General features: G+C 52.3%; 50 protein-coding genes (2 of these 50 running past the window's edge). 31 read left to right on the top strand and 19 right to left on the bottom strand.

Annotated elements, in window-relative coordinates; genetic code table 11:
• Positions 1–185, bottom strand: the 5' portion of a protein-coding gene (locus tag METMA_RS0106725) for a hypothetical protein (RefSeq protein ID WP_020158309.1). Its footprint begins 37 nt before the window's first position; 185 of the gene's 222 nt are visible here — the first part of the coding sequence; its start codon is at positions 183–185; its stop codon lies beyond the left edge, outside the window.
• A gap of 308 nt (positions 186–493) precedes the next feature.
• Between METMA_RS0106725 and METMA_RS0106720 the strand changes: the two genes are divergently transcribed.
• The gene (locus tag METMA_RS0106720) at positions 494–946 is read left to right on the top strand and encodes a hypothetical protein (protein ID WP_020158308.1); all 453 of its coding nucleotides are present in this window, start codon (positions 494–496) and stop codon (positions 944–946) included.
• Positions 947–1,039: 93 nt separating this feature from the next.
• On the opposite strand, the gene METMA_RS0106715 is transcribed toward METMA_RS0106720, so the two are convergent.
• From METMA_RS0106715 to metG, 7 genes are all read right to left on the bottom strand, one after another.
• A complete protein-coding gene (locus METMA_RS0106715) occupies positions 1,040–1,819 on the bottom strand; it encodes an HvfC family RiPP maturation protein (protein ID WP_020158307.1) in 780 nt (259 codons plus the stop codon).
• Positions 1,800–2,651 (bottom strand): HvfB family MNIO-type RiPP peptide maturase, encoded by an 852-nt coding sequence (locus METMA_RS0106710; protein WP_020158306.1) that lies wholly within the window; start codon positions 2,649–2,651, stop codon positions 1,800–1,802. The genes METMA_RS0106715 and METMA_RS0106710 overlap by 20 nt, the downstream gene beginning before the upstream one ends.
• 287 nt (positions 2,652–2,938) lie before the next feature.
• Positions 2,939–3,412 (bottom strand): hypothetical protein, encoded by a 474-nt coding sequence (locus tag METMA_RS0106700; RefSeq protein ID WP_020158304.1) that lies wholly within the window; start codon positions 3,410–3,412, stop codon positions 2,939–2,941.
• Positions 3,413–3,569: 157 nt separating this feature from the next.
• Entirely contained in the window at positions 3,570–4,205 is a 636-nt protein-coding gene (nth, locus tag METMA_RS0106695; protein WP_020158303.1) for an endonuclease III, read from the bottom strand.
• Positions 4,202–4,753, bottom strand: a complete 552-nt coding sequence (gene rsxB, locus METMA_RS0106690; protein WP_020158302.1) for an electron transport complex subunit RsxB — start codon at positions 4,751–4,753, stop codon at positions 4,202–4,204. The genes nth and rsxB overlap by 4 nt, the downstream gene beginning before the upstream one ends.
• A gap of 7 nt (positions 4,754–4,760) precedes the next feature.
• Positions 4,761–6,434 (bottom strand): hydroxylamine reductase, encoded by a 1,674-nt coding sequence (gene hcp / locus METMA_RS0106685; RefSeq protein ID WP_020158301.1) that lies wholly within the window; start codon positions 6,432–6,434, stop codon positions 4,761–4,763.
• 21 nt (positions 6,435–6,455) lie between these two features.
• The gene (gene metG / locus METMA_RS0106680; protein ID WP_020158300.1) at positions 6,456–8,483 is read right to left on the bottom strand and encodes a methionine--tRNA ligase; all 2,028 of its coding nucleotides are present in this window, start codon (positions 8,481–8,483) and stop codon (positions 6,456–6,458) included.
• Between the two features lie 185 nt (positions 8,484–8,668).
• Between metG and apbC the strand changes: the two genes are divergently transcribed.
• Positions 8,669–9,760 (top strand): iron-sulfur cluster carrier protein ApbC, encoded by a 1,092-nt coding sequence (gene apbC, locus METMA_RS0106675; RefSeq protein WP_020158299.1) that lies wholly within the window; start codon positions 8,669–8,671, stop codon positions 9,758–9,760.
• 833 nt (positions 9,761–10,593) lie between these two features.
• Here apbC and METMA_RS0106670 read toward each other — a convergent pair.
• Positions 10,594–11,103: an RNA polymerase sigma factor gene (locus METMA_RS0106670; protein ID WP_020158298.1), complete on the bottom strand. Its 510-nt coding sequence runs from the start codon at positions 11,101–11,103 to the stop codon at positions 10,594–10,596.
• 365 nt (positions 11,104–11,468) lie between these two features.
• Here METMA_RS0106670 and METMA_RS0106665 point away from each other — a divergent pair, with 365 nt between their 5' ends.
• On the top strand, positions 11,469–12,782 hold the full coding sequence (locus METMA_RS0106665; protein ID WP_020158288.1) for an IS1380 family transposase: 1,314 nt from the start codon (positions 11,469–11,471) through the stop codon (positions 12,780–12,782).
• Between the two features lie 436 nt (positions 12,783–13,218).
• On the opposite strand, the gene METMA_RS0106660 is transcribed toward METMA_RS0106665, so the two are convergent.
• Positions 13,219–13,422 (bottom strand): P-loop NTPase family protein, encoded by a 204-nt coding sequence (locus METMA_RS0106660; protein ID WP_040590420.1) that lies wholly within the window; start codon positions 13,420–13,422, stop codon positions 13,219–13,221.
• A 167-nt stretch (positions 13,423–13,589) separates the two neighbouring features.
• Between METMA_RS0106660 and METMA_RS0106655 the strand changes: the two genes are divergently transcribed.
• The 6 genes from METMA_RS0106655 to METMA_RS24110 all read left to right on the top strand — a co-directional run bounded on the left by METMA_RS0106655 (position 13,590) and on the right by METMA_RS24110 (position 22,396).
• Positions 13,590–15,905, top strand: coding sequence for a TonB-dependent receptor domain-containing protein (locus METMA_RS0106655; RefSeq protein WP_020158296.1), 2,316 nt, complete (start codon positions 13,590–13,592; stop codon positions 15,903–15,905).
• A gap of 347 nt (positions 15,906–16,252) precedes the next feature.
• Positions 16,253–17,659: a radical SAM/SPASM domain-containing protein gene (locus METMA_RS0106640; protein ID WP_020158293.1), complete on the top strand. Its 1,407-nt coding sequence runs from the start codon at positions 16,253–16,255 to the stop codon at positions 17,657–17,659.
• A gap of 118 nt (positions 17,660–17,777) precedes the next feature.
• A complete protein-coding gene (locus METMA_RS0106635) occupies positions 17,778–19,193 on the top strand; it encodes a virginiamycin B lyase family protein (protein WP_027147098.1) in 1,416 nt (471 codons plus the stop codon).
• 4 nt (positions 19,194–19,197) lie between these two features.
• Positions 19,198–21,177, top strand: a complete 1,980-nt coding sequence (locus tag METMA_RS0106630; protein ID WP_156830462.1) for a TonB-dependent receptor — start codon at positions 19,198–19,200, stop codon at positions 21,175–21,177.
• A gap of 17 nt (positions 21,178–21,194) precedes the next feature.
• A complete protein-coding gene (locus tag METMA_RS24115; RefSeq protein WP_156830461.1) occupies positions 21,195–21,947 on the top strand; it encodes an ABC transporter ATP-binding protein in 753 nt (250 codons plus the stop codon).
• A complete protein-coding gene (locus METMA_RS24110) occupies positions 21,944–22,396 on the top strand; it encodes a hypothetical protein (protein ID WP_020158289.1) in 453 nt (150 codons plus the stop codon). Before METMA_RS24115 ends, METMA_RS24110 begins: the two co-directional genes overlap by 4 nt.
• 115 nt (positions 22,397–22,511) lie before the next feature.
• Here METMA_RS24110 and METMA_RS0106615 read toward each other — a convergent pair whose 3' ends face one another.
• The gene (locus METMA_RS0106615; protein WP_020158288.1) at positions 22,512–23,825 is read right to left on the bottom strand and encodes an IS1380 family transposase; all 1,314 of its coding nucleotides are present in this window, start codon (positions 23,823–23,825) and stop codon (positions 22,512–22,514) included.
• 37 nt (positions 23,826–23,862) lie between these two features.
• Between METMA_RS0106615 and METMA_RS24105 the strand changes: the two genes are divergently transcribed.
• Positions 23,863–24,282 (top strand): ABC transporter permease, encoded by a 420-nt coding sequence (locus METMA_RS24105; protein WP_332248887.1) that lies wholly within the window; start codon positions 23,863–23,865, stop codon positions 24,280–24,282.
• Positions 24,283–24,431: 149 nt separating this feature from the next.
• Here METMA_RS24105 and METMA_RS0106605 read toward each other — a convergent pair whose 3' ends face one another.
• Positions 24,432–25,403, bottom strand: coding sequence for a FecR family protein (locus METMA_RS0106605; protein WP_020158286.1), 972 nt, complete (start codon positions 25,401–25,403; stop codon positions 24,432–24,434).
• 277 nt (positions 25,404–25,680) lie between these two features.
• On the opposite strand from METMA_RS0106605, the gene dcd reads away from it, so the two are divergent.
• Positions 25,681–26,247 carry a dCTP deaminase gene (gene dcd / locus METMA_RS0106600; protein ID WP_020158285.1) on the top strand — a complete coding sequence of 189 codons (567 nt, stop codon included), beginning with the start codon at positions 25,681–25,683 and terminating at the stop codon, positions 26,245–26,247.
• A gap of 223 nt (positions 26,248–26,470) precedes the next feature.
• On the opposite strand, the gene METMA_RS0106595 is transcribed toward dcd, so the two are convergent.
• Positions 26,471–26,728 carry a YcgL domain-containing protein gene (locus METMA_RS0106595; RefSeq protein WP_020158284.1) on the bottom strand — a complete coding sequence of 86 codons (258 nt, stop codon included), beginning with the start codon at positions 26,726–26,728 and terminating at the stop codon, positions 26,471–26,473.
• 82 nt (positions 26,729–26,810) lie between these two features.
• Here METMA_RS0106595 and METMA_RS0106590 point away from each other — a divergent pair, with 82 nt between their 5' ends.
• Positions 26,811–27,398, top strand: a complete 588-nt coding sequence (locus METMA_RS0106590; protein ID WP_020158283.1) for a CPBP family intramembrane glutamic endopeptidase — start codon at positions 26,811–26,813, stop codon at positions 27,396–27,398.
• Here METMA_RS0106590 and METMA_RS0106585 read toward each other — a convergent pair.
• Genes METMA_RS0106585 through METMA_RS24100 form a run of 3 tightly spaced genes read right to left on the bottom strand, consistent with a single transcriptional unit; the run spans position 27,370 to position 35,097 of the window.
• Positions 27,370–29,565, bottom strand: coding sequence for a GGDEF domain-containing response regulator (locus METMA_RS0106585; protein WP_020158282.1), 2,196 nt, complete (start codon positions 29,563–29,565; stop codon positions 27,370–27,372). The two genes, METMA_RS0106590 and METMA_RS0106585, sit on opposite strands and share 29 nt — an antisense overlap.
• Before the next feature lie 5 nt (positions 29,566–29,570).
• A complete protein-coding gene (locus METMA_RS0106580) occupies positions 29,571–29,975 on the bottom strand; it encodes a response regulator (protein ID WP_020158281.1) in 405 nt (134 codons plus the stop codon).
• Entirely contained in the window at positions 29,968–35,097 is a 5,130-nt protein-coding gene (locus tag METMA_RS24100) for an AAA family ATPase (RefSeq protein WP_020158280.1), read from the bottom strand. The genes METMA_RS0106580 and METMA_RS24100 overlap by 8 nt, the downstream gene beginning before the upstream one ends.
• Positions 35,098–35,238: 141 nt before the next feature.
• Here METMA_RS24100 and METMA_RS0106570 point away from each other — a divergent pair, with 141 nt between their 5' ends.
• A complete protein-coding gene (locus METMA_RS0106570) occupies positions 35,239–35,715 on the top strand; it encodes a hypothetical protein (RefSeq protein ID WP_020158279.1) in 477 nt (158 codons plus the stop codon).
• Between the two features lie 296 nt (positions 35,716–36,011).
• Here METMA_RS0106570 and speD read toward each other — a convergent pair whose 3' ends face one another.
• Both speD and METMA_RS0106550 read right to left on the bottom strand, forming a co-directional pair.
• On the bottom strand, positions 36,012–36,818 hold the full coding sequence (gene speD, locus METMA_RS0106555; protein WP_020158276.1) for an adenosylmethionine decarboxylase: 807 nt from the start codon (positions 36,816–36,818) through the stop codon (positions 36,012–36,014).
• A 5-nt stretch (positions 36,819–36,823) separates the two neighbouring features.
• On the bottom strand, positions 36,824–37,243 hold the full coding sequence (locus tag METMA_RS0106550) for an OsmC family protein (protein WP_020158275.1): 420 nt from the start codon (positions 37,241–37,243) through the stop codon (positions 36,824–36,826).
• Positions 37,244–37,382: 139 nt separating this feature from the next.
• Here METMA_RS0106550 and crp point away from each other — a divergent pair, with 139 nt between their 5' ends.
• The gene (gene crp, locus METMA_RS0106545) at positions 37,383–38,036 is read left to right on the top strand and encodes a cAMP-activated global transcriptional regulator CRP (RefSeq protein ID WP_027147096.1); all 654 of its coding nucleotides are present in this window, start codon (positions 37,383–37,385) and stop codon (positions 38,034–38,036) included.
• Between the two features lie 366 nt (positions 38,037–38,402).
• Here crp and METMA_RS0106540 read toward each other — a convergent pair whose 3' ends face one another.
• Positions 38,403–39,344: a peptidoglycan DD-metalloendopeptidase family protein gene (locus METMA_RS0106540; RefSeq protein ID WP_020158273.1), complete on the bottom strand. Its 942-nt coding sequence runs from the start codon at positions 39,342–39,344 to the stop codon at positions 38,403–38,405.
• 782 nt (positions 39,345–40,126) lie between these two features.
• On the opposite strand from METMA_RS0106540, the gene METMA_RS24095 reads away from it, so the two are divergent.
• From METMA_RS24095 to METMA_RS0106445, 17 genes are all read left to right on the top strand, one after another.
• A complete protein-coding gene (locus METMA_RS24095; RefSeq protein ID WP_020158271.1) occupies positions 40,127–41,026 on the top strand; it encodes a winged helix-turn-helix domain-containing protein in 900 nt (299 codons plus the stop codon).
• Between the two features lie 775 nt (positions 41,027–41,801).
• Entirely contained in the window at positions 41,802–42,446 is a 645-nt protein-coding gene (locus METMA_RS26910; RefSeq protein ID WP_156830460.1) for a hypothetical protein, read from the top strand.
• A gap of 122 nt (positions 42,447–42,568) precedes the next feature.
• The gene (locus METMA_RS0106515) at positions 42,569–42,931 is read left to right on the top strand and encodes a hypothetical protein (protein WP_027147095.1); all 363 of its coding nucleotides are present in this window, start codon (positions 42,569–42,571) and stop codon (positions 42,929–42,931) included.
• Positions 42,932–42,955: 24 nt separating this feature from the next.
• A complete protein-coding gene (locus METMA_RS0106510) occupies positions 42,956–43,645 on the top strand; it encodes a C39 family peptidase (protein ID WP_020158267.1) in 690 nt (229 codons plus the stop codon).
• A gap of 22 nt (positions 43,646–43,667) precedes the next feature.
• A complete protein-coding gene (locus METMA_RS24085) occupies positions 43,668–44,144 on the top strand; it encodes a hypothetical protein (protein WP_051114330.1) in 477 nt (158 codons plus the stop codon).
• A 436-nt stretch (positions 44,145–44,580) separates the two neighbouring features.
• Entirely contained in the window at positions 44,581–45,918 is a 1,338-nt protein-coding gene (locus METMA_RS0106500) for a transporter family protein (protein WP_027147094.1), read from the top strand.
• Between the two features lie 154 nt (positions 45,919–46,072).
• Positions 46,073–48,943 carry a bifunctional [glutamate--ammonia ligase]-adenylyl-L-tyrosine phosphorylase/[glutamate--ammonia-ligase] adenylyltransferase gene (gene glnE, locus METMA_RS0106495; protein WP_020158264.1) on the top strand — a complete coding sequence of 957 codons (2,871 nt, stop codon included), beginning with the start codon at positions 46,073–46,075 and terminating at the stop codon, positions 48,941–48,943.
• Between the two features lie 44 nt (positions 48,944–48,987).
• Positions 48,988–49,911, top strand: a complete 924-nt coding sequence (locus tag METMA_RS0106490; protein ID WP_020158263.1) for a branched-chain amino acid transaminase — start codon at positions 48,988–48,990, stop codon at positions 49,909–49,911.
• Complete coding sequence (gene waaF / locus METMA_RS0106485; protein ID WP_020158262.1) at positions 49,904–50,923, top strand: lipopolysaccharide heptosyltransferase II; 1,020 nt, start codon at positions 49,904–49,906, stop codon at positions 50,921–50,923. Before METMA_RS0106490 ends, waaF begins: the two co-directional genes overlap by 8 nt.
• An 11-nt stretch (positions 50,924–50,934) precedes the next feature.
• Complete coding sequence (gene waaC, locus METMA_RS0106480; protein WP_020158261.1) at positions 50,935–51,933, top strand: lipopolysaccharide heptosyltransferase I; 999 nt, start codon at positions 50,935–50,937, stop codon at positions 51,931–51,933.
• A gap of 144 nt (positions 51,934–52,077) precedes the next feature.
• Complete coding sequence (gene gspE, locus METMA_RS0106475) at positions 52,078–53,778, top strand: type II secretion system ATPase GspE (RefSeq protein ID WP_020158260.1); 1,701 nt, start codon at positions 52,078–52,080, stop codon at positions 53,776–53,778.
• Between the two features lies 1 nt (position 53,779).
• Positions 53,780–54,997 carry a type II secretion system F family protein gene (locus METMA_RS0106470; protein ID WP_020158259.1) on the top strand — a complete coding sequence of 406 codons (1,218 nt, stop codon included), beginning with the start codon at positions 53,780–53,782 and terminating at the stop codon, positions 54,995–54,997.
• An 18-nt stretch (positions 54,998–55,015) separates the two neighbouring features.
• Positions 55,016–55,444 (top strand): type II secretion system major pseudopilin GspG, encoded by a 429-nt coding sequence (gspG, locus tag METMA_RS0106465; protein WP_020158258.1) that lies wholly within the window; start codon positions 55,016–55,018, stop codon positions 55,442–55,444.
• On the top strand, positions 55,441–55,974 hold the full coding sequence (locus METMA_RS0106460; RefSeq protein WP_020158257.1) for a GspH/FimT family protein: 534 nt from the start codon (positions 55,441–55,443) through the stop codon (positions 55,972–55,974). The genes gspG and METMA_RS0106460 overlap by 4 nt, the downstream gene beginning before the upstream one ends.
• A complete protein-coding gene (locus METMA_RS0106455; RefSeq protein ID WP_020158256.1) occupies positions 55,967–56,365 on the top strand; it encodes a type IV pilus modification PilV family protein in 399 nt (132 codons plus the stop codon). Before METMA_RS0106460 ends, METMA_RS0106455 begins: the two co-directional genes overlap by 8 nt.
• A gap of 8 nt (positions 56,366–56,373) precedes the next feature.
• Positions 56,374–57,081 (top strand): prepilin-type N-terminal cleavage/methylation domain-containing protein, encoded by a 708-nt coding sequence (locus METMA_RS0106450; protein ID WP_232216330.1) that lies wholly within the window; start codon positions 56,374–56,376, stop codon positions 57,079–57,081.
• Positions 57,078–57,671, top strand: partial view of a type II secretion system minor pseudopilin gene (locus METMA_RS0106445; RefSeq protein WP_027147093.1) — the 5' portion only. The gene runs 402 nt beyond the window's last position; 594 of the gene's 996 nt are visible here — the first part of the coding sequence; it begins with the start codon at positions 57,078–57,080; its stop codon lies beyond the right edge, outside the window. The genes METMA_RS0106450 and METMA_RS0106445 overlap by 4 nt, the downstream gene beginning before the upstream one ends.

The raw sequence follows: 57,671 nt of genomic DNA, 5'->3' as shown, positions 1-57,671 counted from the left end.
CATTCGGCATGTCCGCACGCGCACATGTCCGAGCCCACTAAGTTCTCGCAAAGATCGCTGCAGTATTTCTCGCCCGGCCGCGCCGGACAGTTGCAGCCGGGATGGGCGCATTTGGGCGCGGTGCTTTTATTCGACTGACTTTTGTTGGTCGTGGTCATGGCCTTCTCCAGATCGCTTTTATTCACACCTAATCTTACATAGTGACGATCCCCGGTTATGTTCGCTAGCGAGCTTAAAGGCATATTTTTTCAAATAATCGCGCCGGTTGTATCGAGGCGGAGGCTAAATGGCTTGCTATGATGTGAACCGATGGGTCCCGCTTCCTTCGGAGAAAGGGCCTGGCGGTTTACCTGGATATTGGCGCTTCGCATTAACCGATGATCAGTAGAACGAAGCGGCATAAAATGATAAAGTTCTGCGTTTATCGCGGACGGCCTGCCAAGGTTTTTTCCTGTATAGCCGATTAAGACTCTAACTATTACGACCTGAATTTATGAAAACGATTACATTGACAAAGAATTTCTTTTTTGCGGCCTGTATCGGCACAATTCTGACACTGTCCGTGACAGGCTGCTCGGATGACAAGGAAGAGCAAAAGCAACAAAAGCCGGCCAGCACCGCCGCCGTGCATGATCCTTTCGATCATTCGCATGATGTGCCGGTGACCGATATTCAAAAACATACGTTCGAGCACCAGTTCGCCGATCAATGCGTGGCCAGGGAACTGCAAAATTCCGTCAATAAAGAGTACGACAAAAAACGGCTCTCCGAGGACTGCATGTGTATCGCGACTTTCCTGATGAAGGATCTGACGGCCGCGGAAGCCAAGAAATTCATCACCGAGCATAAAAACACGCGGTCTTTAGTGATCAAGTATGAAAACGCGGCTTATCACTGCCTGCAGCAGAAAGCCCAGCCCAAGGGACCTAAGTTGTTTGGCAGGTAGCAATAAGGCGTTGAGATTGAGAAGGGCGGATGTATTGATCTCTTGAGGGTATATCCGCCCATGGGCGACTTGAGTCGCCCCCTTAACGGTATTTCAGGCGATTACCGTAATAATCGCTTTTTCGGCCCATTCGTTTAATATCGCCAGGCCCGCTTCGATGATCCGGGACGGGTCGGGGTGCTGGGCCTCTGCCGCCACCTGGCTTAAGTAATCCTCCGCCTTTAGTCCTCCGTTTTCCTGAATCAATTGCAGCAGTCTGTAGGTGATCGCCGTGATCTGGGAAAAATGCACCTGGTCATCGATATCGCGGTAAACGATCAGGAAGGTCGGCTGTTCCGGTGCCTCTGGCGGCAGATAATCGGGCGATATGCGCTGGACCGGGTATTGATAAGCCAGCGGCCAGGCCAGCGGCGACAGAATGATGCGTTTGTCCGGCAGGTTTTCGATGTCGGCGCGACTGTTTACCGCTACCTCGACTTTGGCGGTCGACAGCGCCATTTCCACCCATTCGTAATGCGCCAGTTCGAGCAGAAACGGCAAATCATCGGGATTGTCGCGTTCGTTCTGCAGGTAATCGAGGAACTCTTCCGGGATTTCGGAAAAATAGGGCGACTGGCAGCGGTGGCTGGCAAAAAAATCCTGGGCCAGCCTGAACCATTGCCGGTCATCGAGAATCCTGCGCAGGACCGGAAAACTGTTGGACAGGAAGCTTTCGACATTGTTGAAGAACAGTTCGCGGTACATGGCCATGCGCTGGGCCTTGACATCGGCCGGCGCCGGATTGTTTTCAGGGTCCCGGATATAGGCCGCAAATTCACGCTGTTTGGCTTTGAAGTCGACGCGCTTGGCGGTTTCAGGCGGTCTGTTTTTCATGCTGACTTTTCCAGGCGTTCTGTATCGTCCGGATGGTGCGGACTTCCTGCACCAGCTCCGCCAAAGAGGGAATGTTGAAGTCCCGCTCCAGCAGGGTCGGGAATACGCCGTAAAGCTCATAGGCCTTACCCAGTAGTTTCCAGACCGGATCGATAATGTCGGCGCCATGCGTGTCGACCAGGAAATCCTCGGCTTCCACATAATGCCCGGCAATATGCGCGTAAGCGATGCGCTCGGCCGGGATGGCTTTCAGGAATGCCTCGGCATCGTAGCCGTGGTTGACGCTGTTCACGTAAATATTGTTGATGTCGATCAGCACGTCGCAGTCCGCTTCCTCGACGACGGCGTTGAAGAAGTCTATTTCGGCCATTTCCTGGCCCGGGGCGGCGTAATACGAGACATTTTCGATAGCGATTCTGTGTTCGAGTATGTCCTGAACGCGCCTGATACGGGCGGCCACGTGCGAGACGGCCTCCTGCGTGAACGGCATGGGCATCAGGTCATACAGATGACCTTCCTTGCTGCAATAGCTCAAGTGCTCACTGTAGAATTTGATTTGGTGTTCGGCCATGAAGTCTTTGACTTGCCGCACGAACTTTTCGTCGAGCGGATCGGTGCTGCCTATCGATAGGGACAGACCGTGGCAGACAAAGTCAAAGCGTTCGGTCATGGCCCGAAATTGCTTGCCCAGTTTGCCGCCTATCGTGATCCAGTTTTCCGGCGCGACTTCATAGAAGTCGACTTCTTTGGGCGGGTTTTCGACGATTTCACTGAGAAACGACCGACGCAGGCCCAGGCCGGCGCCGTGCACGAGATTTAGAGTTGTGTCCATAAGAACACCTGTGTATGGGGTTAAAGCGGGAGGGCATGATGGTCATGCCCTCTTTTGGTGGCTATAAGGAACGTGAATTTTATAACTCCCGCAACTGACTTGTCTTTCTGTCCCTCTTCGGCGTTGCGCAAACAGTTACATAGCTTGCTATGCGCCTGTTTGCGCGCCTCGGCAACTGCTCCATGCGTTGCTCTACCTCCTGCATCCATGCAGTCGTTGAATATGAACAGAAATCCTGCCTCAATTGCGGGTCTTATTTCATTCCCGTTCCTAAACCTGCTTGAGGCTTATTCGCCGGCTGCGGCTTTAGGGCTGACTTTTTCCTGGCCCGCGCCTTTCTCGCCTTTTTGCATGGCGCCGCAAGCGCCTTCCTTACCTTTCATCATAGCGCCGCACATGTTTTCCATGCCTTTTTTCATTTTGCCGCCTTCCATCATGGCGCCGCACATGCCTTCGCCGCATTTGCCTTCTGTCGCCTTACCCGCCGCTTTAGGGGCAGGCTTGTTGCCAGCACAAGCACCTTCCACGGTTTTAGGCGCGGATTGCATGGCGCCGCCGCATTTGCCTTCGCCGCATGAGCCTTCTTTCATGCCGGGCATGGCTTCGCCGGATTTGCTGGCTTCAGCCACTTGCATATAACCGTTGTTCATGTCGGTCATGGCGAAGGGGTTGGCTTCGGCGTTGGCTGCGGTCGCGGCAAAGGTAGACAGAAACGCGGTTCCCATGGCCGCTGCGAAAGGTGTTTTGTTGGTTTTTTTCATATTGACTCCCGGGTATATAAACAATGATACATAAGCTGCATCGGGTGCGGCGTATGGTATCAAGCACAACTGAACAGCGGATGAATATCCGCTTGTTCAAATACTGAATTACACAGACTATACAGCCTTAGCCAAGTTCCTGCCACTGAGTTTTTCGCTAATCGACTGTTTTGTACGGGTATTCGCACAAATCTTCAATGACGCAGCTCTGGCAGCGCGGCTTTCTGGCAATGCAGGTGTAACGGCCATGCAATATCAATAAATGATGGGCATCTCTTTTATGCTGTTTGGGCACCCATTTCTCCAGCTTCCGCTCTACTTCCAGCACGTTTTTGCCGGGTGCGATGCCGGTACGGTTGGCGACGCGGAAGATGTGCGTGTCGACCGCAATCGTATGCTGGCCGAACGCGGTGTTCAACATGACATTGGCCGTTTTTCTGCCGACGCCGGCCAACGCTTCCAGTTCTTCCCGCGTCCGCGGCACCTGGCCCGCATGCCGGTCGAGCAGTTGCTGGCAGAGCGTCATGATATTGGCCGCCTTGCTGTTATACAAGCCGATCGTCCTGATATAGTCCTTCAGACCTTCCAGTCCCAGCGCCAGAATGGTTTCGGGCGTATTGGCGACAGGAAACAGTTTGGCCGTGGCTTTATTAACGCCTTTATCGGTCGCCTGGGCTGACAGCACGACCGCGATCAGCAGCTCAAACGGTGTCTCATACCGGAGCTCGGTCTTGGGCTCGGGGATGGCTTCGGCCAGGCGGTCAAAGATGATTCGGCGTTTCTCGATGTTCATTGCTTGAACGATTTCAGTTTCAGCAAGGCTTCTTTTTTCTTGCGCGCGCGCTCGGCTTTTTCCGCTTCTGCCCGTGCCTGGCGCAGACAGCGCGCCTCGTAGCGGCGCATGGCTTTTTGCGCTTGTTCGGCCTTTTGCGCCGGCGTCGGCCGGGGGACCGGCTTCATGACGATGCAGTCGACCGGGCAGGGTGCGATGCACAGCTCGCAGCCCGTGCATTCCGAGGCGATGACCGTATGCATGCATTTGGACGCGCCCAGGATCGCATCGACAGGACAGGCGGCGATGCATTTCGTGCAGCCGATGCAGTCGTCTTCGATAATGAAAGCGACCTGTTTGGGCTTGTGTTGGCCGAATCGCGTATTGAGCGGTTTGGCCGGTACGCCCAGCAAACGTGCGATTTCAATAATGCCTTCATCACCGCCAGGCGGACACTGGTTGATGTCCGCCGTGCCGGCAGCGATGGCCTCGGCGTAGGGTTTGCAGCCTTTGAAGCCGCATTGGCCGCATTGGGTTTGCGGCAGTAAAGCGTTAATTCGATCGATCACGTCCAGGTCAATGTCCTTCCATCATCGCCGCGACATCGTTTTCAACCGTGTCTATGCCTTTCAAGGCAAATTGTTCGGTCAGCCTGTCCTTGACGGTATCCGTGAAGAAAGGCGGCAGGGTCGGGCCCAGGCGCACGTGTTTAATGTTCAGCGCCAACAGCGCCAGGAGCATGAGAATGGTTTTCTGTTCATACCAGGCGATGCTGAAAGACACCGGCAGTGCGTTAAGGTCGTCAAGGCCCAGAGTCTGCTGCAGATCTTTCAGGAACACGAGCAACGAGTAAAAATCATTGCTCTGGCCGGCGTCCAGCAGGCGCGGAATGCCGTTGATGTCGCCGAGAGACAGTGTATTGAAACGGTATTTGGTATCGCCCGCGGTCAGGATCAGCGTATCCTGAGGCAGCGCCTCGGCGAACTGCGTGTAGTATCGGCGCTCCTTGTGACGGCCGTCGGTGCCGGCCAGCACGATCAGGCGCCGGATGGCGCCGTCCTGAATGCCGGCGGCGATCTGGTTCAGATAGCTGTGCAGCGATTGATGGGCATAGCCGAGGGTCGTCGTATTGTCGCTGAGCTGGCTGGGCGGCTCGCATTGTCTGGCTTGCTCGATCAGCGGGGTGAAATCCTTGCGCTGGCCGGGGCGGCGGTCGGCGATATGGGGTATGTCGGGCCAGCCCACCATGCCGGTCGTGTAAATCTTGTCTTTGTAGTTGCCTTTTTGCTGCTGAATACTGTTGGTGGTGATCAGGATCGGGCCGTTGAATTTTTGGAAATCGGTGCGCTGCTCCTGCCAGGCATCGCCGAAATTGCCGGCCAGGTTGAAGTATTTTTTCAAGGCCGGATAGGCGTGCGCGGCAATGGCTTCGCCGTGCGTGTAAACGTCAATGCCGGTGCCGGCGGTCTGCTCCAGCAGGTCTTCGATGTCGCGCAGGTCATGGCCTGAAACCAGTATGCCCGGCTTGTCCCAGCTGTCAAAATAGACTTTGGTCGGAACCGGGGCGCCGAAGCGCGCGGTATTGGCCTTGTCGAGTTGGGCGAAAGCGGCCAGGCCGTGCTCGCCGCATTTCAAGGTCATGGCCATGAGTTCATCGAGCGGGCTGTCGGTTTTCAGGCTGAAAGCCAGCGCCTCGTGCAGGAAGGCATACAATTCGGCATCGGAAAAATCCAGCGCTTCGGCATGTTCGATCAGCGACGCCAGGCCTTTCAGGCCGTACACCAGTAATTCGCGCAGGGCATGGCAGTCGTCGTCCAGCGCCGGAATCTGCATGACGCCGGCCGTTTCGCCTTGTGCCACAAAGGCCGCTTCCGAGACATCGGTGTATTGCCAGGCGGCTTCATCGGGCACCGGTTCGCTGAAGGCAACGCCGTTCTGTGCTTCGAACGCGGCGGTAAACCGGTGGCACAGATGATTTTTACGTTGCACGGCTTCCTGTATCAGGGAAACGAACACGGTCGGGTCGAAATTGACATTGGTCACCGTGGAATACAATGCCCGAGCGGTAAACCGGTCGGTTCTGGCATCGCTTATGCCCAGTTGCCTGGCTTTGTGTGCATAAAAAGACAAACCTTTCAGAACATACACTAATAAATCCTGAAGACTGGCGACATCTTCTTTTTTGCCGCAGATGCCGGCGGAATCACAGGCGATGTTTTTTTTGGCTTCCTGACAGTGGTAACAAAACATTTCTAACTCTCTACTACTAAATTACTTAACGCGCATACCCGGCTGCGCGCCATTATCAGGGTGCAGCACCCATAAATCCTTGCCGCCGGGGCCCGCCGCCAGCACCATGCCTTCCGAAACGCCGAAACGCATTTTGCGCGGAGCCAGATTGGCGACCACGACCGTCAATTTGCCTTCCAGATCTTCCGGTGCGTAAGCCGATTTGATGCCGGCGAAAATGTTGCGGGTTTCATCGCCGATATCAACGGTCAGTTGCAATAACTTGTCGGCGCCTTCGACGGAAGCGGCTTTGACAATGCGTGCAATGCGCAGGTCCAGTTTTGCGAAATCGTCGAATTCGATGGTATCGGCGATCGGGTCGCAGGTGCGGGCCTTGGCTTTGGGCGGTTCGGCCGTTTTTTCCAGATTCTCCCTGGAGGCCTCTATGATGGCGGCGATTTTATCAGGCTCGACACGCGTCATCAGCGGTTTGAAATCGTTGATGACATGGTCTGTCAACGGTTGTGCGCCGGCTGCCGGCCAGGCTTGCGAGGCAATGTTCAGGAACTGCTCGGCTTCGGACGCCAGTGCCGGGATGACCGGTTTCAGATAGGCCGCCAGCATGCGGAACAGGTTGATGCCCATCGAGCAGACCTCGTGCAGTTCGGCATCCTTGCCTTCTTCCTTGGCGATCAGCCAGGGTTTTTTCTCGTCGATGTACTGGTTGGCTTTGTCGGCCAGCGCCATGATCTCGCGCATGGCTTTGGCGAATTCGCGCGTCTCATAGAATTCGGCGATTTGCTTATGGGCGTTGACGAACTCGGCGAACAGGGCCGGCTCCGAACAGCGCGACGACAGTCTGTTGTCGAAGCGCTTTTTGATGAAGCCGCTGCAGCGGCTGGCGATATTGACAACCTTGCCGACCAGATCGGAATTCACGCGCTGGCTGAAATCGTCGAAATTCAGGTCGAGATCATCGACGCCGGCGCTCAGTTTGGCGGCGAAATAATAGCGCAGGTATTCGGGGTTCAGATGCTCCAGATAGGTCCGGGCCTTGATGAACGTGCCGCGCGACTTGGACATTTTCTCGCCGTTCACGGTTAAAAAGCCATGCGCGAAAATGGCGCTGGGCGTTCTGAAACCGGCGCCGCTGAGCATGGCCGGCCAGAACAGGGCGTGGAAGTAAATGATGTCCTTGCCGATGAAATGGTACAGCTCGGCATTGCTGTCCTTGCCCCAGAACGCGTCGAAGTCCAGGTCCTGCTTGTCGCACAGGCTCTTGAAGCTGGCCATATAGCCGATAGGCGCGTCGAGCCAGACGTAAAAATACTTGCCCGGGGCATCGGGAATCTCGAAGCCGAAATACGGCGCGTCGCGGGAAATGTCCCATTGCTGCAGGCCGGCTTCCAGCCATTCGTCGAGCTTGTTGGCGACTTCCGGCTGCAGGTGGCCGGATTTGGTCCAGTGCCGGAGCAGGCCGGCGAAATCGGCCAGGTTGAAGAAGTAATGGACGGATTCCTTTTCCACCGGTTTCGCACCCGATACGGCGGAAACGGCGTTTTTCAATTCAGTCGGTGAATAGGTGGCGCCGCAGGCTTCGCAACTGTCCCCGTATTGATCGGCCGCGCCGCACTTGGGGCACTCGCCTTTGATGAACCGGTCGGGCAGGAACATGTTCTTGACCGGGTCGTACGCCTGCGTGATCGTGCGCGAGCTGATGTGGCCGGCATCGCGCAGGCGTTCGTAGATCAGCGATGAAAAAATCTTGTTCTCGTTGGAATGGGTGCTGTGATAATGGTCGAATGCGATGCCGAATTCGGTAAAGTCGGCCAGGTGTTCCTTGCCGACCTGGGCGATCAGCGCTTCCGGCGTGATGCCTTCGCGATCGGCTTTGAGCATGATCGGCGTGCCGTGCGTGTCGTCCGCGCAAACGTAGTAGCACTGGTTGCCGCGTTGTTTCTGAAAACGGACCCAGATATCCGTTTGAATGTATTCAACCAGATGTCCGAGATGAATAGGGCCGTTGGCGTAAGGTAAAGCGCTGGTGACGAGAATTTTTCTATCCGACATAATTAATTAAATAGCAAGCAGTACGAAGACAAAACGAACCGTGTATTATGGCACAAAATAAGCGCACTACCGAGTAGCGGGCGCTAAAATGTGCATTATAAAAGAAAAGCTGTAAAATGCCTTCTATTCCATAGTAAATCACTTGGTTATTACTCATCCTTCTCTTCCCAACATGGAGCATAGTCATGGCAAGCATCGAAAAGGCCGCGATAGAAAAACTGCTGAGTACGTTTATCGATCCCAACAATGGCACCGATCTGGTTTCCGCAAAATCGGTTAAAGCAATTGCCGTCGATGGCGCAAACGTCAGCGTTAAACTGGAACTGGGTTATCCGGCCAAAAGTTACCTGGCCGAGCTTAAGGCGGCCGTCGAACAGCACCTGAAAGCACTGGCCGGCATAGGCGATGTGACGGTCGAAGTTTCGGTGAACATTGTCTCGCATGCCGTGCAGCAGGCCTTGAAGCCGTTGCCCAACGTCAAAAACATTATTGCCGTGGCCTCGGGCAAGGGCGGCGTCGGCAAATCCACGACTGCGGTCAATCTGGCGCTGGCGCTGGCGGCTGAAGGCGCGCAGGTCGGCATTCTCGATGCCGACATTTACGGGCCCAGCATTCCGACCATGCTGGGGCTTTCCGGCTATCCGGCCAGCGAGGACGGCAAAACCATGATGCCGAAAGTCTCTTACGGCGTGCAGACCAATTCCATCGGTTACCTGATCGACGCCGATCAGCCGATGATCTGGCGCGGGCCGATGGTAACCAATGCCTTGCAGCAGTTGCTGAAAGATACCAACTGGACCGATGTCGATTATCTGATTATCGATTTGCCGCCCGGCACCGGCGATATTCAGCTGACTTTGGCGCAGCAGATTCCGGTCAGCGGCGCGATCATCGTTACAACGCCGCAGGACATCGCCCTGATCGACGCTCAGCGCGGTCTCGGCATGTTCGAAAAGGTCAATGTGCCGGTGCTGGGCATCGTGGAAAACATGAGCATCCATATCTGCAGTAACTGCGGCCATGAAGAAGCCATTTTCGGCGAGGGCGGGGGCGCGGCCATGGCCGAGAAGAACAAGGTCGAGTTTCTGGGCTCGCTGCCGCTGGATATTGCTATCCGTAAATTCGCCGACTGCGGACGGCCGACGGTCGTGGCCGACCCCGACGGGCGCCCGACGCAGATTTACCGGGAAATCGCCCGCAAGACCGCGGCCAGGCTGGCGCTGAAAGCCAAGGATTTCAGCAGCAAATTCCCTAATATTGTTGTGCGGAATACTTGAGCCTGAGTCAGTCAGGTTAATCATGAAGAACACGAACGCCTACAAGGAAAGGAAATGATCCCGTCATTTCTCTGCATTCACTCCATCCATGGGGATTATGGAGGCGGTAGAATTGCATCTGGAACAGCAATTGAGAGCACGAAGTTTTAAATTTTTGATTAACTTAGTAATGGGCATGGAATAAATCAAGGAATTGTAGGTGCGAATTCATTCGCACTGTGCGGATAAATCCGCACCTACACCGGAAATTCATCCGCGTATTTGAAGAAGTTATTTTATGCGCGTTCCTTAGTAAGGGGCATGGAATAAATCAGAGAATTGTAAGTGCGAATGAATTCGCACCTACACCGGAAATTCCATCCGCGAACTTGGGGAAGTTATTTTATGCGCGTTCCTAAGGGGCGCGATCATGACTGCATGGACAGGAAATGCCCCCGTCATTTCTCTGCATTCATTACATCCCTGTAAATCAGCAGTTGCCGGGGAGCGGAAGCTTTGCGCAAACAGTAAAAGAAAGCCTGCCTCAATTGGGGGCCCTGTTTTATTCTCGCTTTCTAAGCGAAACATCCAGGTTGTCCTGCTGCGTGCCAGTCACGCTGTAAAAACGCAATGCAGCGGCAGGCCAATGTCTCATAGACAGCGCTGAATTTCTTGAAGATCAACGTCAAAAACAGACGACGCAGGAAACGGTGGTCTCTATTGCTTTCTCGAAACGTAAAAAATTCAATCGGCACTTGATAGAGATTGCGAAAAAACAGCCCAACTATTTGACGAATCCAATGATTATGGGACGATGGCGCGTAAAACTGTCCGAACTATTGAACTTCAAGGCATCAATCCCAATATTCAATACAGTTCAAGCAATGGTCGAAAGCTTTAGCGATATAACGCTGCACCGTTTTATCTGAAATTCCCATGAGTTGAGCAATTTCCATATGCGATAAACCATCGAAACGGTTCAGCAGGAATGCTTGCCGGTGGTCCGCAGGCAATTGCGCCAGCGCATCGCGAAATTTTTTCAACCGTTCCTTCCCGCGCAAGCTATCTTCCGGCCCTAGTATACTGGTAATTATACTGTCTTCAATCTCTTCATAATTATCATGTTGACGATAACTTTTTTTGCGGACATGGTCGATGACCAGATTTGTGGCAACCCTGAATAAAAAGGCGCGAGGCTTGATAATGGCGGATGGCATCGGATAAGTCAGTGCGCGCAAATATACTTCTTGAACCAAATCATCGGCGTCCGACTCGCCAACCTTCCGGCGAAAAAATACCAGCAAATCGGAGGAATAATGTTGAAACCAACCCTGTAAAAGGGTGAGGGATATTTTTTCGGTCATAATCCGGCGTCCTTTGTCAGTATATTATTCAAGCTGGAAAAGCAAGATGCGGGCCAATATTGGAATTGATAAAAATCAAAGGCTTATATATTTTTTATGGTATTTTACTGCGTGAAAACACCTAAAATAGGTGATATCACCTATTTTTTTCAATAGATCCTGGTTACCAGAGGACATTGTGAATAGCAACAGTAACGCGCAAACTCCTCCGACGGAGATCATTGCCGGAGGAGAATGGAGGATTGACTACCGTAAGCAATGCGCAAAGCTTTGCTAACCCGGATATTTCATAAAAAAAGCGGGCAAATCCCGTAGAGTTCGATAAAATTCAGTTGCTTAGATTGAATTTGAACAAGGATTTGCCCGTGCCAAATTGTACCGCAGCTCAAATAGATTTTCCTGCCTTTAAACGCCGCAAAATACAAGCCCAATTCAGCGGCGGAGCCATCACCAGTGATGGTGGTGTGCTGTTGTTAAGAACCATTGACCAACAGCTCCAGTTAACCCAACGGATTGCGGAACAGATGCACGATCCCAGGGATCCTGAGCGCATCCGGCATCCGGTAGTCGACTTGCTGCGACAACGGGTTTATGGTCTGGCCTGCGGCTATGAGGATTTGAACGATCACGATACACTCCGAAACGATATCGCCTTTCAGACGGCCGTGGAAAAGGATCAGGCATTGGGTAGCCGCTCCACCTTGTGCCGGTTCGAACAGCGGGCGGACCGAGGCTTGATGTGGCGGATGCATGAGGAACTACTGGCGCAGTTCATCGCCTCCTATAAGACGCCGCCGAAGTCCCTCATTCTGGATTTCGACGCCACCGATGATCCGGTTCACGGTGAACAGCAAGGGCGTTTTTTCCACGGTTATTACCGGAATTACTGTTTTCTGCCCTTGTATGTCTTTTGCGGTAATCAGTGCCTGGTCAGCTATTTGCGCCCCAGCAATATTGACGGGGCCAAGCACAGCTGGGCGATCCTGGCCTTGCTGGTCAAACGCCTGCGTCAGGTCTGGCCGGACGTTCAGATTATCTTCCGTGGCGATAGCGGCTTTTGTCGGCATCGGATGCTGAACTGGTGCGAGCGGAAGGGCGTCCGCTATATCGTTGGTTTGGCCAAAAACCAGCGCTTGAAGCGTTTGAGTCAACCCTGGATTGAGCAAGCCCGGACACAATATGAGGCAACACAACAGAAACAACGCGTGTTCACCGATTTGCACTATAAAGCCGGCACCTGGCGATGCCGGCGCCGAGTCATCCTCAAAGCCGAACACATGAGTCAAGGCAGCAACCCGCGCTATGTCGTGACCAACCTGGCAGGCGAGGCGCAAACGCTTTACGAACAAGTCTATTGTGCCCGAGGCGAGATGGAAAACCGGATTAAAGAGCAACAACTGGATCTGTTTGCCGACCGTACCAGCTGCAGTCTGTGGTGGCCGAACCAGTTCCGCCTGCTGCTGTCGACGCTGGCCTATACGCTGATCGAGGCCATCCGCCGGATCGCCCTGAACAACACCGAACTGGCGCAGGCCACCTGTGCCACCATTCGCCTGAAACTGTTTAAGATCGGCGCCGTAGTCATCCGCAATACCCGCCGTATTCGGCTGCTGCTGAGCAGTCATTATCCCTTCCAGTCCCTGTTTCGATCTGTCTGCCAGCGCCTGTGCCCTGATTAGCGCTCGGTAAGTGCTGTACCCGGCACGCTATAAACAACGGGGTAAGGGGGAGCTGTGCCTGAAAATCGGCAATCGACCCTGAAAATAGCCCGTTGAACTTCACCTCCAAAAAATATCAGTCGTTTCTGGTCGTCGAGTGCCTCTGAGGGGCGGCTTCATGGGGCTGATGAAATATCCGGGCTAAGGAACTGGCATGAAATAAATCAGGAATTGTAGGTGCGAATTCATTTATGCCCTATGGGTACTTGTGCCCTTCAGGGTATTCGCACTGTGCCGATAAATCCGCACCTACACCGGAAATTCATCCGCGCACTTGAGGAAGTTATTTTATGCGCATTCCTAAGATAGGTAGTCGGCAGCAACAAGGCCACGATATTCCAAGGATCGGGCAGCATGGCATAACTGAAGAAAGCACAGCCGAGGAACATCATCGGCATCAGTGAAAAGGTGATGAAATCCTGAGCTGGAACAAAGCCAGCCATTCCTCGATGCGTTGTTTGGCTTGGCGGCGCGGAACGGAAAAATAGCGGCAATGGCGTTCCAGGTTTTTATGTACCGTCAATGACTGATCGAGCTTGATGCCCTGGGAAACGACGCTCAGCTCCCGTTTTATTTCATCAGATTTAGGGCTGCCGTCCATGCCCAGTATCGCCAATTCTTCTTGGCTGGGTTGCAGATCAGTCCACAGAGTATCTACCGAGCTATCTCATCGGGCAGCAAATAAAATCTCTATAAACTGTCCACTTCCCTTCAGCGATCCGTCTTCATTATTAAAACCATAACAATTAAAGGGAATATGGAGACTTCATGAAGCGATACCTGTTACCGCTGCTACTAAGCAGCGCCGTTTGTTTTCCGACCGTCGCCGATGAGCGGCGGATCGACCTTGACATTCCGCCGCAACCACTGGCGCAAGCCTTGGAACAACTGGCACGGCAAACCGGTTTGCAGTTGCTATACGCCGCCGATAGCACCGCAAGTAAAACCTCGCCGAGAGTAAGCGGTCGCTACACGCCGGAACAGGCGTTAGAGCAACTCTTGAAAGACTCCGGCCTGAGCTACCGTTTCACCGATTCGTATACCGCTGTGTTACAGCAAACGAAAGCCAGCGAAAACAATTCCCTCGCGTTAGAAAACAAAGGCCATCCCTATCCAGTCATGTTGGAAACAATGGTAGTAACGGCAACCAAAACCGAGCGTTTGGCATCGGAAGTGTCGGCGACCGTTGCCGTTGTCGATCAACAGCAGATCCAGCAAATGTATAACCGCGACCTCAGCGATACCTTGACGCGCTCGGCCGGTGTGGATGTACTACGACAAGGCACCAACGGTATCGCCACTCTCAACATGCGCGGCTTGGGCTACGGCCGCAGTTCGACGCTGATCAACGGTCAACTCGCCAATTTTCTCGATTCCAGCATCGGCAGTCGCTCACCTATTCAGACTATAGATTGGGATAACGTCGACCGAATCGAGGTAGTGCGCGGTGCCGGTTCGGCGCTATACGGCCCCAACGCGATGGGCGGCGTGGTCAACATTATCACCAAGGAAGCGCCCGAAGGCCCCAACGTCACTAAGCCCTTTTTCCTGTTCGATTCATTGCCGACTTACGGCGGCGGCTTTACCACCGGCGGTACGGTCAACAAGATCGGTTATCTCCTGGATTTCAAGCACCTGAGCTCGGACGGTTACAAAGCCTCCCCGAATCCGGCATTTTCGCCGGGCGCCACCGGTACGATGATTCATTCGCTGGAAGACGGCGGTTGGAACAAAACCATGGCCGGCGGCAAACTGAAATGGGAAATATCCGATGTTGCCGACCTGAAGTTCAGCTTCAATTACATGGACGACCACAACCTGGCGTTCGACAGGCCCAATACCCAGTTCAACGGCCAGTTTGGCCAGTACAGCCTGGACTATAGCCATTGGCTGACCAAGAACGATCAACTGACGCTCAACCTCAGCTATCGGGATCATCAGGCCGACCTGAACTTCGACAGTTATTACTACCCGTTCAATTACAGCACCGATCCACAAAATCTGCTGAAAGAGGACGCCAAGAAACTCAGCGGCGAAATCCGCAACCGCTGGGATATCGCCGACGGCCATACTTTGTTGGTCGGTTTTTACGGTAGCCAGGACTGGAACAATCGAGACACTATCGAACTGGCCAGCCAATCGATCATCGACAAACCCCGCAACAACATCGGCAACTATGCGCTCTATGGCCAATACGAACTGGCGTTGTGGGACCGTTTGTTCGTCACCATGGGCGGCCGCGGCGACTGGTTCGAATACGATCTTGCCAACACCAGCACCGGCCGCACCGCGCAACACTCGTTTGCGGTGTTCAATCCACGCGGCGGGGTGCGTTTCAAGGTCAATGATGACGTGTCGCTACGCGGCTCGGTGGGTACCGGTTTCCGCCCGCCCGCTCCCTATGCTCTGACCGGCGCGCAAAACACCGTCTTTTACGAAGTCAAACCCAATCCTGATCTGAAGCCGGAGTCTTCGGAAAGCTTCGATCTCGGCGTCGATGCCACCACGCCGTTCGGCACCAAAGTCTCGGCCACGGCCTATTACAACAAGCTGACCGATTACCAACTGCAGTCGGTGACTCAAGAGAGTGGCAAAATGATTTACCAGACCCGCAATCTCGGCAAGGTAAACAGCTACGGCACCGAAGTGGAAATCCAGCAATCGATTACCGAGCAATTGTCGGCCTTCGTCAATTACACCTATACCGTCTCCGAAGCGGCCAGCGCGGCGGAAGTCGGCGTCAGCGGTCTGCCCGACAAAGGCCGGCAACTGCCGTTGACGCCGCGCAACAAGGCGGCTTTCGGCCTGGTGTTCGAATCCGCGCGTTTCAGCGGCCGCCTGGAAGGGCGCTATGTCGATCGCCAGTTCATTTTCGGCGATACCGTCAATGATCCGGCCTATGCGTTAAATTCCTATCTCACCGCCGATTTCCGCCTGACCTACCGCCACCCTCTTGGCAACAAAAAGACCCTGGATATGTCCGGCGGCGTGCGCAATTTGTTCGATCGCAGCTATGAAACCCGCTACATCGATACCTATGCCGAACCCAGGGTGGGCTTCGTTCAGGTCGCGATGGAATTTTAGGCTGGTATGAAATTACCGCGGCAGGACGCCGCGGCCCGCGCCCGGCGATATCTTGGCCGGCCGCAATACGAAAAGCAGCCCTGCTGTTTTTTCAGTCGAAAACCGAAGGATGCGGCGTTTCGGCATTTTTATCCTTTAACGCCCCTTGGGGCAGGAGTTAACTATGGTACATGAAATCGAAATCGTGGAACTGGACGCCATCTATGCAGGCTATGCCGAAACTTCCATGTGCAGCAATCCAGGGCCTATGTGCCCTCCAGGTGAAATCCACTAGGGTTTTGATCTGAACGGGAGAGTCCTTCAGGGCTCTCTCACTCTCGTTTCGCGAAGGAATTAAGGAGTCGACAATGAATGCTATCAACAGAGATTTTCACCTGTTAACGACAGAGTTGGGGCCGGTGGTGTTTCATAGCCCATCGTACCGGCTGTTTCAGGTTGATGAAGAAACCTCGAAGCGGGTTAGCGCTTTGAAAAAACCGCACGGCAGTTACCTGCCCGACGAAGAGGTAGAAAGCCTGCAAATCACGCTGCTCGGTCAAGTCGATAAACAACCGTTCCGCTTGAAAACCAGCTTGTTGGGGGAGCATAGCCAATTGAACGGTTTTTACCTGTTCGTCAGTCAAGAATGTAATCTGGCCTGCACTTATTGTTACGGCGACGGCGGCGAGTACCGCAAAAGCAAGCGCAACATGGACGAAACCACCGCCCGCAACTTTGTCGATAAATTTTTGACCGGAGACAGCCCCACCTATTCCGTCAATTTTTTCGGCGGCGAACCCTTCCTGAATTTCAATCTGATGCAAAAAGTGGTGGCCTACACCAAGGAAAAGGGCGCGGAGCTTGGCTTTAAAGTATCGTTCAAGGTCACCACCAACGGCACGGTCTGGAGTGATCGCATCAAGCAATTCGTCGACAAAGAAATCGACAATCTAACCGTCAGTCTCGATGGCCCCAAGGCAATCAACGACGCGCAACGGCCACCGCTGGGGAATTATTCGTCCTACGAAAAAACCATTTGCACCATAGAGGAATTGAAAGCCATTAAGGACAAGCGCTACACGATCCGCACCATCCTGACCAAGCAAAGCTGCGAAAAAATCGATGAGGTATATAGCCACAACAGTGCCTTGGTATCGCCCGGTGGCGTGGGCATGACCATCGTCGACGTCGAGGACGGAAATCCGCTGGCTTTGTCCGACGACGATTACCGTAAAGTCACAGACGGCATCATCCGCAAAAATGCCGAAAGCCTTAAATCGCTGGCGGAAAGCGATACGCCAACCTTCAACGAGTACACCTACCAACTGTGCGAATTGCTGCTGTTTAAAAAATACCGCCCCAATCCCTGCAATGCCGGCAGAACGGTGATTGCGGTTGCCGCCGACGGCGATATTTATCCTTGCCACCGCTTCGTCGGTTACGACGAGTTCAAGGTCGGCAACGTCAACGACGAACAGCCTTTAAACGACGATTACTTCCAGGTCACAAAATCCTTCAAGGAAACCTCGGTGGATGCCAACGAGCATTGCTCCGGCTGTTGGGCCAGGTACTTGTGCGGCGGCAACTGTTATGTCATTTCCTGGCTGCGCGAAGGCGACGTGTTCAAACCGCCGCAACGCGACTGCGACTCCCGTAAACGGATTTACGAGCGGCTACTGGCTGAGTTTACCGAAATCATGGCTGACTCCGAGCGCAAAGACAGGTTCCTGCAAAACGTGACGGCTTTCTATAAGCAAGCCGGCGGTTCGGCCTAAGCACGGTTCGGAAGCTGTCGTAAAAGGTAGGTTGGGCTGAATGCAATGAAGCCCAACGATACGATTTTGTTGGGGTGCCTATCGTCTCCCCAACCTACATTCATTTTGATTGATTACCATGAAAAACCTATTTTATCGAATGTTGGCCGCCGCACTGGCGCTGACGGCCAATCATGCTTTTGCCGCGGCCTGCGGCCCGGTTTACGGTGCCGACGGCATTGCCGTCGATGCCTTGGGCAAGGTCTGGATCAGCCATTACGAGGACATCCGCATCGGCAAGCTGGATCCGGACAGTGGCCGGTTCGAGGAATATCTGCCCGCCGCCCGCGCCGAACCGACGTTGCTGAATCGCGATAGCTGGAGCCAAACGGAAGGTTTCGATTACGGCCGAGACTTCGGCCTTTACGGCATCGCGCTCGACAACAATCGCGGCCTGACCTGGTCTATCCGTTTCAACAGCGACAAGCTGATGCGTTTTTCGCATAGCGACAACCGCTTCAGTGAGATCGGCTTGCCCGGCCGGATCGGCGGCCGCTTCGACTTGCCCATGGACAAGGACGGCAACCTTTGGCTGTTGGCCGGCGCGGCGGACGGCGACAGCCGGCTGATGCGTATCGCTGCCGACGGCAGCCAAACCGCCTATCCGTTGCCGGTCAGGCAGGCGACGAATCTGAACGTCGCAGTCGATCGACAGGGCCATGGCTGGTTATCGCTAACCCCCAAGGGGAGCCCAAAGGCCGCTTTGTACCGCTTCGATGCCAAAGGTTTTTCCCCCGTCAAACTGCCCGACGCCGTCGGCCTGTACCTGACCCGGCTACATGTCGATAAACAAGGCGAGTTATGGTTCGCCACCGGCAATGACATTTGGCATTTGCGCGGCAAGGTCTCGTTCGAACGCCACGCCGTCCCCACCGCTAACGCCCATCCGGCGGTGTTGGCTAGCGACGAGGCCGGCAATCTATGGTTTACCGAATGGTACGGCAACAAAATCGGCCGCATCGCCGCCGATGGTAAATTGACCGAATACCCGCTGCCGCCGGAAGAGGAAATGCCGATGGCATTGGCGGTGGACGGCGACGGCAAGGTTTGGTTTTCGGCCGGCTTCAATTACGATCTGTTCCGCCTTGATCCCGCCGACGGCCGTATCGAGCAATTCCCGCTACCGGTTCCCGGCAACTGGTCGAAAAATGCCGCCGAAGGCATGAGCGCTTGCGTGGTCAAACCCAAGGATGCGATGACCAAGGATTTGGCGAAAATCGTAACCCTGCAATCGCCCGCCACCGAGCAAATGATTCATCCCGCAGCCGTTCGTCACCCGACCGGTTTTCCGGAAGACAAAGGCGCCGTCGTTTTCGAAAACAATTGCCATACCGCCTGCCATACCTGGTACCGGATGGACAAGGCCGCCAACCGGCGTAGCGACTGGGGGCCAACGGTGGATAGGATGATAGAGTTCAACAAGGCGGCAATAATCCCGGCCGACCGCGATGCCATCGTCGACTATTTAAACCGCCATTACACGATGAAGAAATAAGGGTATGGCTGTCGACAACGTGCCGTTTCGGCGACGCAGGGTAGGAGAGGCTTTAGCCAGGAACGCAGGCGTCAGGTCGCGGCTAAAGCCCCTCTCGCAATGGTCAATACCAGTGTTGGGTCTGTGCCTGCTACTGGCCTGTGCCCGGCCGTCCCACGCCGATGGCGACCGCGAAATCATCACCGCCGAGGAAATAGAAATTCAGAAACCGGCCACGCTGATGGAATTGCTGAATCGGCGGGTGGGGATGGGCAATGGCGGCAACCAGTTGAGCCTGCGCGGAGTGCCGGGCGTGGCGGTGTATGTTGACGGTTTTGCGCGCGGCAGCAGTGCGGCGGAAATCGACAAGATCAAACCTCAGGACGTGATGCGTATCGAGATTTTGCGCGGCGCCGCTTCAGCCCGCTACGGCGCCGAAGCACTGGGGGGCGCGGTGGTTGTTACCACGCGGCAGAGCGTCAAATCGTGGGAAGTGGATGCGGTGCAGGGCTATAACAGTTTCGATAGCCGCTACAGCCGGGTCATCGGTAGCGGCAGTTTGGACGATGTCGGCATCCGCTTGAGTTTCGAAGACAGTCTGAGCAACAGGACTTCGGTGATGGATAGGGCCAATAATCCCTTCGTCTCGCAGATTCATGTTCAGGACGCCTATCTGACCAAACGCGAGGGTGACTTCAAGGCCAATTATCGCCACGATTGGCTAAAGACCGCAGCCAACTTGACCTACCTCGAGCAGACCCGCAATTACGGACGACCGAATTCATACAACGAATATACCACGTTACGCAGCAAATGGCTGACGGAAGCCGATTTCGGCGAACTCAAGTTGAGCGCCAATCTGCTTTACGAAGAAAACGGCACCGATGTGTTCCGGGATGCAGGCGGAACCGAAGCCGCCGGTCTGTCGCTGTATCTTCAGGGGCCGGAGCGCACCGATACCTTCAGAATCGAACTGCAGGCGAGTTACGGCGACCTTAATCTCGGCGTAATTCATAGCAACGACTGGGAAACCATAGACCAGAATCTGGTCGCCGACGGCCGTAAATTGTTCGGCTTGAAAGATAGTGTCGAACAGCTCGGCATTTTCGCAAGTTACGGCCTGAATTTTTTCGATGATTGGAGATTCGATTTGAGCGGTCGCTACGACCGTTACCGCTATTACGATGTTGCCGTTTATTCTTCAGACCGCCTTAGTCATGAACCCGAGAGTATGCTGGACACTTTCAATCCCAAACTCGGCTTGTCGTGGAAGGCGTTGTCCTGGCTAAGCCTGCGCGCTTCTGCCGCGACTGGCTTCATCCCGCCGTCGCCGGCGACCCGTTATTATCGCCGCGAGCAGCCGACCTACATTGTCGTCGCTAATCCCGATTTGAAGCCGGAACAATCGGAGACCGTGGATTTCGGGATACAGGCATCATGGCAGGACACCAAGGCCGGATTAACTTTATTTTACACCCGCTGGACAGACAAGGTGGAGCGACTGACCACGTCCGGCATCCCGGCCATCCAGACCCTCAATAACCTGGGACAGTCGGTATCCAGAGGAGCGGAATTTTCGTTCAGCCGCCAGTTGAACGACGATTTGAGCGTTTCGTTGAATTACACCCTGAACCTGACCGAAATCACCGAGGCGGTGGATGCGGCGGTGGTCGGCAATCGGTTGGCTTTTCAGCCCATGCACCGGCTGAATGCGGTGCTGGAATACCGGGGATTCTGGGACAGCACGACTCGCCTCAACCTGCACTACGAATCGGAGCAATATATGGATTACCGCAATATCGACCGCGATCAACAAGGCTTTTCCTGGCTCAATAACGACTATGTAGCCGTCGATTTGTTGGTCTCGCGCAAGTTCAAGCTCAAATCTTCTTCTGTTGACTTGACGTTCGGCATTAACAATCTGTTCGACAACAGCTACGCCAAGAATTTTTTCCAAGTCGATCCCGGCCGTGAAGTGCGGGGCGAAATCGGTATTCACTTTTGAGCATCATGAAATTGAGAATGACCGAATCTGATTGCGCCGTTGACGCCGAAGACATCGGCAAACGCTATGGCAATGGCCATCAGGCGCTCGATTCAGTGAGTTTTCGGGTAATGCGGGGCACAATATTCGGTTTACTAGGGCAAAATGGCGCCGGCAAGACCACGTTGATCAAGATTTTGTGCGGCTTGTTACGACCGACAACGGGGCGATTGAAGCTATTGGGTCAGAATGCCTTACCGCGACCCAACGCGCTTAAAAGTAAGGTAGGCGTAGTTTCGCAAGACATGAATCTGGATTTTCCGTTGACCGTTCGTCAAAATCTAGTTTTTCATTGCCGCTATTTTGCCGTGCCGAAAGCCGTTGCCCAACGCAATATTGACGAATGGTTGGCATTGTTCGATTTAGGCGATGTCGCCAACGAACCGATTCATCGCTTATCGGGCGGCAACAAGCGCAAGGTCATGATCGCCCGAGCTTTCATCACCATGCCTGATCTGTTGATCCTGGACGAACCGACGACGGCATTGGACCCTATAGTCCGTGCCGAACTTTGGGATAAGATCAACGCTTTTGCCACCCGTGGCGGTACCGTACTACTTTCCACGCATCATTTCGAGGAAGCGGAAACGCTATGCGATCAGGTGGGCCTGATCCATGCCGGGATATTGCACATTGCCGATTCCACCAACAATCTGGAACACCGGTTACGGACATTGGTGGAAGCGAATAGTGACAACTTATCATCGACAGCCTGGGAGGCCGGTTCATGAGTGCTTTCATCGCCTTTTCTTTAAGAGCCTTCAGAGAGAGCATGCAAAGTTGGTCGCATGCCTTATTCCGACTGATATTTCTGCCGCTGGTTTATTTACTGGTGTTCGGTAAGGTGATGAACCCGCTGTTGGCGGGACCAGGTTACGCTGCGGTCGCGGTGCCGGGCATTGTGTCGATGCTGGTAATGAATGCGGCGCTCGGTACGGTTGGCGGCGTGTTGAACCGGGGTTATTATTTCCGCAGCATGGAAAGTTGGCTGCTGGCTCCGTTAAGTCTGAGTTGGTTGATGCTCGCATGGGTCGCCGGCGGCGTGTTGGCCGGAACCGCAGCCGGTCTGGTCGGCGCGCTACTTGCCTTTCTATTGCTGAATCTGACGCCACTAACCCGGATATTTCATCAGCCCCATGAAGCCGCCCCTCAGAGGCACTCGACGACCAGAAACGACTGATATTTTTTGGAGGTGAAGTTCAACGGGCTATTTTCAGGGTCGATTGCCGATTTTCAGGCACAGCTCCCCCTTACCCCGTTGTTTATAGCGTGCCGGGTACAGCACTTACCGAGCGCTAATCAGGGCACAGGCGCTGGCAGACAGATCGAAACAGGGACTGGAAGGGATAATGACTGCTCAGCAGCAGCCGAATACGGCGGGTATTGCGGATGACTACGGCGCCGATCTTAAACAGTTTCAGGCGAATGGTGGCACAGGTGGCCTGCGCCAGTTCGGTGTTGTTCAGGGCGATCCGGCGGATGGCCTCGATCAGCGTATAGGCCAGCGTCGACAGCAGCAGGCGGAACTGGTTCGGCCACCACAGACTGCAGCTGGTACGGTCGGCAAACAGATCCAGTTGTTGCTCTTTAATCCGGTTTTCCATCTCGCCTCGGGCACAATAGACTTGTTCGTAAAGCGTTTGCGCCTCGCCTGCCAGGTTGGTCACGACATAGCGCGGGTTGCTGCCTTGACTCATGTGTTCGGCTTTGAGGATGACTCGGCGCCGGCATCGCCAGGTGCCGGCTTTATAGTGCAAATCGGTGAACACGCGTTGTTTCTGTTGTGTTGCCTCATATTGTGTCCGGGCTTGCTCAATCCAGGGTTGACTCAAACGCTTCAAGCGCTGGTTTTTGGCCAAACCAACGATATAGCGGACGCCCTTCCGCTCGCACCAGTTCAGCATCCGATGCCGACAAAAGCCGCTATCGCCACGGAAGATAATCTGAACGTCCGGCCAGACCTGACGCAGGCGTTTGACCAGCAAGGCCAGGATCGCCCAGCTGTGCTTGGCCCCGTCAATATTGCTGGGGCGCAAATAGCTGACCAGGCACTGATTACCGCAAAAGACATACAAGGGCAGAAAACAGTAATTCCGGTAATAACCGTGGAAAAAACGCCCTTGCTGTTCACCGTGAACCGGATCATCGGTGGCGTCGAAATCCAGAATGAGGGACTTCGGCGGCGTCTTATAGGAGGCGATGAACTGCGCCAGTAGTTCCTCATGCATCCGCCACATCAAGCCTCGGTCCGCCCGCTGTTCGAACCGGCACAAGGTGGAGCGGCTACCCAATGCCTGATCCTTTTCCACGGCCGTCTGAAAGGCGATATCGTTTCGGAGTGTATCGTGATCGTTCAAATCCTCATAGCCGCAGGCCAGACCATAAACCCGTTGTCGCAGCAAGTCGACTACCGGATGCCGGATGCGCTCAGGATCCCTGGGATCGTGCATCTGTTCCGCAATCCGTTGGGTTAACTGGAGCTGTTGGTCAATGGTTCTTAACAACAGCACACCACCATCACTGGTGATGGCTCCGCCGCTGAATTGGGCTTGTATTTTGCGGCGTTTAAAGGCAGGAAAATCTATTTGAGCTGCGGTACAATTTGGCACGGGCAAATCCTTGTTCAAATTCAATCTAAGCAACTGAATTTTATCGAACTCTACGGGATTTGCCCGCTTTTTTTATGAAATATCCGGGCTAATGCCGTGGGCGGCTTTGCTCTGCCTGGTCTATGGTGCGACCGTCTTCGCCTTGCTTGGGGTAGTCTGTTATTGCCTGCCACAAACACCGGCCAAGGCTCAGGAAATCATGTCTTTTATCCTATTGCCGATGATGTATCTGGGCTGCACTTTCTTCAGTTACGATATGTTAGAAACACCGTGGAACGTTGCCGCTTTGTCGTTACCGACCACCTATCTTAGCGAAGCGTTGCGCGCAGCTTACGGCTCGGTACAACCTGCCCTTGGATTAAAGGCTATTGCCGGTGGCGGACTAGCGGCGTTGCTGCTACTGTTCGTTACAGCGTACTTTATTTTTATTCGCCGATTTCGGGATTTTCTATGGTAATTGTCTAATAGGAATGCGCATAAAATAACTTCCTCAAGTGCGCGGACGAATTTCAGATGTAGGTGCGGATTTATCCGCACAGTGCGAATACCCTGAAGGGCACAAGTACCTATAGGGCATAAATGAATTCGCACCTACAATTCCCTGATTTATTCCATGCCCATTACTAAGCCGTGATTAATCAACACATCACCGTTGTTGTCGCGTTTAACTTCAACCGGCAAAACCGCTTCCAGAGTAGTAAGAAAGCGCTCAAGATCGTTACTGTCGAAAACTCCGCCGAGCGTCAAATTGTTCAAGGACGAATCGGCAAGACGGATATGCACCGGATGATAACGCTCCAGTTCCCTGACCACTTCCGATAACGGCGTATTGCGGAAAATCAGCTTGCGGTTTCGCCAAACGGCAAAAGTTTGGATATCGGCGGCAACGGGTTCGGAAAGAATGGTGGCGGCATTATAAGTCATCATCTGCCCAGCCTCGGTTTGGCGTTGCTCGCCTGTTGCCGGTAAACTGAGATTAATCGCTCCATCCAATACCGAAATTCGGTTTGCCAAAGGGCCAATCGCGACATCGAAACGGGTGCCGATATCGCGCAGTTTTCCGCCTCCTGCCCATACCTCAAAAGGGCGCAGCTTGCCCGGAGCCACGCTGAACAAAGCTTCGCCGCGTACCAGTTCCAGCGACCGCCCTCGCCAAGTGTAATGAACGGCAAGTTCGGTATCGGAGTTGAGTTCAACCAGAGACCCGTCGGCCAGAGTTATTTGACGTAGTTCGCCTTTTGCAGTCTGAAACACGCTGTCGTCGACTAAAGGCCAGCCCTCCTTGACACCGAGGCCGACCGCGAGCAACACGCTGGCGGCACTAGCCAATAGCAAGGGGTGGTGTAACAATCGCAACCAGCCTGTTTTTTTACGCGCGACGGACAATTCAGCTTGTGGACAAGGCAAATCTCTCCACGCACGCTCTACTTGCTCATAGACACGACGGTGCGAAGAATCGGCGGCAAGCCACTGTTCAAACTTCCGGCGTTCGGAGATGGAGAACGTTCCGGACTGCTGGCGCACCAACCAGTCAATGGCTTGTTGGCGGATGGCGTTGGAATGCGGTTGTTTTATCATAAGCTGTTATTGTTATCCGATAAGTCAACATTATACTTAGGAACGTGAATTTTATAACTCCCGCAGCTGACTTTTCTTCCTGTCCCTGCAGTCGTTCGTGATCTTCGTGGTGAATAGGGATTTTTATGACGTTTTTCACTAATTCTTTCACAGCCTCGCACCCTACGACTGAATACTAATCTGGCAGCGGCCGCCGACTGGTTGTTTACGCCTTGCGCCCGGCTATCTGTCTGTGTGAAAATTAGTCTTTTTAAATCAACCGGGTATTTAGTATTTCATGAGCATTAAGTCGGACAAGTGGATACGCCGCATGGCGGAGCAGCACGGCATGATCGAGCCGTTTGAAAGCGGTCAGGTCAGAAATGCGGGGCAGGGGCGCGTCATTTCCTACGGCACATCCAGTTATGGCTATGATGTCCGGTGTTCTGATGAATTCAAGATCTTTACCAACATCAATTCGGCCATTGTCGATCCGAAGGACTTCGACTCGAACAGCTTCGTCGATGTGAAGTCCGATGTCTGCATCATTCCACCGAACTCGTTTGCGCTGGCTCGGACGGTCGAGTATTTCCGTATCCCGCGCGATGTCCTGACGATTTGCCTGGGCAAGTCGACCTATGCGCGCTGCGGCATTATCGTCAATGTCACGCCGCTGGAACCGGAATGGGAAGGGCATGTGACGCTGGAGTTTTCCAATACCACGCCGCTGCCCGCCAAAATCTACGCTAATGAAGGCGTCGCGCAGATGCTGTTTTTTGGCGGCGACGAAGTGTGCGAAACCTCTTACAAGGACAGGGGCGGCAAGTATCAGGGGCAGACTGGCGTGACGTTGCCGAAGACGTAAATTTGCAGGTTGGGGATCAGGTTATAGCCTGTGCCTGTCGACAGCTTAACTGGCCATGAAGAGCATGGCAGGCCGGGTTGCTAACCCGGCATTCGAGGCCGCCCATGCCGGGTTTCCGCTAAAGCTCCAATCCAGCCTACGCGATGCTTGTTTCCATGCAGGGGCTATGGCGCGTCTTTTCAGGTGAGTTGCGGACTTTGGAGGGATCTTCCGGCCTATACGCCTACTGAACTTTCAACGGCGCCGGTATCCTGGTCGGCGGCATTTGCACGAAAAAGCCTTTTTCCCTAAGGCTGGCGATGACTTTGCCGGCATCTTCACGGGCCAGCTTGCGTTCCGGTGTCAGTTCGATGTCCATGACAAAGGCCATTTTGCCGAAGCTGTTGAACAGCATTTCCGGCACTCTGGAAAAATCGTCTTTTTTATCGATGTACAGGTAAAGGTCTTCTTTTTTAAGGCTTTTATAAATGAAACAGTGCATGGCATTAAACGATAATCAATCGGGGCAGCTATTTTAACCATTTTTGTTTAGAATGGCTTATTCCTAATTTTCAATCGCACCGATGGCTAAAACTCCTTTCAATCCCGACACCTTTTTTAAACAGGCCTGTTATTTTGAAGCGTCGCTGATTTTGGTCGCGGTGTTCCTGGGCTGGATTGCCGGCATCAATCCTTTCGAGCATTTATCCTTTTCGGAAAGCGCCATCGGCTACGGCGTTTTGGGGACGGCGCCGTTGTTTGTCGCGCTTCTGGCGCTGGAGCAGATGCAGATAGATTCCCTGGCGCAAATCAGACGCTTGCTGGTTGAAACGCTGGGGCCCGGTTTGCAGCGTTATCACTGGGTCGATGTGTTCATGCTGGCGGCGATTGCGGGGGTATCCGAGGAGATTCTGTTCCGCGGCGTCATTCAACCCTGGATGGAGTCGTTATGGGGCATGGCAGTGGGGTTGATCGGCAGCAATATTCTTTTCGGGCTGGCGCATGCCGTGACGCCGCTTTATGCGCTGCTGGCGGCATCGGTGGGGCTTTATCTGGGCTGGTCTCTCGATTATGGCGGCGACAGGAACCTGTGGACGCCGATCATCATTCACGGGCTCTACGATTTTCTGGCTTTTATGGCGCTTATTCGAGCGTATAGGGCGCGTCAATAACCGGCGGGGCGGAATAAGGCGTCTCCAGCGGGACAGGCTGGCTGATCCAGTAGCCTTGCGCGTAATCGACGCCCAATTCCACGATTTTGTCATAAACCCTTTCGCTTTCGACAAATTCGGCGATCGTCTTCTTGCCCATCAGATGGCCGATCTCATTGATGGACTTGACCATGGCGAGATCGATTTCGTCGTTGCAGATATCCTGGACGAAGATGCCGTCAATCTTCAGATAATCGACCGGCAGGTTTTTCAGGTAAGCGAATGACGACAGGCCGCTGCCGAAGTCATCCAGCGCAAACCGACAGCCGCTTTCCTTTAATGTGGTAATAAACGTGGTCGCCATGTTCAGGTTGGAAATCGCCGCCGTTTCGGTGATTTCAAAACAGAACTTATGGGCCGGCAAGGCGTAATAATCCAGTTGCCGCGTGATGGTCGCCAGGATGCCCTCGCTACCGAGGGTGTGGCCGGACAGGTTGATCGTGCACAGCGATAACTGGTCCAGTTGCTGGGGGTTGTCCGCGAACCAGGCGAAGGTCTTGGCGATAATGTACTGATCGATTTTCGGCATCAGGCCATAGCGCTCGGCGGCTGGAATAAACGCGCCGGGGGGGATCAGGGTGTTGTTGTTTTCCTCTATCCTGACCAGGATCTCGTAATGCTCGCCTTCCTGTTCGTGAATGCTTTTGATGTGGTGTTTATAAATGCGGAAATGGTCTTTATCGAGGGCTTCGTTCAGCTTGGCGATCCAGTGCATCTGTCCGGAGCGCTGCAGGATTTCCTCGGCGTTTTTCTGGTACACGTAAACCCGGTTGCGGCCTGCGTCCTTGGCGGCGTAGCAGCAGGCATCGGCAATCATGAGCAGGTCGTTGAGCGAGTGGAATTCGTTGTCGATGGCGATCAGGCCGATACTGACGCCGATGCGAAAGCTCTGGCGCTCCCAGCTGAAGCGATAATTGGCGATGATTTCGCGCAAGGAGTTGGCCAGACGCTCGCCCTGCTCAATCGTGCAGTGTTCCATCAGGATGCCGAACTCGTCGCCGCCGAGCCTCGCCAGCGTGTCGCGCACCCTGACCTCGTGCTGCAGCAGGGTCGTCACCTGTTTGAGCAGTTCGTCGCCGGCGGTATGGCCGCAGGTGTCGTTGATGATTTTGAACTGGTCCAGGTCCAGATAGCAGAAGGCAAAGTCGCCTTCATCGTGATTTCTTGCTTTCAAGATACGGTTGAGCCTGACTTCGAATTCGCGGCGGTTTACCAGGCCCGTCAAGGGGTCGTGCGCGGCTTGATAGGCAAGCTCCTTGGACAGGCGCCGCGATGCCGTCACATCGCTGAATACGAGGACCACGCCCTGTATCTGGCGCTCCCGGTCATGAATCGGGGCGGCGGAATCCTGGATCGAATATTCTATGCCGTAGCGGTTGATCAGCAGCGTATCGTGGCTGATGAATTCGGTCTCATGGGTGGCCAGAACGCGAAACACCGGGTTGGGCAGCGGCTTTCGGGTGATGTCGTTATATATATTGAAGACCTCGTCAATGACGCGCCCCCGGGCTTCGGCTACGCGCCAGCCGGTCAGCTTTTCGGCAACCGGATTCAAAAATTCGATAATGCCGTTTTTAGAGGTGGTGATAACGGCGTCGCCTATGGACTTTAAGGTGATCAACGCGCGTTCTTTTTCCCGCCTTAGCTGCTCTTCCGCCTGCTGGCGCTCGCCGATTTCCTGGCGCAGTTCTGTCGTGCGCTCGGCAACCAGGTTTTCAAGCCGGTGGCGATGTTCATCCAGTTCCCGTTCAGCCGACTTGGCTTTTAACACATGATTGATGGTGATCGGGATTAACTTCAGGTACTGGCCGTTAAGATCCTTGGACAGATAATCGGAAGCCCCCATCTTGAGCGCCCTGACGGCAATATCCTCGGCGCCGCTGCCGGTCACGAAAATCACCGAGGTGGTGTCGGGAATAAAAGCGAACAGGTCGAAGGCCGTGCCGTCGCCCAGGGCGTGATCGGCCAGAATGACGTCATACTCGTTCTGTTGCAAGGCCTCGATGGCTTCCGCCACGGAGCCGGCAATGTCAAAGGCATAAGGCAAATGCTCATGCTTGACAAAGCGCTTGAAGCTCATCTGGTCGGTCAGGTCATCTTCGACTAATAATACTTTTATGTCCGGCATAAGACTTATTTCTTGATGGTCCAGTATGAGTTTAGCACTTGAATGGCATCGATGAATTGATCGTAATCGACTGGTTTCAGGATATAGCCGGAAATGCCGAGGGCGAAACCTTGATCGACATCCTGCTGTTCCATCGATGATGTCAGCATGATCACGGGGATGTTCTTAAAAGCGGGATGGCTTTTGAGTTGTTTCAGGCATTCATGCCCGTTCATCTTGGGCATGTTGATGTCCAAAAGGATCATGCAGGGCAGTTCGTCCTCGGAACTTTCCAGATACTGCAGCGCTTCCTCGCCGTTATTGACTGTGACCAGTTTATTGATCACGCCGAGTTTTTTCAGGCCGCGTTCCACGGTCATGATATCGACTTGATCATCCTCGACGAGCAAGATGGGTTGAATGCTATTCATATTTTTTTCTTCTTTTAGGTATGGTGAAAATAAAAGAGCTCCCTTTTCCTACTTCAGACTCAAGCCAGATTTTGCCGCCCCACGTCGTGACAATTTTCTCTATCAGGCTTAAACCGATACCTGTACTTTCGGACTGGTCTTTAGGTTTTAAAGTTTGAAATAACTGGAATATTTTTTCCTGGTATTTTTTATCGATGCCGGGGCCGTTATCGGTCACTGCAAACTGCCAGTAGTGGTTTTGCTCCATGCAGGTGACCGAGATGATGCCCTTCTCCTTATCGTTGTATTTGATGGCATTATCCAGTAAGTTCTGGAAAACCTGAAACAGTCTCAGTTTTTCTCCCTCGATGACGGGTAAGTCGGCCTGGATATGCACTTCTATGTGGGCGGGCGGCGCGATCAGACTGATCACGTCCGCCAGCAGCTGGTTGCAATCGATTTGTTCCTCGGGTTCCACGAAACGGCCGACCCGGGAGTATTGCAGGATGCCGTCGATCATTTCGTGCATGCGTTTGGCGCGGTCGCGCAGCAAGGCCATCTGTTCGCGGCCATTATCATCAAAGGCGTCGGCATAGTCCTCGCAAATCCAGCCCGATAGCTGGTTAATGGCGCGCAGCGGCGCTTTCAGATCATGGGACACGACATAGGCAAAATGCTTCAGCTCTTCATTGGCGCTGTTCAAGGAGGCGGTGCGCTCTGCAACGCGCAGTTCCAGTTCCTCATTCAGTAATTGTATTTGCGCCTGGCTGCGCTTCATTTCCTCGATCAGCAGGGTGTTTTCCAGCGCGATCGCCGCTTGCGCGGTTAACAGCCGGGTCAGTTCGATTTGCTCGCGCGTGAACGCGGAGGTGATCAGGTTGTTCTCCAGGAACAAGACGCCCAGGACCTGTTGCTGTTTCAACAACGGCACGCAAAGTACCGATTTAAGATGCTGGTGTTGCACTGTGCCGTCCGCTATAAAATCGCCGTCGCTGCCGGCGTTATCAAGCACCAGCATTTCAGCGGTACGGTACACGTAGTTGACGATGGCCAGGCTCAAGGTATCGGTGCTCAGATTCGGGTCGCCGCGCAGCTGTACGTCAACAAAGCCGTGCTTGATGCCTTTGGCCAATACGGCCAGGTCCTGCGGTTCGGCAATGAGCAGATAGCCGGTTTTGGCGCCGAGCCGTTCCATGATCGATTGCAGGATGGCGCTTAGCAGACCGTTCAGGTTCTGCTGTTGCGTGATGGTACGCGTCGCCAGCAGCAGGTAATTGACATCGAGCATCTGCGCCAGGGACGCATCGGCGGGGGTATTGTCATCGGTCTGCAGAGTGATGGAATAGTTTTCCGTCAGTTGCCTGACTTTGATCTCCGCGTCGCAGTCAAAATAATGGCCTGCCGCCCGGGTTAAATAGTAATTGGCGTAGTTATGCTGGCGGTCTATCAGTATCTGGCCCAGCCGTTCATTCAGGAAGCCTTCCAGCAGGGTGAAATGCTGTGATTTGCTCAGGTCGATCGCATCAAGACAGTGACGCCGCGTTTCGCTGAAATCGCCGCTGTGGTGTGCCTGTTCCATCCGCATAAAGGTCAGGTAGGGTTTTAAAATCGGCCCGAGCTCGGCCCAGGTTTGCACCTGCTCCAGGCAATAGTCTAACGTCTCTTGTTCTTCGTCCGGTATGGTCTTGTGCAGTCTGAGCCCATTGACATAGCGAAACACATACCACAGGCGATTGAGAATGTTATCGCTCAAACCGCGCAAATAGGGTTCCGCCTGATGCAGGTAGTCTGCCGCCTGCTCGTAATCGCCCAGATAATGGCTGCTGATGCCTTTCAGTGAGTAATAGCCGCCGATCGAGACGACGTGTTTATCGGTCGCCCATTTATTGAGTTTGTCCGCTATTTCCTGCTCGCTGCAAGGTGTCCGCTCCGTATTCATCATATCCGCCCAGCCGGCAAGGGCGCTTTCGGCCAGTCCCAGGGACAGGGATAGATTGAATCGGTTGGAAAAATGGATGCACTCCTCGGCCACATCAATGACTTGCCGCAAATGCGCGCCCTGATGAATTAAATGCCAGATATACGGGCCATAGGACAGGCCGGCGTTATATAAATCGCCGCAGTTTTTGCCCCGGTGAATATTTTTCTGGCACTGTTCAATAATATAAGCCGAATCGCTGCGGTTATGCATATTGGTCCATAGAATGCCGTTGATGCCTTTAGTTGCGCCAAATGTGTCGGGATAGCGGTGCGCCAGGGCCAGACCTAAGTCTTCATAGCGGAAGGACAGTTCATACTGGCCTTTGCGCTGCAGGTACAGGCCCACCATTGAAAAACCATAAATGACTGATTCATCAACGCCGCCGCCCAGACAGTTCTGTGTTGATTGAATAGCGGATAGATAAAGCTGCGGCACCATGCCCGCCAGATAGTAATCGGGAATCAGTTCACTGTAGATGCCGGTTTCAATTTGAGTGGCCCGGTCGCTGCTGGGTTCAATATCGAGTATTTTCTGCCAAATATCGGTATCGCCCGCATGGATCTGCTGGATAATCGTGGCCGCGCGCTCCAGCGACTGCTCATCATCATCGGGAATGGACCGGTTGAAATAGGCCAGGCCGCGATTGCCCAGGGCGATGGCCTGTTCAAACTTGCCCATTGAGGACAGACCGGTCGTTTGTTCGTATAAACAGTCGATGCGGTCGATATCGCTTTTTGAGTGATTGATCAGCGTGTTCAGGATTTGTTCCGATGCGGGCTGGTTGCCCAGGGCCATTTCCGTCCGGGCCAGGTATTTATGCAGGGAAAATAAAAACGCATAGTCTTTGTCCCAGCTGTCTTCAGGGTACAGGTTTTTGCTTTGATGGAAAAAATAGTTGGCGTTGTCCATCGCCAGCGCTTTCATGGCCGCGATGCCGGCGTAATAATTGAATTTCGCCTCTTCAAGACGGCTCTCCAGGCTTTGGCCGGGTTCCCTGCCGTTAGCCAGGTGTTCGACGATGGCGAACAGATTGGGCAGGGTTTCAAGGTCGGCGTGTTCGGGAATGGCGCTGATCAGCGCCGTGGCGATCTGCCCGTGTATGCGCCGTTTCTTGTCGGCATCAAGAAAGCTGGCGGCCGCGGCCTGAACCTGGTCGTGGAAAAACAGCAACTGGTCTTTTTCCCTGAGCAAAATGTTGCTGTTGAATGCCGGCGTCAAGGCATGATAAAGGGCCGGCAGCGTCATTGCCGTCGTCAGTGCCAGATCGGATGCCTCGAACCTGGCGCCGAGACTGGCGGCAATACTCAGCAACTCGCGGACAGGCTGGGGCAGCTTGGCGATTTTGTCCTTGAACAGGTCCAGTGCCGAATCGGGAATGGCGGTATGGCGCAATTGCTCGTCATCCCATGTCCATAAGCCGTTTTCGGTCAGGTGCAGATGCTTGTAGGTATGCAGCCAGCGCAGGCTTTCGTTGACGAACAGGGGGTTGCCGGCCGAGGTCTGGTAGATGATTTTCGATAAATCCTGGGTCCTGGACGGATAAGTGTTCAGGATATACGCGGTCATCTGGTTGACCTCGCTAAGCCCTAGCGCCTCCAGGCGGATTTCCTGCAGCGGGCGATGGGCCTGCTTGATTTTGTGGATCAGGCGCATCAGCCGGTGGCTGCTGTCGACCTCGTTTTGCCGGTAAGCGCCTAGCCAGAATAAATATGGATAGTCCATGGCATTGTCGAAAATACGCTCGAGTAAATCGAACGTGGCGCCGTCACACCACTGTAAGTCGTCAATAAACAGCGTTAACGGGTGTTCTTCCGAGATCAGGCTGGCGAGGAATTTTTCGGCCGTGTCATTAAACCGGTTGCGCGCTTCAATCGGCGGCAAGTTCGGCACTTCCGGCTGGGGCCCGATAATCAGATGCAATTCGGGAACCAGGTCGGTAATCAGGCGCCCGTTCTCGCCTAATTGCTCGCTGATGCGCCGGCGCCAGTAGGCGATACGTCCCCGGTCTTCGGTCAGGAAAGTTTTTATCAGATGACTGAAGGCCTGGATCAGCGTGCTGTAAGGAATATGTTTTTTGAACTGGTCGAACTTGCCGGAAGTGAAATAGCCGGCATGCGCGATAATCGGCAACTGCAGTTCCTGAATCAGCCGTGTTTTGCCGATGCCGGACAAGCCTGAAATCAGTGCCGAACGAAATACACCGGCACAGACCTTGCTGTATTCATCAAGCAATTGTTTTTTTTGCTCTTCACGCCCGACCATTAACGACGGAATCGTAATGCGGTTGCTGAAATCCTTTTGCTTCAGGATGAAACTGTTGATGTCCCGGTTTTGCTGTAGCCCACGTAAACAATATTTCAGATCCACGTTTAGGCCGGCCGCTGTCTGATAACGTTTTTCGGGGGCTTTTTCCAAAAGCAGCGCAATGATTTTGCCGATGACTTTAGGTATGTCCGGGTTTATTTCATTAATCAGTGCCGGAGTTTCGGCAATATGGGAGTGAATGATGGCGATCGGATCGTCAAACAAAAAAGGCGGTTTGCCAGCCAGGCATTCAAAGAATATGGTGCCCAGCGAATACAAGTCGGTCGTATAATTGACCGAATGCTTGATGCGGCCGGTTTGTTCCGGCGATAAATAAGGCAGCGTTTGTAGGCGGAAATGCTCTTCGTAAATGAAATGGCTAAGCTGATTGATATCCAGCACCCGGATGTCATCGATAATCTGGACGGCCAGCGTTTCCGGGTCGATCAGTATGTTCGTGGGCTTTATGCTCTTATGGATATGCCCGGCTTTGTGGATGTCTTCCAGTTGCTCGGCAATGGCGATGATGATCTTGATCGTTGTCAGCAGATCGGGTGCCCTATGGCTTTCCAGCCAGCGACTTAGCGGTTGGGCTTCGATATAGGGCTGTATTAGGCACAACGAGTCGACCGAGGGATGATAGACCTCGGGAATAATGCTGCGAGGTAGTTCCAGTTCGCTGAGTTGGTTAATCTGCTGGCGTATATAGGAGACGGCATCCTCGCTGCAAAATTGCGGCTTGATTTTCTTAAGGGCCAGTAGATTGTCCTGATCATTTAAGTCATGCGCTTGATAGACATCGGCATGCATGCTTTCGCCCAGTTTATTCAAGATTTTAAAATTTAATAATGTTTTCATTGCAGTGGGCTTAAACGAAAGTACATGGATGGACTATAGCATTCTTTACAGGAATGTAAGTTGATATCGCATGGAAATGTCAGTCTAAGTAACAGATTTTGCTATCATAAGCGCTATTTACGCATCTAACCGGGAAATAAAATGCTGGGCCAAGTTGAACGCGAACAATTGAAATCCGATCTTATCCTGCCCTGGATAATCGTCATCATGATGCTGGTCATGCTGGCGGCGGCCATTATGGCCTGCCATATCGCCGGGGGGCAGTTGCAGCAGCATCTGCCTCATGATCAGCGGGAATTGATCAGAACGATTTTATATGCCGTCGCCATTGTCACTTTTCCGTTGACCAATCTGATCCGGCATATTCAACTACGCCTGAACCAAACCATGCCCGGCGACAAGTCGGCCAAAAACCGTTATCTACTGACCGTTACGGTTTCGGCGGCATTGATTGAAAGCGTGGGGATTTTCGGTTTTGTCATGTTTATTTTGGGTGATGATTTCAATACGCTGTATATATTTACTGGCCTGTCGGCGTTGGGGCTGTTCTTATACCGGCCGAAACCGGATGAATACTACGACATCGTAGAGGCAAGAAACGCACAAAAACAGGAATAATCTAGTAGTTGATGCAGACGGCGGCTTCAATGAAATAATTCAGGGTCGGGGCGTTACTGCTGAAAAAAACGAGGAGAACATAATGATAACAATCTGCTATTTTGTTCCTGTGAACCGATTTGCCAGGCATTAGTTCCCTGTGGCGCTGACAAAATGCCTGACGCCCGTGGTTTCGGCGCAGAGGGATTGGAAGAAAGAAGAGAGTTGGGGATAGCCTTCGCGGCGTTAATTGCCCGGCATATAAAGGGGTTGGCGGAATAGGGCGACCGGTCGGTCGCCCTGTCGACAGTCAGGTATTATGATTTGACTTCTTCATAGTTGCGCTGAAAATTATGGCCGTAAAAGATTTCAAACATCTCTTTCTGCAGTTTTTCCTGAATCTCGGCTTTTTGATCGACTGACAAATTGCTTTCCTTTTCGAACAGGTAATTTTCCAGTTCGGTTTCCTTCAGCATCATCTTGGTATGGAAGATATTCTCCTGATAGACGTTCACATCTATCATCTGATAGCTTTCCAATGTGTCTTTGGCGATATAGTTCTGGATCGAGGTGATGTTGTGGTCGATATAGTGCTTTTTGCCGGAAATATCGCGTGTAAAGCCACGCACTTTATAATCCATGATGACAATGTCGGACTCGAAGCTGTGGATCAGGTAATTGAGCGCTTTCAGCGGCGAGATCTGGCCGCAGGTCGACACGTCAATATCGGCGCGAAACGTGCTGATGCCGTTGTCCGGGTGACTTTCGGGATAGGTATGTACGGTAATATGGCTTTTATCCAGATGCGCCAGTACAGTGTCCGGCAATGGCCCCGGCGACTGACTGTTCATGCTGGGCGGCGGCGGCGCATCGCCTTCCGAAATCAGCATGGTCACACTGGCGCCTTGCGGTTCATAGTCCTGATGGGCAATATTAAGGATTTGCGCACCGATGATTTCGGCCACGTCTTTAAGAATTTGTGTCAGTCTATCGGCATTATAGGCTTCATCAATATACTCAATGTAAGCCTGCTGCTGCTCGGCGGGCGCATAGCAGACATCGTATATATTGAAACTTAGCGACTTCGTTAAATTGTTAAAGCCTTGTAATTGCAACTTTTTCAAAATAGTTAAACCTCGATAACTTCAAAATCATGGGTGATCTCCACCTCTGCCTTGCCCAGCATAATCGATGCCGAACAATATTTTTCCGCGGACAGCTTGATTGCCCGCTCGACCGTTGACGGCTTTAAGCCTCGGCCTTTGACGATAAAATGCATGTGAATCTTGCTGAACACGCTGGGTATGGCATCAACCCGTTCTGCGGAAATTTCCGCGATGCAATCGACGATGTCGTTTTTGCCTTTTTGCAAAATCTGAACCACATCAAATGAGGAACAGCCTCCGACTCCCAATAAAATCATTTCCATGGGTCGTATGCCCATATTGCGCCCGCCGTGGTCGGGCGGACCATCCATCACCACGGCATGGCCACTGCCGGATTCGCCGACGAACATCGCGCCGTCCACCCATTTGACTGTTGCTTGCATTTTTTTCCCCGGTTAAAAATGTGGCATAGGGTAGCATATTATGTGCGATTGACAGAGTTTCAATGTTGATTTTTTCGTTAAAATCCTGCACTGTTATTAAAGACATACATACAACATGGACATTGGATGAGTTTTTAATATGACACTTATTTCCCAAGAAGACTCCAGTAAAAAGGCATTGGAGCAGTTTTTAAACCTTTGCCACAAAAAAAAGTATCAGACCAAGGCCACTATAATCAGGCCTGGTGATGCCGGAGACCGGCTATATTATATCGTGGAGGGATCGGTCAGTGTCTGCGTGGAAGATGACGATGGACGTGAACTGATTCTGGCTTACCTTAACAAAAACGAATTCATAGGAGAGATTGGTGTTTTTAAAGGAGTAGAAACGAGAAAAGTTACTATTAAAACGCGCAGCGAGTGCCGACTGGCCGAAATAGGCTATGACCGTTTCCGGCAGGCGTTAAAAAAAGAATTACTCGAGTATGCGCCTGAGTTACTTTTCATGTTGGGCGAGCAATTATCAGGCCGATTGCTCACGGCCAATCGTAAGTTTTGCGATTTGGCCTTCATGGATGTGGAAGGGCGAATTGCCCGAACCTTGTTGGATCTTTGCAAGGAACCCGATGCCATCACGCATCCGGATGGCATGCAGTTGCATATCACTCGCCAGGAAATCAGCCGCATTGTCGGGTGTTCGAGAGAAATGGCCGGGCGCGTGTTAAAAGAACTGGAAGATAAGGGGCTGATCAGTGCTCATGGCAAGACGATCGTCGTGTTTGGTACGCGTTAACCCCGAGTCAACGTAGAGGCGACAGGCCAGGTTGCCTCTAGTGTGAGTTAGGAACGGGAATGAAATAAGGCCCGCGATTGAGGCAGGCTTTCTGTCCATGCAGTCGTCGGCAACTGCTCCTGCGTTGCTCTACCTCCTGCATCCATGCAGTCGTGCTCACGCCCTTTACCTACATCCCCGTAGGCAACGCCGAAGGGGGACGGAAAGACAAGCCGGTTGCGGGTGCTAAAATTCACGTTCCTTAGTAATGGCTATGGAATAAATCAGGGAATTGTAGGTGCGAATTCATTCGCACTGTGCGGATAAGTCCGCACCTACACCGGAAATTCATCCGCGCACTTGAGGAAGTTATTTTGTGCGCGTTCCTTAGTTGCCGGCCATGGACGCGGCAATGCCTTTAAGCCAGGCTCCAGCGACCGGCTCTTCCGCCTGCCCCATGGCATTTGCAAAGGTAAAAGGCACGGAAACCAGTTTCATGCCCTTATTAATCTGTATGGCAAAATGCAAATGCGGGCCGGAAGTAAAGCCGGTGTTGCCGGAATAACCGAGCAATTGGCCGGCTATTACCTTCAAGCCAGGGTAAACCCGGGCTTTATCCTCTTCCAAATGGGCGTAAATCGCCATCGAGCCGTCGTCGTGCAAGATTCTGATGCTATTGGCTTTTGAGCTATAGGCTTCGTTAGGACCGCCTTTGTAAAAGTCATTGATGACTTCCATGACCATTCCCGATTTAGCTGCATAAACAGGTGTGCCTATCGGCATGACAATGTCCACCGCATATTTGTTCTGCTCATCGGTATGACTGAAATTGCCTTCGAAAGCCTGGGATATTTGAAACGAGGCACCCGGAGCAATCGGTGGCAAATAGCTTTCCATGGCCGTATATTCAGTTATAGGGGAGCCGATGGCGTAACGGTATTGAAGGGTAAAGCGCCAGGCTTCATTTTCATTAATTCCGCCTACTTCGAAAAGTGTCTCTGATTCCCCCGGTGCAATCACAAACCGCTGGGGAAGTTCCGGTAGTGCGCGGGCGTTTTCCTGTTCGGAAAAGCTGACTTCGACTTCCACGGGGCCCGCATAATCGTTGCGGATATAAAATTTTGGCTGCTTTTCGTCGGATTTCAAGAGCCAGACGCGTTGCTTGCTTGCCACTTTCATCTGCCTGACAGTTACCGGTTGCCCGGTTTTCGGCGGCTGGTCGGTAAAATGCCAGATGCCTTGCGCATCTTGAAATTTATAGAGTTTCTTACCCGTGGCAGTAAATGAAATTAACGTCAGCAGTATAAAAATTAATGTTGAAGGTTTCATATGTTACTCCAGGCCAAAATCAATCGACCTGCTCGTAAGCATTATATATGCTTCTTTTAAGGTCGAAACTGAAGTTTTGTAATTCAAATATAGTCTCAGCGCCTGGTAATCTTTCCGGCCTTATAAATTGTTAAGGAGTTTAGATAATACATGCTTTTTACTTGTCTATTTATATATCGGTTTGTGCCAGGAGTATAGAGAATGTGAAAGTATTCAATTTAAAGGGTTTAACCATGACGGACACGAATGCCATCAAGGGTGGAGGCGCTGGAATTGCGGCTGAAACAGCAATCGAGAGTGTTGGACTTAAGTTTCTGATTAGCTTGATTTTCTTCTTCGTGACTTTCGTGATCTTTGTGGTGAACAAGAATTTTCAGAGCGTTTTCATTAATTCTTTCAAAGTTTCTATAGTGTTAACCCTAACTAAGCAGTATTACTAATTATATTGATGATAGGTTTGAGTTATGATCCTTAAAAAACACCAAGTCTGAATTAAATTGAGACTAGTGTAAGCTTAATACAGGCAAGGGTAATCTGATAATCAGGTTATTTTTTGCATGGGCATGTCGATTTTATTTTCATAGTCACCAGAAGGATCTCCGGCAAATCGTTTACTCGGATCATAGTGAATTCAGAGTCTTACGGGAGACGGAGATTTACGTATTTCATTTTTGCGTTGTTATTTGAAACTTATCAATAAATAATCAAAGGCTTATTTGTCTTTTTCCATAGGCTGCCGAGCTTAAGCTAGTGAAGTGGCTTAATGAAAAGTGAGATTAAATATGAATGCAAATCTTCAAATTTTATTTATCAGTACGGACCACTATTATCGGGGATTATTGAAAGGTTATTGTCATGCGCAGCACTATACTTTTCTTGAGCTGACGGATGATAAGAAAATCACTAAAGCGGTTTTTAAAACCCATTTGGATCTGATTATCCTGGATATGCGTTGGGCGGTGGTTTCATTGAAGAAAGACGATTGGCAAGCATTGCAGGAAATGATCATTAATCATCGTATACCGGTATGTGCACTACGTAATAAGGAATACAGTTCCGCACTGAAAGACAAACCAGATTCATGGATAGATACTTTCTTTGATGAGCCGCTTATTATTGAACAGCTTGACGGATATCTTCGGAAGAAATTCAATCAGCATGCCCATGTGCAAAACGAAAGACGAATGCAGGAAAGGCGCTCTGTGGCGGACCGGAGAGCGTTCCATCGCGATAAAAGTAGTGCATCACGGCAGCCGTTAGATGCGGTGCAATATGAAACGCTGACGAAAAGCGGAAATGGTGAATATGGGGTCGTCGGTCCTTTTCAGATTGATCGGCGTTTCAAAACTGTTTCGTTGCACGGTAAAAATATCGATCTTACTCGTAAGGAATTTGAATTGTTCGAGTTGCTGTCCAGGGATGTTGATCGCGTGCTGATGGCCGAAGAGATTATTCAGCATCTCTGGCCGGGAAATAACCGCGCAACCAAATCCGATCTTTATCAATACATGCACTTGCTACGGAAAAAGATCGAAGAAGATCCCGATAACCCGCAGTGGATTTTGACTGTTAAGGGTTTCGGGTACAGGCTGGATGCCCGGGGAGGTTCTGAAGGAAAAGACCCGGAAGAGAACTATACCGATCTAGGCCCATGGCGTTCCATTGTGCCCGCGGCGCAGTAGAAAATTTCCGTCAAGGCGTGACTAACATACAATAGTGGCCCGTGATCAAGCTTTGGGACTGCGCGAGGGACCGGTTGGATCTGTCAGGGCCTAATTAATTAACTTGCGTTCTTGCAAGGTTTGAATAGGCATAAAAATACTTTATCCCAGGCAAGCCGGGGTACAGGATTAACATAACCGCGCACCGAGGAGATAAAGAAAATCGTCTGAATTCTTGAAGCAAAAAATCATTTTTATTACAGCCTCGTTTTTTCAGGTTGCAATAGCTATTGATATCGGTAATTTACGCATTCTGTAATGCCGATAATAATGGGGTCATGAAGGGGAAGAATAATTTTTGTTAGCCGCATAGTTCTGGAGTTAGCTGTTGTTGGCCGGTTTTTAAATATTCCGGGTTGATTTGTTCGATCGGGCAATGGTCCCTTAAATCATTATTTAAGAACTAACCCGAATGCTGAAAATGCCTTTGGATTGCTTAATGTCATTTAAATAAATACTGTCAGCTATGGGTATTCAAATTGCGCGGTATTTCTAGGATATTAGGATATTTCATTGGTAACCAGTTCGTATTTCCCGGAAAGGCAATAACTTATATATTGGCTTATTTTAAGTATTATTTTAGAGCAGTTCTATGGAAATTTAAGAGGTCTTGCTTGACACTATTAGTCGAGATAGCTGGTGGTTTAGCCGTTTTTATAACATGCGGAACCTACAGCTCATCCAAATTCATCAGAAAAATCTGATGGTCTTCTATCTAAAATATGGAGTCAAAGACATGAACCAATTCAAGAAAAAAATCTTAGCAGCAGGTATTCTGTTGGCTTTGGGGTCGGTTACGAGTGCATGGGCACAGCCTACTAACGAGATAGATGGTGATGAAAATACTATAACCTCAACATCAACCATAGATAACTCAGACAACAGTACGAACGATAACTCAAACAGCAGTACAAACAGCAGCAATAATACAGACGACAATTCGAACAACAGCACAAACAGCAGCAATAATACAGACGACAATTCGAACAACAGCACAAACAGCAGCAATAATACTGATGACAATTCGAACAGCAGCGTAAACAGCAGCAATAATACAGCCGACAATTCGAACAGCAGCACAAACGATAGCAATAACAGTACCGCCTCAGTTGGATCAGGAAACGGCTCTGCAGCCGCCAATGGCGGTGATGCTACTGCTGACTATAAGGTTAACGAATCAACCTTGGCCGGTACCGTTACAGGCACAGGCACCGCTCCTAACTGGTCCGGTGAAGATACTGCCACTTACACCGCCAGCAATAACATCACTGATGCGTTCAATGGCACCGCCGGTATTAACCAAATGGTACAAAACACTGGATCTGGTGCTCTGGTTCAGCAACAAGTTTCTTTTCAAGGCAACGTAAACGTCAACCAATAAACAAGCTATATAAGCTGAACGTTTAGCTTTAGTTGATGAAGTTTGCCGGTGAGCGAATGAGAGCTCGCCGGCTTTTACAGGTGCTGTAAATAACAAGTCTATATAACGGAATGGAGGATATTATGGATACGATTGTAAAGGCGGGTTTATTGACTCTCCTTGTCGCCCTGGCGCCAATCCGGGGGGCTACTGCTGATTCAACCGATGAGCAGAGTGATATGGCTTTTTTACAGGCTGACGCCGTATTACTTGAAGAGCTGGAAAATGAGCGAGGCCGTGAGGGCGTGGATTTCACGGCGCTTAATAACATGAACGTGCGGGCCACATTAAGCGGCAATGACGTCAATAATAGCGTTACGGGCTTCAATGTTATAAATTCAGGCGCATTTTCTGATTCAAGCGGCTTCAATTCAGTTATTCAAAATTCAGGTAACAATGTTGTGATTCAGGATGCGACTATCGTGAATGTGACAATCATGCCTTAAGAAGTTTATAGGACAGGACGCGGTATGAAACGATTGATCGTTACAGGCGTTTTTTTTATCTTGCCCGCATTCAGTAGTCATGCAGGCGCTATCGATTTTAACGGGATCGCGGGAGGCGGGAATTTCAGTATTCCTGTGACCAGTTTCGCTGAACGCCGATTCAAGACCGTCTACAGGCAACAATATGATTTTAGTTGCGGCTCGGCAACTTTAGCGAGTCTGTTGACCTATCATTACGGCGATGCCGTCGATGAACAAAGCGTATTTGTCGACATGTATCAAAATGGCGATCAACAGCTGATACAGAAAAAGGGATTTTCGTTATTGGATATGAAGTTTTATCTGGAGAGGCGAGGCTATCAGGCTAATGGATACAAAATCAACCTGGACCAGTTGAGTGACGCCAATGCCCCGGCTATTACCATTATCGATCATAAGGGCTATTTGCATTTTGTGATTATAAAAGGGCTCAATGATCGGGAAGTTCTGGTCGGCGACCCGGCTGTGGGCTTGAAAACGATACCCCGGGACGAGTTTCAGGAAATGTGGGGCAACCGAATTCTTTTTTTAATTAAGAATCAACCAAACAGAACGGCACGTTTTCAGGACAAGGAGGAGTGGGCGCTTCGGGCGAAGTCGCCGTCAGATACTGTAGTCGATCGATCCAGTTTAGGCGAATTCAATTTATTGCGGCCTGGACCTTGGGATTTTTAACGATTTGATTGAGGTTATCAAGATGAAAGACTATCGATTCAAGCCGTGCCGAAAATTTTCCAACATTATATTTTGGCTAATGGCAGGTTTTACTTGTCAGGCTTTGGCGGCTGATTTGCCGGCTGAGGCCGACAGGTCCTTCAGCAATTGGGAGAGTGCTCCCGATACCGACTTGGCGCAATTGCGCGGCGGTTTTGTTTTGCCGAATGGGATAACCATTGATTTCAGTCTGGAGAAGGCGATTTATTTGAATGGTGAGCAAACTTTCACCTCTGTTTTTCAATTGCCTAATAACGCTGCGCTTTTTCAGAACGGCTCACAAAACCTGGCGTCTACTTGGGTTGGTAACGCATTGAATTCCGTGATCCAGAACAACCTGGACAATCAGGCTATTAAGACCCTTACCACGATTAATATTGATTTGGGGGGCTTGAAAAACTTGAATCGGGATATTAATGCCAACACTTTTCGCGATCTTGTCGTGCCTTCCTTTCAATAACCGTATCACATTGCAGTGAATCAATTTAGCGCATCAATATAATGGCTTGAAACTTTCATATTGATTGTGAGGCCATCCCACGCACATTGGAAAATTCCCAATGCAATCAATTAAATCCAATTATCTCATACGGGTAAGTAATTTTACTTAAGTAAAACTGCTAATTGCCCGGTAATCGGTAAAAGAATATAAAAAAAGAAAATAAATTAACAATAACTATTCGTTGCCGGATTTCACGATGTACTTAATATTCTATATACCCATATTAAGCCAGATAGTTGAAAGGGGGATCAATTCCAGTCGTAGTTCATTCAAGCAGTACTTTCTATTTTAATTGCCGATCGCAACTTCATTCTTTTTGAAGTGGTTAGTAGTTTATTAAATCAGGGAAAGGCTGTTGTTTACTCTTATCAGTTATAAAATGGAAGTGAAATAAATGAAGTTAGCCAAAATTGGGAGTGTCAGATTTTCTCTCCTGGGGATTCTTAACGGATTTATTTTTAGCGTATTTGCGGTGTTTTATAGTGAGGGGTTTGCCGAAACCATCGCGCAAGGGGACGATTCCATTGAACAATACCGAAAGCTGTTTATCGAGCAGCAAAAAGAATTCGAGAAGCAGCGGCGAATCATTGCTGAACAGGGCAAGCAACTCCAGATATTAAAAGCGCGCCTTGATTCGTTATCAAACCAGGCGGACGGGAGTAAGCCGGCGCCCGTCAAAAAGGCGTCCAAGCCTCCAGTAGTGGCGACAGCCGCGAAACCAGCTAACCGGACAAAGTCGTCCAGCCCCCTTCCATCCAAGCCTGTTGGCCAGGCGCCCCCGGAAAAAAAAGAAAAACCAAAGCCGCCGGAGCTGCCCCGTTTAAGTGAGACTGTGGGCGGCGTATTAACCAGAAAGGGCAAACTCGTTATCGAGCCGGCGCTGGAATACGCGTATACCGATAATGACCGGGTATTTCTCGATGCTTTCACATTCCTTCCTGCCATTGCTATTGGCCTTATCGATCTTCGGCAAATTAAAAGACACAGCTTTATCGGCAGTCTGGGCGCCCGGTATGGCGCAACGGATCTGCTTGAGCTGGAATTTAAAATCCCCTATGTCTACCGGGAAGACATTCAGCGCTCACGGCCTGTGAGCATTGGCGCGGGCATTGATGAAACATTCAATGCCAACGGCTATGACATAGGTGATCTGGAGTTCGCGGCACGTTATCAGCTGACTGACGGAAACGGGGGATGGCCGATTCTCATCGGCAATTTAGTGGCTACGGTGCCGACAGGGAAAAGCCCGTTCGACGTAGAGTATGAGCTTGCCCAAGGCGTGCCGGGCGCGCAATTTCCAACGGAATTGCCGACCGGGGCCGGGTATTTCAGCCTGCAGCCAAGTATTACGGCACTGTATCCAACCGATCCGGCCGTTTTTTTCGGTAATCTTAGCTACAGTTACAATGCCGAAACGACCGAGAGTATTGGCGATGTTGATCCTGGGGATACGTTAGGTTGGAGCTTTGGCCTCGGTTTTGGAATTAACGAGCGTTCATCGTTTAGCCTGGGGTACTCGCACAAGCATGTCTTTAATTCCAAAATTAATGACGTGCGTCTGGAAGGCAGCGAATTGGATATCGGCCAGCTGCTGGTGGGGTATTCGTTTAAATATTCGCCAAAAACGACTTTCAATTTATCGCTCGGCATAGGTACCACGGATGATGCGCAAGACGTTAAACTTAATTTCAGGATGCCGATGACTTTTGATTTTCTCTCGCCCGGTTCATAATCCGTCCGTTCCCATAAGCAGTGCAAGTTATGCCTCATACCGTCCCTCGGTATAACATTTACTGATCGATTTTCACCACGCTTCGGACAAATACATCTTCTGCATCCGTTCATGTATTGGTTATCATGTGGTTTTCCAGGTCTGTGTGTCGATCATGTCTTTTATCAATAATCTCGCAACTGAATTTGCCTCATTACCCGAATCGCTAAAAACCAGCGTATCGTCATCCCTGGCGGCATGGTGGGAACGGCTCTCGGAGTCGGATCTGACTTTTCAGGCAACGCCGGAATTCACCTCTTCGCTGGTCAAAGTCTGGGGCTCGAGCTGTTTCGTTGCGGAAAGCTGTATGCGCCGGCCTGAAATAATCGTCGATCTGGTGAATTCGGGGGACCTGTTCCTAAGTTACGACGAGACGGGTTATCTTAACCGCTTGGCAAAGCTGTCGATCGATTCCGAAGCCTCGCTGATGATTGAATTGCGTCGTTTTCGTCGACGGGAAATGGTCAGGATTGCCTGGCGCGATTTGGCCGGATGGGCGGATTTGAACGAAACGCTGCATGAATTGTCACTATTAGCCGATGCGTGCATTCAATATGCGCTGGATTTTCTTTATCGGAAAGCCTGTGAACTGCGCGGCACGCCTGTGCTGGCTGATGGCAGCCCGCAGCAATTGATTGTGTTGGGCATGGGCAAGCTGGGCGCTTACGAGCTGAATTATTCATCCGATATCGACCTGATTTTTGCCTATGCCGAAGACGGCGTTTTAAATGACCGAAAACAGACCACCTATGGCGAATTCTTTACCCGCCTGTGTCGGAGCCTGATCAAGGTGCTCGATGAGACTACTCCTGACGGCTTCGTGTTCAGGACGGATATCCGACTCAGGCCGTATGGCGACAGCGGCCCTGTCATTATGAATTTCGATGGCATGGAAATCTATTACCAGACCCAGGCCCGGGAATGGGAGCGATACGCCATGATCAAGGTCCGTCAGGTTGCGGGCGACTTTAACGCCGGCGCGCAACTGATGGCCATGCTGAAGCCGTTCGTGTACCGGCGATATCTCGATTACGGCGCTTTCGAGGAACTGCGCTCGTTAAAGTTGCAGATTATGCAGGAACTGAAGCGCAAGGACCGCATGGAGAATATCAAGCTCGGTCCGGGCGGTATACGCGAAATCGAATTCATCGGCCAGGCCTTTCAGCTGATTCGCGGCGGCAACGAGCACACGCTGCAAAAGCGCGGCATCCTGGCTATTCTGCAGCGGCTCGGCGAGTTGAATCTGCTGACAAACAAAGATGCCGAAGAATTAACTGCGTCTTACCGCTTCCTGCGCCGGGTGGAAAACCATATTCAACAATACCAGGACCGGCAAACGCATGATTTGCCGACCGATCCGGCCGTGCGGGATGTTCTGGCCTATTCTCTGGACTATCCCGACTGGGCCACTTTTAAAGCCGATCTGGACCAGGTCAGAACCCAGGTGCACAATGTTTTTGATCAGGTTTTCTCACTGTCGAAAAAGGATGATGTCAACAGACGCGGTCAGAAGATCTGGAACTGTACGGCAGATGATGAAGAACTGGCTGATAATCTTAGAGAGTATGGTATCGACCAGGCCGATGAGATACTGGCCGTCATCAAGGCGTTTAAAAATTCGCTGGCTGTCAGAAGATTGACCGCCAAGGGCGCCGGCGTCCTCGACCGCCTGATGCCGCAATTGATAGAAGCCATGCCGCGGGTCGATAACCCCGATGAAACCCTAAAGCGCATCCTCAAGTTATTTGAAGCGGTTGCCGGCAGAAACGTTTATCTGGCGTTGCTGGCCGAAAATCCGGGCGCGCTGGCCCAATTGATCCGCCTGTCGTCGGCCAGTCCCTGGATCAGCGATTATCTGGCGATGTATCCAATTCTGTTCGATGAACTGCTCGATACGCGCTCGCTGTTTGAACCGCTGAAAAAAGCCGATCTTGATGCGCAATTGAAGATTTTGCTGGCGCAAATAGAGATTCAGGACCTGGAACAACTGATGATTGTGTTGCGGCAATTCAAGCAGTTGAATGTGCTCAGGGTTGCGTCAGCCGATATCATGGGCGCCATTCCGTTGATGGTGGTCAGCGATTACCTGACCTATATTGCCGAATGCATCGTCGAGCATGTCGTCGAGCGCGCATGGCTGATGCTGACTGAAAAACACGGTTTTCCGCCCGGCAGCGATAATAAAGCCATCGGTTTTGCCGTGCTCGGTTTTGGCAAGCTGGGCGGTATCGAGCTGGGTTACGGTTCCGACCTGGATATGGTGTTTTTGTATGACTGCGAAGACGGCAATGCCTTGACCGACGGTCCGAAGCCGATTCCAAGCATGCAGTTTTACGGACGCCTGGGGCTGAAAGTCCGGCACATACTCGATACCAAGCTATTATCCGGCGTGCTTTATGATGTCGATATGCGCCTGCGGCCCAGCGGTAATTCGGGGCTTCTGGTCAGCCATATCAACGCTTACGAGGACTATTTAAGAAACCAGGCCTGGACCTGGGAACATCAGGCGCTGGTCCGGGGGCGTTTCATCGCCGGCGATCCGGCGCTCAAGGAACACTATGAAGCCATCCGGCGCCGGATCTTGAGCCTGCCGCGCGACACCGAACGGTTGAAAAAGGAAGTCCGGGAAATGCGCGAAAAGATGCGCGCCGCATTGGTTTCGGCCGCGGCGGACAAGTTTGACCTAAAACAAAGCAAAGGCGGTATTGCGGATATTGAGTTTATAGTACAATTCGGCGTTTTAGATCAGGCGTCGAAAAACGTCGCATTGACTACCTATACGGACAATATCAGGCTGCTGGACGGCTTGCAGGCGCAAGGCTTTATGTCTAAAGACCAGGCGGAAACGCTTAAAGCCGTGTACTGCGCCTATCGTGATTATGGTCATAAACTGGTTTTACAAGGCGATCGTGCCGTTATCGATGAAACTGAAATTGCCGGGATGAAGGCTCGGGTCGAACAACTATGGCACGATTTTATGGAATAAAAATCAAGCAATTATAAACACACACTAATGTTGGAGAACAAACAATGACGATGGACGATAGAGACGGCGTTATTTGGCTGGATGGGCAATGGGTTGAATGGCGGGAAGCTAAAGTCCATGTATTGACGCATACCTTGCATTACGGCCTGGGTGTCTTCGAAGGCCTGAGAGCCTATAAGACGGAAAAAGGCACGGCGATATTCAGAATGGCGGAGCACACGGATCGCTTGTTCCGCTCGGCGCATGTCATGAACATGAAAATGCCTTATAGCAAGGAAGAGCTTAATCAGGCGCATCGCGATGCGGTCGCCAAAAATAACCTGGACAGCGCTTACATCCGCAGCATGTGCTTCTACGGCTCGGAAGGCATGGGGCTGCGAGCCGATAACCTGAAAGTTCACGTCATGGTCGCGGCCTGGTCATGGGGCGCTTATCTGGGGGCCGACAGCATTGAAAACGGCATCCGCATCCGCACCTCTTCCTATACCAAAAACCATATCAACAGCACCATGTGCAAGGCCAAGGCCAACGGCAACTATATCAACTCCATCCTGGCATTACAGGAAGCGTTGGCCAGCGGCTATGACGAAGCGCTGCTGCTGGACCACGAGGGCTATGCGGCCGAAGGCAGTGCCGAAAACCTGTTCATCGTGCGCAACGGCAAGATCTACACGCCGGAAACCACTTCGGCGCTGGAAGGCATTACCCGCGATACGATTATCACGATCGCCAGGGAGCAAGGCCTGGAACTGATCGAAAAACGCATTACCCGCGATGAGATCTATGTCGCCGACGAGGCGTTCTTTACCGGTTCGGCCGCCGAAGTCACGCCGATCAGGGAGCTGGATGGAAGAATCATCGGCAGCGGCAGCCGCGGTCCGGTGACAGAGAAACTGCAGTCTCTGTATTTCGACTACGTGCATGGCCGCCGGGACGATCACGCCGACTGGTTGACTAACGTTGCCTGACAGTAAAGCCGCGAAGATTCTGGTCGTCGGCCCGTCCTGGGTCGGCGACATGGTCATGGCGCAAAGCCTGTTCATCACGCTGAAACAGGCTGAGCCAGAGTGCCGGATCGATGTGCTGGCGCCGGCATGGACTTTTTCCCTGCTGGAACGCATGCCGGAAGTGGCCTCGGCTATCGCCATGCCGTTGACGCACGGCCAGTTCGGCTTGATGGATCGTATCAGGCTGGGCCGGCAGTTGCGCTCGGCAGGCTACAATCAGGCCATTCTGCTGCCTAATTCCTGGAAGTCGGCCTTAACGCCTTTTTTTGCCGATATCCCCGTGCGTACCGGTTACGTCGGCGAATGCCGCTGGGGCTTGCTCAACGACGCCCGCAAATTGGATAAAAAACGGCTGACCATGACCGTGCAGCGCTTTGTGGCGCTGGGCCTGCCGAAAACGGCGTCCTTGCCGCCCGATTATCCGGTGCCGCGCATCGTGATTGACGCGGACAGGCAGCGGCAGGTGATCGAACAATTCAACCTGACGCCGTCGGAAAAAATCCTGGCCTTGTGCCCCGGCGCCGAATACGGGCCTGCCAAGCGCTGGCCGGCCGGCTATTATGCAGAGGTGGCAAGGCAAAAAATCGCGCAGGGCTGGCAGGTCTGGCTGTTCGGCTCCGACAAGGACAAGGACGCCGCGGAAAGCATCAACCAAGAAACCGGGCGGCAGTGCATCGATTTCAGTGGCCGCACGTCACTGGCCGAAGCGGTCGATTTGCTGTCGCTAGCCAACACCGTCGTGACCAATGACTCGGGCTTGATGCATGTGGCCGCCGCGCTGGACAGGAAAACCGTGGCAGTATACGGTTCCTCGGACCCCGGCTTTACGCCACCGCTTAATCAACAAGCCCGAGTCCTGTCATTGAATCTTGATTGCGCGCCCTGTTTCAAGCGCGAGTGCCCGCAGGGGCATACGCGCTGCCTGACTGAAATCCGGCCCGGCCAGGTACTCGACCTGATAACCGCGGACTGAGCAGGCCGGTTGTGAGAATTGCCATTGTCAAACTGTCCGCCCTGGGTGATATCGTGCATGCCATGGCGGCGCTGCAATTCATCAAGGCCGCTCTGCCCGATAGTCGCATAGACTGGATCGTGGAGGAGCGCTTTGCCGGCGTGTTGCACGACAATCCCGATATCGATAACATCTTGACGGTTAATCTTAAGTCGTTAAAAATCAATAAGATGGCTTTTTTTAAGCAGTTCAAAACAATTCGCGGTTATACTGGCAACCATTATGATCTGGTGATTGATGCGCAGGGTCTGATCAAATCGGCGGTTACGGCCAGGCTGCTGGGTAAACACGTTGCCGGTTTCGATGCCGACTCGATCAGGGAAAAAGCCGCTTCCTGGTTTTATGATGTTAAAGTGGCTTGCGCTTACGATGCCAATACCATCGACCGGAATGCCACGGTGCTGTCGGAACCTTTAGACATCCGCATCAGCAGGGAGCAAATTCTCGGGAAAAAGCCGTTTTTGTTTTACCGTCATGAAGATCAAGGCCTCTATGATTATTTGCGGCAGGATCGGCGCAATATTGTGCTGGTCATCGGTTCTACCTGGGAAAGCCGGAACTATCCGGCCGACAAATTTGTAAAAATTGCCGAAGCGATGCAGCAAAACTGTCTGGTCGTCTGGGGCAATGAGCAGGAGAAAAGCACCGCCGATGCGATGGCCGCGCAGACGTGCCATATCCGTGTCATGCCGAAACTGGATCTGAACAGTCTAAAGGCCCTGATTGCCAGGGCCGACCTGCTGATCGGCAACGACACGGGGCCGACGCATATGGCCTGGGCCCTGAACAGACCATCCATCACGATTTTCGGTCCGACGCCGGTCAGTCGCGTGTATCAGACCGATATCAACAAAGTGGTTAAATCGGCGTCAATCGTTAATCCCTATAAATTGAACAAACAGGATTATTCGATCAGGGAGATCGGCGAACATGAAATTATCGACAAGGCCCGCGCTTTATTGGGCCTGTGAGTAAAACTAAGGAAACGACAGTTTAAACGCAACACCAGGGGTTGAAAGCCGGGGCCCGGTTGGTTTATAAGAAAACCTGCCGGTGAGCCGGATTTATTTAACAGCAAGGCTATATGCTCGCAAGCACAGGCGAGACAGAATCATATGACAGAGCAAGCAAGCGCATACCAGGATTTACTGAAATCGCTACAGGCCAAGGATAAACTGTCGGCCGCGGAATTGAACAAAGTAGAGCGCATAAAGAAAACGGCCGTCTCGGAAAACCTGCCGCAACTGCTGGTCAAGCTGGGCTTGTGTTCCGAACTCGATGTGGCCGATGCGTTTGTCGAATCGGGAGAGTTTGAGAAGGTGACGGCTGATCAGTATCCGCTGGAGATGCAATTGCCGGAAAGCGTCTCCCTGCGGTTTTTAAAGCAGCACCATGTCATCGGCATCGATAATAATGATGATGCCATCACGGTCACGATGATGGACCCTGAAGACCAGTTTGTGATCGATGCCCTGAAGCTGGCGACCGGCAAAGCGATCATCCCCAAAGTCGGATTGCTGTCGGAAATCGATGCGGCGCTGGAAATCCAGTACGGCGAAGGCCGCTCGCAGATGGACAGGATCGTCGATGACCTCAAGTTCGATGACGCGGCAGAGGAAGACCTAGAGCATTTGAAAGACCTGGCCAGTGAAGCGCCGGTCATCAAAATGGTCAACCTGATCATGCAGCGCGCCATCGAGATGCGCGCGTCGGATATCCATATCGAGCCGTTCGAGCAGACCCTGAAAGTCAGGCTGCGTATTGATGGCGTACTGCAGGATATCAATGCGCCGCCCGTTAAATCGACGGCCGCCGTTATTTCACGTATCAAGATCATGGCGAAGCTGAACATCGCCGAACGCCGCCTGCCGCAGGATGGCCGCATCAAGGTGCAAATGCTCGGCAAGGAGCTGGACCTGCGCGTGTCGACCATTCCGACGATGTACGGTGAAAGTGTCGTGATCCGGTTGCTCGATAAGGAAAGTACTGTATTCGATTTCGAGTCACTGGGCTTTTCCGGCAATCACTTGTATCAGTTTGTCGACGTGTTGGCGCAGCCGCACGGCATCATCCTGATTACCGGTCCAACCGGCAGCGGCAAATCGACCTCGCTGTATGCGGCTCTGAAGCTGCTGAATACCTCCGAGCGCAAGATCATTACGGTCGAAGACCCGGTGGAATATCAGCTGGAAGGCATCAACCAGATTCAGGCCAAGCCGCAGATCGGCTTGACTTTCGCTTCAGCGTTGCGTTCCATCGTCCGGCAGGACCCCGATGTCATCATGATCGGCGAGATGCGTGACCTGGAGACGGCGAAAATCGCCGTGCAGTCGGCGCTGACCGGGCATTTGGTATTGTCGACCCTGCATACCAACGATGCCGCCGGCGGTATCACGCGTTTGCTGGATATGGGATTGGAGGAATATCTGCTCACGTCCACCGTCAACGGCATATTGGCGCAACGACTGGTCAGAAAGCTGTGCCCCGAATGTAAGGAGTCTTACGTTGCATCGCCCCTTGTTGTCGAAGACAGGCATTTGCGCCGTTTCGTGCCTGAAGGCGATGTCGTCTTGTACAAGCCGGTCGGTTGCCCGGCCTGCGGCGGGCTGGGTTATCGTGGGCGTCTGGCCATTATCGAATTCCTGCCGATGACCGATCCGATCCGGAAGCTGATCATGGCGCACGAGGAGGCCGGCGCCATTCAGAAGCTGGCTATCGAACAAGGCATGACCACCATGAGCGATGACGGTCTGCGCAAGGCCATAGAAGGCATCACGACCCTGGAGGAAGTGATGCGCGTAACCGCGGAAAGCTGACATGGCGTTATTTTCCTACAAGGCGATCAACAGCCTCGGCGAGACCGAGGAAGGCGTTCGCGACGCCGTCGACGAGCCGCTTCTGATTGCGGCGCTGCAAGCGGAAGGCTACATACCGATTCGCGTGGCGCCGGCCAGCGCCAGATCGTTCCTTGGATTCAGGCTGGGCGCCAGGCAGTCGCATCTGTCGCAAAAAGAGGTCGGCTTATTGACCGGTGAGCTGGCGACCTTGCTGGAATCCGGCTTGCCGCTGGACCGGTCTCTGTCGGTATTGATGGACTTGACGGCAGACAACGAGCGCCTGAGCAGGCTGATCGGACGGGTTCTGGAGCAAGTCAAAGGCGGTTCTTCCCTGGCCGATGCGCTGGAGAAACAGGCCGGCGTGTTTACCAAGTTCTATATCAACATGATCCGCGCCGGCGAGGCGGGCGGCAGCCTGGGCGAAGTATTGACGCGGCTGTCGGAGTATCTGGAGCGCTCTCGCGAACTGAAGGATACGATCAGCACCGCGTTGATCTACCCGGTGATATTGCTGGTGATGTCGTTGGCCTCCTTGTTCGTGATGCTGACATTCGTCGTCCCGCAATTTACCGAGATGTTCGAAAGCGCCGGCAAGGCCTTGCCGGTGCCGACCCAGATCGTCGTCGGTTTGGCGGAATGGCTGCAAAGCTACTGGTGGACGCTGGCGCTCATTGCCGTCTTTGTGTACGGTTATGCAAATTATCAGTTGGCCAATCCGGTGACTAAAAAGGTCTGGGACCGGCGCTTTTTGTCCATGCCGCTGTTCGGCAGCATCATCCTGAACAAGGAAACCGCCAACATCAGCCGTACCCTGGGAACTTTGCTGGGCAACGGTGTTTCAATATTGACTGCTCTGGCTATAGCACGTGAAACCGTCGATAACCTGGCATTGGCTGAGGTATGCGCCGACGCCGAGGAACAGTTAAAGCAGGGCAGGAACATGTCGGATGCTTTACTGGAAAAGGGCGTATTGCCCAAAATGGCCATGCAGATGATAAAAATGGGCGAGGAAACGGGGCGCCTGGAAGAAATGCTCCTGCGCGTGGCGACTATTTATGATAAACAGCTTAGGGTAGCGATACAGCGCATGCTGGCACTGCTTGAGCCGGCTTTAATCATTACCCTGGGGGTCATGATCGCGGGTATTATCGTGTCGATTTTGCTGGCTATTTTAAGCGTTAATGATTTAGCTTTTTAATAAGGAAAACCTTCTACAATGAAATCATACAGAAACCGTGCACAAACTGGCTTTACCTTGCTTGAACTGCTGGTCGTGCTGGGCATTATCGCCCTGCTGGCCGGCATAGTCGGGCCACAGGTCATGAAACATATGGGCGAATCCAAAACCAAAGCGGCCCGCGTTCAGGTTGAGGATCTGGCCGCGGCGCTGGATATGTATAAACTGGATTTGGGTGTTTATCCGACTACCGAGCAGGGATTGAAAGCACTGATCGAATCGCCGGACAGCGCAAAACGCTGGAATGGCCCTTATCTGCGCAAATCCAAAATGCCATTGGACCCCTGGCAGCAGGAATACCATTATGTATCTCCGGGCGAACACGGCAAATTTGACCTGTTCACGCTAGGCGCGGACGGTAAGGAAGGCGGCGAAGGCGAAGACCAGGATATCGTCAGCTGGGAATGATGCATCAGTTCCGATGCTCAGGGGGCAAGGAAAAAACAGCCGATGGCCTGCGTCGTGCCCCTTGCGCCTTGTCCTTGAGCAGCGGGTTTACGCTGCTTGAGCTGGTGGTTGTGCTTTTTATCGTGGTTCTCGGCTTTTCAATGATCGCGTTTAATCTGTCGGCGGGGCGGGAGTCGGCAGAGTTGCGGGCCGCGGCAAGGGATATCGTATCGGCATTGCGCTATGCGAGAGGACAAGCCTTGCTTTCCCATCAACAGACCACCGTGACTCTTGACCTTGGCGAAAACAGTTACTGGGTCAGCAGCCGGGATAAGGTATACGGTCTTCCTGATTCTATTGATATCACGCTGGTTACGGCACAAGACGAGTTGACCGGCGATGGCCAGGGCAATATCCGTTTTTTTGCCGATGGTTCGTCGACAGGCGGAAGAGTGACGCTGGAGCAGGGCAATTTTGCCTGGCGCATCGATATCAATTGGCTGACTGGCCAGATCGACCTGGACGATACCGGTGACGGCGATCATGAATAAACAGCAGGGATTTTCGCTACTGGAAATACTGATTGCGTTTTCGATAATGGCGCTGTCGCTGGGCATTCTGCTGAAGATATTTTCCGGCGGCGTCAATACGGCGTCCGTGGCCGAAGAATACACGACCGCCGTGCAGATTGCCGAGTCGCTTCTGGTTCAAACAGGCGTGGAAACACCGTTGCAGCAGGGCGAGATGTCGGGCGTGGAAAATGATAGGTTTTATTGGCTGGTTTCGGTCAGCCCGTACACGTCGATGATGGAAGATTTCGATCCGGCATTGTCAACGACGGCGCTTTTCCAGGTTAAGGTCATGGTAACTTGGGGCGATGACCGCGCGAACGACCGGCAGGTCGAATTAACCACCTTAAGACTCGTCAATAAAGCGCTATGAGGGGCTGTTTGCAACATATCGGTTGTTATCGCCATTCGCCTCGTGACTTGGCGCGCGGCTTTACCCTGATCGAAGTGCTCATCGCGATGACTTTGTTAAGCATCATGGTTGTGCTGCTGTTTGGCAGCCTGAAAATCTGCGCCCAAAGCTGGGAGCGGGGCGAAAAGAAAATCGCCGAAGTCAATGAAACGGCCGTCGTCTATAATTTTTTTCAACAGCATTTATCGGCGGCCAAGCCGTTGCTGAATGACTTTACGGAAGAAGAGAGTAAGCTATCCTTTCAGGGTGATGCGCAGTCCCTGCAATTTGTTTCCGCGTTTCCCGCCAGTGCCGGTCGTGCCGGCATGCAGCTGTTTTCGCTCGGACTCCGGGATGAGGAGCCGAGGGCCGGCCGTGTCGACGGGGCGGAAATAAATGTGACGTTGACGCCATTTTTCCCCATTACCGAAGGCGAGGCGTGGAATGAAGAGGAGGCCGTCCTGATAGATCATGTAAGCCATTTCGCCTTGTCTTATTTTGGTCCGGACCAGGAAACCGGCGAAGGTCGGTGGCAGGACGAATGGCTTAACCGGGATATCCTGCCGCGCCTGATAAAAGTTCAGATCGAGCGAGAAGAGGAAAATTTCTGGCCGGACATGGTCATCGAGCTTAAAGCGGCCGGAGATGCGGGCATCATTACGACAGAGACCGGGCAGGACTTGGAGACGACGGAATGATACGGGGCAGGACTCAGACAAGACAAAAAGGTTTTGCTCTGGTGCTTGTGTTGTGGATATTGAGCCTATTGACTATCATGGCCGGCAGCTTTGCGCTGACCATGCGCCGGGAAGCCTCCGTTATTGACGGTATAAAAAGCAATGCGCAGGCCATGGCCGTGGCGGAGTCCGGGATTGCCCTGGCGGAAATGATGATGCTGGTTCCCGATGAGACCAGGCGCTGGCCGGCGGACGGCAGCATTTACCAAATAGATTATGCCAATGCCAGGGTACGCGTCCGGCTTCTGTCCGAGACCGGGAAAATCGACCTTAACAAGGCCGATGAAGCATTGCTGCAGGCGCTGATCAGTCAGGCGCCCGTTGATGAAGGGCTGCGGACCGGGCTCGTCAATGCCATACTTGACTGGCGCGATGAGGATGATCTGGTGCGCATGGATGGGGCGGAGAAAGCCGAGTATCAGAATGCCGGATTAAGTTATCGGCCTCGAAACAAGGCATTTCAGTCCATCGAGGAGTTGCAACTGGTGCTGGGCATGAATGAGCGCATTTATAACTGGCTGCAGGATTTAATCACCGTTTATTCGGGGCAG

Source organism: Methylobacter marinus A45 (assembly GCF_000383855.1).
Lineage (GTDB): Bacteria > Pseudomonadota > Gammaproteobacteria > Methylococcales > Methylomonadaceae > Methylobacter > Methylobacter marinus.
The sequence above is the reverse complement of the archived record's forward strand: the minus strand, read 5'-3'. Positions and strand labels throughout refer to the sequence as shown.

Bases quoted from the DNA above. Each gene is read 5' to 3' on its own strand.
- METMA_RS0106720 (WP_020158308.1), top strand. From the start codon at position 494: ATGAAAACGATTACATTGACAAAGAATTTCTTTTTTGCGGCCTGTATC.
- METMA_RS0106715 (WP_020158307.1), bottom strand. From the start codon at position 1,819: ATGAAAAACAGACCGCCTGAAACCGCCAAGCGCGTCGACTTCAAAGCC.
- METMA_RS0106710 (WP_020158306.1), bottom strand. From the start codon at position 2,651: ATGGACACAACTCTAAATCTCGTGCACGGCGCCGGCCTGGGCCTGCGT.
- METMA_RS0106700 (WP_020158304.1), bottom strand. From the start codon at position 3,412: ATGAAAAAAACCAACAAAACACCTTTCGCAGCGGCCATGGGAACCGCG.
- nth (WP_020158303.1), bottom strand. From the start codon at position 4,205: ATGAACATCGAGAAACGCCGAATCATCTTTGACCGCCTGGCCGAAGCC.
- hcp (WP_020158301.1), bottom strand. From the start codon at position 6,434: ATGTTTTGTTACCACTGTCAGGAAGCCAAAAAAAACATCGCCTGTGAT.
- metG (WP_020158300.1), bottom strand. From the start codon at position 8,483: ATGTCGGATAGAAAAATTCTCGTCACCAGCGCTTTACCTTACGCCAAC.
- apbC (WP_020158299.1), top strand. From the start codon at position 8,669: ATGGCAAGCATCGAAAAGGCCGCGATAGAAAAACTGCTGAGTACGTTT.
- METMA_RS0106670 (WP_020158298.1), bottom strand. From the start codon at position 11,103: ATGACCGAAAAAATATCCCTCACCCTTTTACAGGGTTGGTTTCAACAT.
- METMA_RS0106660 (WP_040590420.1), bottom strand. From the start codon at position 13,422: ATGGACGGCAGCCCTAAATCTGATGAAATAAAACGGGAGCTGAGCGTC.
- METMA_RS0106655 (WP_020158296.1), top strand. From the start codon at position 13,590: ATGAAGCGATACCTGTTACCGCTGCTACTAAGCAGCGCCGTTTGTTTT.
- METMA_RS0106640 (WP_020158293.1), top strand. From the start codon at position 16,253: ATGAATGCTATCAACAGAGATTTTCACCTGTTAACGACAGAGTTGGGG.
- METMA_RS0106635 (WP_027147098.1), top strand. From the start codon at position 17,778: ATGAAAAACCTATTTTATCGAATGTTGGCCGCCGCACTGGCGCTGACG.
- METMA_RS0106630 (WP_156830462.1), top strand. From the start codon at position 19,198: ATGGCTGTCGACAACGTGCCGTTTCGGCGACGCAGGGTAGGAGAGGCT.
- METMA_RS24115 (WP_156830461.1), top strand. From the start codon at position 21,195: ATGACCGAATCTGATTGCGCCGTTGACGCCGAAGACATCGGCAAACGC.
- METMA_RS24110 (WP_020158289.1), top strand. From the start codon at position 21,944: ATGAGTGCTTTCATCGCCTTTTCTTTAAGAGCCTTCAGAGAGAGCATG.
- METMA_RS0106605 (WP_020158286.1), bottom strand. From the start codon at position 25,403: ATGATAAAACAACCGCATTCCAACGCCATCCGCCAACAAGCCATTGAC.
- dcd (WP_020158285.1), top strand. From the start codon at position 25,681: ATGAGCATTAAGTCGGACAAGTGGATACGCCGCATGGCGGAGCAGCAC.
- METMA_RS0106595 (WP_020158284.1), bottom strand. From the start codon at position 26,728: ATGCACTGTTTCATTTATAAAAGCCTTAAAAAAGAAGACCTTTACCTG.
- METMA_RS0106590 (WP_020158283.1), top strand. From the start codon at position 26,811: ATGGCTAAAACTCCTTTCAATCCCGACACCTTTTTTAAACAGGCCTGT.
- METMA_RS0106585 (WP_020158282.1), bottom strand. From the start codon at position 29,565: ATGCCGGACATAAAAGTATTATTAGTCGAAGATGACCTGACCGACCAG.
- METMA_RS0106580 (WP_020158281.1), bottom strand. From the start codon at position 29,975: ATGAATAGCATTCAACCCATCTTGCTCGTCGAGGATGATCAAGTCGAT.
- METMA_RS24100 (WP_020158280.1), bottom strand. From the start codon at position 35,097: ATGAAAACATTATTAAATTTTAAAATCTTGAATAAACTGGGCGAAAGC.
- METMA_RS0106570 (WP_020158279.1), top strand. From the start codon at position 35,239: ATGCTGGGCCAAGTTGAACGCGAACAATTGAAATCCGATCTTATCCTG.
- METMA_RS0106550 (WP_020158275.1), bottom strand. From the start codon at position 37,243: ATGCAAGCAACAGTCAAATGGGTGGACGGCGCGATGTTCGTCGGCGAA.
- crp (WP_027147096.1), top strand. From the start codon at position 37,383: ATGACACTTATTTCCCAAGAAGACTCCAGTAAAAAGGCATTGGAGCAG.
- METMA_RS0106540 (WP_020158273.1), bottom strand. From the start codon at position 39,344: ATGAAACCTTCAACATTAATTTTTATACTGCTGACGTTAATTTCATTT.
- METMA_RS24095 (WP_020158271.1), top strand. From the start codon at position 40,127: ATGAATGCAAATCTTCAAATTTTATTTATCAGTACGGACCACTATTAT.
- METMA_RS26910 (WP_156830460.1), top strand. From the start codon at position 41,802: ATGAACCAATTCAAGAAAAAAATCTTAGCAGCAGGTATTCTGTTGGCT.
- METMA_RS0106515 (WP_027147095.1), top strand. From the start codon at position 42,569: ATGGATACGATTGTAAAGGCGGGTTTATTGACTCTCCTTGTCGCCCTG.
- METMA_RS0106510 (WP_020158267.1), top strand. From the start codon at position 42,956: ATGAAACGATTGATCGTTACAGGCGTTTTTTTTATCTTGCCCGCATTC.
- METMA_RS24085 (WP_051114330.1), top strand. From the start codon at position 43,668: ATGAAAGACTATCGATTCAAGCCGTGCCGAAAATTTTCCAACATTATA.
- METMA_RS0106500 (WP_027147094.1), top strand. From the start codon at position 44,581: ATGAAGTTAGCCAAAATTGGGAGTGTCAGATTTTCTCTCCTGGGGATT.
- glnE (WP_020158264.1), top strand. From the start codon at position 46,073: ATGTCTTTTATCAATAATCTCGCAACTGAATTTGCCTCATTACCCGAA.
- METMA_RS0106490 (WP_020158263.1), top strand. From the start codon at position 48,988: ATGACGATGGACGATAGAGACGGCGTTATTTGGCTGGATGGGCAATGG.
- gspE (WP_020158260.1), top strand. From the start codon at position 52,078: ATGACAGAGCAAGCAAGCGCATACCAGGATTTACTGAAATCGCTACAG.
- METMA_RS0106470 (WP_020158259.1), top strand. From the start codon at position 53,780: ATGGCGTTATTTTCCTACAAGGCGATCAACAGCCTCGGCGAGACCGAG.
- gspG (WP_020158258.1), top strand. From the start codon at position 55,016: ATGAAATCATACAGAAACCGTGCACAAACTGGCTTTACCTTGCTTGAA.
- METMA_RS0106460 (WP_020158257.1), top strand. From the start codon at position 55,441: ATGATGCATCAGTTCCGATGCTCAGGGGGCAAGGAAAAAACAGCCGAT.
- METMA_RS0106455 (WP_020158256.1), top strand. From the start codon at position 55,967: ATGAATAAACAGCAGGGATTTTCGCTACTGGAAATACTGATTGCGTTT.